This window comes from Streptomyces sp. NPDC000941 (assembly GCF_053599555.1).
On record NZ_JBSFMM010000034.1, the window covers coordinates 1 to 57,671 of the forward strand.

The 57,671-nt window shown below is 70.2% G+C and carries 41 protein-coding genes and 6 pseudogenes (1 of these 47 running past the window's edge); 18 read left to right on the forward strand and 29 right to left on the reverse strand.

What is annotated here, in order from left to right; all coding sequences use genetic code 11:
- The first annotated feature begins 229 nt into the window (after positions 1 to 229).
- The 3 genes from ACWDSL_RS13695 (at position 230) to ACWDSL_RS13705 (ending at position 3,234) form a co-directional block, all read left to right on the forward strand.
- On the forward strand, positions 230 to 1,303 hold the full coding sequence (locus tag ACWDSL_RS13695; protein WP_450484919.1) for a hypothetical protein: 1,074 nt from the start codon (positions 230 to 232) through the stop codon (positions 1,301 to 1,303).
- Between the two features lie 560 nt (positions 1,304 to 1,863).
- Positions 1,864 to 2,391 carry a DinB family protein gene (locus ACWDSL_RS13700; protein ID WP_450484921.1) on the forward strand — a complete coding sequence of 176 codons (528 nt, stop codon included), beginning with the start codon at positions 1,864 to 1,866 and terminating at the stop codon, positions 2,389 to 2,391.
- Between the two features lie 468 nt (positions 2,392 to 2,859).
- Positions 2,860 to 3,234, forward strand: a complete 375-nt coding sequence (locus ACWDSL_RS13705) for a hypothetical protein (protein ID WP_450484923.1) — start codon at positions 2,860 to 2,862, stop codon at positions 3,232 to 3,234.
- A 1,053-nt stretch (positions 3,235 to 4,287) separates the two neighbouring features.
- On the opposite strand, the gene ACWDSL_RS13710 is transcribed toward ACWDSL_RS13705, so the two are convergent.
- The 4 genes from ACWDSL_RS13710 to ACWDSL_RS13725 all read right to left on the reverse strand — a co-directional run bounded on the left by ACWDSL_RS13710 (position 4,288) and on the right by ACWDSL_RS13725 (position 11,360).
- Positions 4,288 to 5,661 carry a hypothetical protein gene (locus ACWDSL_RS13710; protein ID WP_450484925.1) on the reverse strand — a complete coding sequence of 458 codons (1,374 nt, stop codon included), beginning with the start codon at positions 5,659 to 5,661 and terminating at the stop codon, positions 4,288 to 4,290.
- Positions 5,658 to 8,666 (reverse strand): helicase HerA domain-containing protein, encoded by a 3,009-nt coding sequence (locus tag ACWDSL_RS13715; protein ID WP_450484927.1) that lies wholly within the window; start codon positions 8,664 to 8,666, stop codon positions 5,658 to 5,660. The genes ACWDSL_RS13710 and ACWDSL_RS13715 overlap by 4 nt, the downstream gene beginning before the upstream one ends.
- Complete coding sequence (locus ACWDSL_RS13720) at positions 8,663 to 10,528, reverse strand: hypothetical protein (protein WP_450484929.1); 1,866 nt, start codon at positions 10,526 to 10,528, stop codon at positions 8,663 to 8,665. The genes ACWDSL_RS13715 and ACWDSL_RS13720 overlap by 4 nt, the downstream gene beginning before the upstream one ends.
- Before the next feature lie 214 nt (positions 10,529 to 10,742).
- Positions 10,743 to 11,360, reverse strand: a complete 618-nt coding sequence (locus ACWDSL_RS13725; RefSeq protein WP_450484931.1) for a helix-turn-helix domain-containing protein — start codon at positions 11,358 to 11,360, stop codon at positions 10,743 to 10,745.
- 602 nt (positions 11,361 to 11,962) lie between these two features.
- Between ACWDSL_RS13725 and ACWDSL_RS13730 the strand changes: the two genes are divergently transcribed.
- Positions 11,963 to 12,490, forward strand: a complete 528-nt coding sequence (locus ACWDSL_RS13730) for an NUDIX hydrolase family protein (RefSeq protein ID WP_450484933.1) — start codon at positions 11,963 to 11,965, stop codon at positions 12,488 to 12,490.
- A 459-nt stretch (positions 12,491 to 12,949) separates the two neighbouring features.
- Here the strand turns inward: ACWDSL_RS13730 and ACWDSL_RS13735 are convergent, their stop codons facing one another.
- A complete protein-coding gene (locus ACWDSL_RS13735) occupies positions 12,950 to 14,047 on the reverse strand; it encodes a Gfo/Idh/MocA family protein (RefSeq protein WP_450484934.1) in 1,098 nt (365 codons plus the stop codon).
- Entirely contained in the window at positions 14,044 to 14,790 is a 747-nt protein-coding gene (locus tag ACWDSL_RS13740) for a sugar phosphate isomerase/epimerase family protein (protein ID WP_450484935.1), read from the reverse strand. Before ACWDSL_RS13740 ends, ACWDSL_RS13735 begins: the two co-directional genes overlap by 4 nt.
- Before the next feature lie 269 nt (positions 14,791 to 15,059).
- Between ACWDSL_RS13740 and ACWDSL_RS13745 the strand changes: the two are divergent.
- From ACWDSL_RS13745 to ACWDSL_RS13755, 3 genes and pseudogenes are all read left to right on the forward strand, one after another.
- A pseudogene (locus ACWDSL_RS13745) lies at positions 15,060 to 15,245 on the forward strand (hydroxyacid dehydrogenase); the annotation flags it as partial.
- 15 nt (positions 15,246 to 15,260) lie between these two features.
- Positions 15,261 to 15,915, forward strand: a pseudogene (locus ACWDSL_RS13750) (DUF2264 domain-containing protein); the annotation flags it as partial.
- Positions 15,916 to 16,471: 556 nt separating this feature from the next.
- Positions 16,472 to 17,257, forward strand: coding sequence for a phosphotransferase (locus ACWDSL_RS13755; RefSeq protein ID WP_450484937.1), 786 nt, complete (start codon positions 16,472 to 16,474; stop codon positions 17,255 to 17,257).
- Between the two features lie 170 nt (positions 17,258 to 17,427).
- On the opposite strand, the gene ACWDSL_RS13760 is transcribed toward ACWDSL_RS13755, so the two are convergent.
- The 16 genes from ACWDSL_RS13760 to ACWDSL_RS13835 form a co-directional block, all read right to left on the reverse strand.
- On the reverse strand, positions 17,428 to 18,327 hold the full coding sequence (locus tag ACWDSL_RS13760; RefSeq protein ID WP_450484939.1) for a dihydrodipicolinate synthase family protein: 900 nt from the start codon (positions 18,325 to 18,327) through the stop codon (positions 17,428 to 17,430).
- Positions 18,328 to 18,395: 68 nt separating this feature from the next.
- Entirely contained in the window at positions 18,396 to 19,733 is a 1,338-nt protein-coding gene (locus ACWDSL_RS13765; protein ID WP_450484940.1) for an aminotransferase class I/II-fold pyridoxal phosphate-dependent enzyme, read from the reverse strand.
- Between the two features lie 62 nt (positions 19,734 to 19,795).
- Positions 19,796 to 20,458 carry a flavin reductase family protein gene (locus tag ACWDSL_RS13770; RefSeq protein WP_450484942.1) on the reverse strand — a complete coding sequence of 221 codons (663 nt, stop codon included), beginning with the start codon at positions 20,456 to 20,458 and terminating at the stop codon, positions 19,796 to 19,798.
- 492 nt (positions 20,459 to 20,950) lie between these two features.
- On the reverse strand, positions 20,951 to 21,646 hold the full coding sequence (locus ACWDSL_RS13775) for a B3/B4 domain-containing protein (RefSeq protein ID WP_450484944.1): 696 nt from the start codon (positions 21,644 to 21,646) through the stop codon (positions 20,951 to 20,953).
- A gap of 69 nt (positions 21,647 to 21,715) precedes the next feature.
- Positions 21,716 to 21,937 carry a helix-turn-helix domain-containing protein gene (locus ACWDSL_RS13780; RefSeq protein ID WP_450484946.1) on the reverse strand — a complete coding sequence of 74 codons (222 nt, stop codon included), beginning with the start codon at positions 21,935 to 21,937 and terminating at the stop codon, positions 21,716 to 21,718.
- Entirely contained in the window at positions 21,937 to 22,428 is a 492-nt protein-coding gene (locus ACWDSL_RS13785; RefSeq protein WP_450484948.1) for a DUF2975 domain-containing protein, read from the reverse strand. Before ACWDSL_RS13785 ends, ACWDSL_RS13780 begins: the two co-directional genes overlap by 1 nt.
- Before the next feature lie 350 nt (positions 22,429 to 22,778).
- Positions 22,779 to 25,193 (reverse strand): Orn/Lys/Arg family decarboxylase, encoded by a 2,415-nt coding sequence (locus ACWDSL_RS13790; RefSeq protein WP_450484950.1) that lies wholly within the window; start codon positions 25,191 to 25,193, stop codon positions 22,779 to 22,781.
- Between the two features lie 240 nt (positions 25,194 to 25,433).
- Positions 25,434 to 26,405: a sugar-binding transcriptional regulator gene (locus ACWDSL_RS13795; protein WP_450484952.1), complete on the reverse strand. Its 972-nt coding sequence runs from the start codon at positions 26,403 to 26,405 to the stop codon at positions 25,434 to 25,436.
- Between the two features lie 123 nt (positions 26,406 to 26,528).
- Positions 26,529 to 27,521, reverse strand: a complete 993-nt coding sequence (locus ACWDSL_RS13800) for a substrate-binding domain-containing protein (RefSeq protein WP_450484954.1) — start codon at positions 27,519 to 27,521, stop codon at positions 26,529 to 26,531.
- Between the two features lie 84 nt (positions 27,522 to 27,605).
- Positions 27,606 to 28,766, reverse strand: coding sequence for an ABC transporter permease (locus ACWDSL_RS13805; protein ID WP_450484956.1), 1,161 nt, complete (start codon positions 28,764 to 28,766; stop codon positions 27,606 to 27,608).
- On the reverse strand, positions 28,759 to 30,315 hold the full coding sequence (locus ACWDSL_RS13810; protein ID WP_450484958.1) for a sugar ABC transporter ATP-binding protein: 1,557 nt from the start codon (positions 30,313 to 30,315) through the stop codon (positions 28,759 to 28,761). The genes ACWDSL_RS13805 and ACWDSL_RS13810 overlap by 8 nt, the downstream gene beginning before the upstream one ends.
- Complete coding sequence (locus tag ACWDSL_RS13815) at positions 30,312 to 30,986, reverse strand: DUF2291 family protein (RefSeq protein WP_450484960.1); 675 nt, start codon at positions 30,984 to 30,986, stop codon at positions 30,312 to 30,314. The genes ACWDSL_RS13810 and ACWDSL_RS13815 overlap by 4 nt, the downstream gene beginning before the upstream one ends.
- Positions 30,983 to 32,452 carry an FGGY family carbohydrate kinase gene (locus tag ACWDSL_RS13820; protein ID WP_450484961.1) on the reverse strand — a complete coding sequence of 490 codons (1,470 nt, stop codon included), beginning with the start codon at positions 32,450 to 32,452 and terminating at the stop codon, positions 30,983 to 30,985. Before ACWDSL_RS13820 ends, ACWDSL_RS13815 begins: the two co-directional genes overlap by 4 nt.
- Complete coding sequence (locus ACWDSL_RS13825) at positions 32,452 to 33,411, reverse strand: transketolase family protein (protein WP_450484963.1); 960 nt, start codon at positions 33,409 to 33,411, stop codon at positions 32,452 to 32,454. The genes ACWDSL_RS13820 and ACWDSL_RS13825 overlap by 1 nt, the downstream gene beginning before the upstream one ends.
- The gene (locus tag ACWDSL_RS13830; protein WP_450484965.1) at positions 33,408 to 34,316 is read right to left on the reverse strand and encodes a transketolase; all 909 of its coding nucleotides are present in this window, start codon (positions 34,314 to 34,316) and stop codon (positions 33,408 to 33,410) included. The genes ACWDSL_RS13825 and ACWDSL_RS13830 overlap by 4 nt, the downstream gene beginning before the upstream one ends.
- A complete protein-coding gene (locus ACWDSL_RS13835) occupies positions 34,313 to 35,350 on the reverse strand; it encodes a sugar phosphate isomerase/epimerase family protein (RefSeq protein ID WP_450484967.1) in 1,038 nt (345 codons plus the stop codon). Before ACWDSL_RS13835 ends, ACWDSL_RS13830 begins: the two co-directional genes overlap by 4 nt.
- An 835-nt stretch (positions 35,351 to 36,185) precedes the next feature.
- On the opposite strand from ACWDSL_RS13835, the gene ACWDSL_RS13840 reads away from it, so the two are divergent.
- Entirely contained in the window at positions 36,186 to 37,667 is a 1,482-nt protein-coding gene (locus tag ACWDSL_RS13840) for a nucleoside hydrolase-like domain-containing protein (RefSeq protein WP_450484969.1), read from the forward strand.
- On the opposite strand, the pseudogene ACWDSL_RS13845 reads toward ACWDSL_RS13840, so the two are convergent.
- The 4 genes and pseudogenes from ACWDSL_RS13845 to ACWDSL_RS13860 form a co-directional block, all read right to left on the reverse strand.
- Positions 37,664 to 37,840 (reverse strand): annotated as a pseudogene (locus tag ACWDSL_RS13845) (integrase core domain-containing protein); the annotation flags it as partial. The gene ACWDSL_RS13840 and the pseudogene ACWDSL_RS13845 sit on opposite strands and share 4 nt — an antisense overlap.
- Positions 37,841 to 38,019: 179 nt before the next feature.
- Positions 38,020 to 40,419 (reverse strand): hypothetical protein, encoded by a 2,400-nt coding sequence (locus ACWDSL_RS13850; protein ID WP_450484971.1) that lies wholly within the window; start codon positions 40,417 to 40,419, stop codon positions 38,020 to 38,022.
- Between the two features lie 109 nt (positions 40,420 to 40,528).
- Positions 40,529 to 41,947, reverse strand: a complete 1,419-nt coding sequence (locus ACWDSL_RS13855; RefSeq protein WP_450484973.1) for an SWIM zinc finger family protein — start codon at positions 41,945 to 41,947, stop codon at positions 40,529 to 40,531.
- Between the two features lie 167 nt (positions 41,948 to 42,114).
- Positions 42,115 to 42,741: pseudogene (locus ACWDSL_RS13860) on the reverse strand (site-specific integrase); the annotation flags it as partial.
- On the opposite strand from ACWDSL_RS13860, the gene ACWDSL_RS13865 reads away from it, so the two are divergent.
- Together ACWDSL_RS13865 and ACWDSL_RS13870 are read left to right on the forward strand one after the other, a co-directional pair.
- Positions 42,728 to 43,948: a metallophosphoesterase gene (locus tag ACWDSL_RS13865; RefSeq protein ID WP_450484975.1), complete on the forward strand. Its 1,221-nt coding sequence runs from the start codon at positions 42,728 to 42,730 to the stop codon at positions 43,946 to 43,948. The pseudogene ACWDSL_RS13860 and the gene ACWDSL_RS13865 sit on opposite strands and share 14 nt — an antisense overlap.
- A gap of 62 nt (positions 43,949 to 44,010) precedes the next feature.
- Positions 44,011 to 44,137, forward strand: a pseudogene (locus ACWDSL_RS13870) (aminoglycoside phosphotransferase family protein); the annotation flags it as partial.
- Positions 44,138 to 44,316: 179 nt separating this feature from the next.
- Here ACWDSL_RS13870 and ACWDSL_RS13875 read toward each other — a convergent pair.
- Complete coding sequence (locus tag ACWDSL_RS13875) at positions 44,317 to 45,660, reverse strand: endonuclease domain-containing protein (protein WP_450484977.1); 1,344 nt, start codon at positions 45,658 to 45,660, stop codon at positions 44,317 to 44,319.
- Positions 45,661 to 45,804: 144 nt separating this feature from the next.
- Between ACWDSL_RS13875 and ACWDSL_RS13880 the strand changes: the two are divergent.
- Positions 45,805 to 45,933 (forward strand): annotated as a pseudogene (locus ACWDSL_RS13880) (transposase); the annotation flags it as partial.
- Between the two features lie 54 nt (positions 45,934 to 45,987).
- Here the strand turns inward: ACWDSL_RS13880 and ACWDSL_RS13885 are convergent.
- Positions 45,988 to 46,734 carry a class I SAM-dependent methyltransferase gene (locus ACWDSL_RS13885; RefSeq protein ID WP_450484979.1) on the reverse strand — a complete coding sequence of 249 codons (747 nt, stop codon included), beginning with the start codon at positions 46,732 to 46,734 and terminating at the stop codon, positions 45,988 to 45,990.
- A 141-nt stretch (positions 46,735 to 46,875) separates the two neighbouring features.
- Positions 46,876 to 47,736 carry a transposase gene (locus ACWDSL_RS13890; protein ID WP_450484981.1) on the reverse strand — a complete coding sequence of 287 codons (861 nt, stop codon included), beginning with the start codon at positions 47,734 to 47,736 and terminating at the stop codon, positions 46,876 to 46,878.
- Positions 47,737 to 47,930: 194 nt separating this feature from the next.
- Here ACWDSL_RS13890 and ACWDSL_RS13895 point away from each other — a divergent pair, with 194 nt between their 5' ends.
- From ACWDSL_RS13895 to ACWDSL_RS13925, 7 genes are all read left to right on the forward strand, one after another.
- Positions 47,931 to 48,293: a MarR family winged helix-turn-helix transcriptional regulator gene (locus ACWDSL_RS13895; protein ID WP_093872151.1), complete on the forward strand. Its 363-nt coding sequence runs from the start codon at positions 47,931 to 47,933 to the stop codon at positions 48,291 to 48,293.
- Positions 48,290 to 49,723 (forward strand): MFS transporter, encoded by a 1,434-nt coding sequence (locus ACWDSL_RS13900; protein WP_450484983.1) that lies wholly within the window; start codon positions 48,290 to 48,292, stop codon positions 49,721 to 49,723. The genes ACWDSL_RS13895 and ACWDSL_RS13900 overlap by 4 nt, the downstream gene beginning before the upstream one ends.
- Positions 49,724 to 49,756: 33 nt before the next feature.
- On the forward strand, positions 49,757 to 50,050 hold the full coding sequence (locus ACWDSL_RS13905) for a DUF1330 domain-containing protein (protein ID WP_450484985.1): 294 nt from the start codon (positions 49,757 to 49,759) through the stop codon (positions 50,048 to 50,050).
- A 515-nt stretch (positions 50,051 to 50,565) separates the two neighbouring features.
- Positions 50,566 to 52,122: a TIGR02677 family protein gene (locus tag ACWDSL_RS13910; protein ID WP_450484987.1), complete on the forward strand. Its 1,557-nt coding sequence runs from the start codon at positions 50,566 to 50,568 to the stop codon at positions 52,120 to 52,122.
- A complete protein-coding gene (locus ACWDSL_RS13915) occupies positions 52,119 to 53,336 on the forward strand; it encodes a TIGR02678 family protein (protein ID WP_450484988.1) in 1,218 nt (405 codons plus the stop codon). The genes ACWDSL_RS13910 and ACWDSL_RS13915 overlap by 4 nt, the downstream gene beginning before the upstream one ends.
- Complete coding sequence (locus tag ACWDSL_RS13920; protein WP_450484990.1) at positions 53,329 to 57,510, forward strand: TIGR02680 family protein; 4,182 nt, start codon at positions 53,329 to 53,331, stop codon at positions 57,508 to 57,510. Before ACWDSL_RS13915 ends, ACWDSL_RS13920 begins: the two co-directional genes overlap by 8 nt.
- An 86-nt stretch (positions 57,511 to 57,596) precedes the next feature.
- On the forward strand, positions 57,597 to 57,671 hold the start of the coding sequence (locus tag ACWDSL_RS13925) for a TIGR02679 family protein (protein ID WP_450484992.1). 1,155 nt of this gene lie beyond the right edge of the window; the window shows 75 of its 1,230 coding nt (coding positions 1–75); it begins with the start codon at positions 57,597 to 57,599; its stop codon lies off the right edge, out of view.

A 57,671-nucleotide genomic window follows, 5' to 3' on the forward strand; every position in this document is an offset into this window, starting at 1 on the left:
TGCCGGAGGTGGGCACCGGCCGGGTGGCGCAGACAGGACATCGAAGGGGCTTCTGACCAAGCTCCTATCAGGTCATGTTCCGCCCGGCCGGAGCCATGAGGACAGGTCCCGGCGACCGGACAGAACAGTCAGAGGACAACCCAGCAGGGCGTCAGCCAGTGGCTGAGCCACGATCACCGGAACCTGAGTATCAGCATCGATGTCAGTGGCTGGTGGCAGGATCATCGGCATGGTCTTTGTACGTACGACTGCGCCGCGGCCTGTAGATGTGACCGCGGTCTTTCCTGAGCTGGCTTCTTTGGCGCGTCCTGCGATTCGGCTGCATCCCCGCCCGGGGTCGCCTTCGGTCAGGGAGAGTTCGGTCGGGGGGCCGTTGCTGTGGCCGGCCGAGGAGCCGTGGCCGCGCTGCGAAAGCTCGCACCTGCACTGTGACAGTGGGTTCCGCCAGTCGCCGGCCATAGTGCGGCTTGAGAGACGCATGCGGGCCCGGTGGCACCCTGATTCCGGTGATTTCGAGCTGACGCCCGAGGAGGAGGCGCTCAAGGAACGGAGCGCCGCGAGGCTCGCGGAGCGACTCGACGCCAGCCCTCCGTGGCCTGCGGACTGCCCGGTCCCCATGCTGCCCGTGGCTCAGCTGTATCTGCGCGACATACCCCTGTTGCGGCCGCCCGGCCAGGCCGATCTGCTCCAGATTCTCTGGTGCCCCTACGACCACGAACCGGATTACAAGCCGTCGACCGCGCTGTTCTGGCGGTCCGCCGCCGCGGTCGTCGACATCCTCGCCACACCGCCGGAACCGTACGAGGCGAACTATCCGGGCTATGTGCCGGAGCCGTGCGTGCTGGCACCAGAAGCGATCACCGAGTACCCCGACAGCCTCGATCTGAGCCCGGAGATGCGGCTGATGGTGGAGGACCGGAGCAGATGGCAGTCAGCCGGCGTCGGCGTGGACAGCGCCTACGGGGACTATCCGCGGGACTTCTATGACTGCGAGCTGGCTGACGCTCCCGGCTGGAAGGTCGGCGGCTGGCCCCCGTGGGGCCGCACCGACCCGTATCGCCGATACTGCACTGTCTGCGATGTACAGATGGTCCCGCTGCTGACCATCGCTTCCTTCGAATGGGACGGTGGTGAGGGACGCAGCTGGGCGCCGTGCGAAGACCAGGCAGCCGCCTACGCCGCCCATTATGCTGGCCAAGCCCCCTCGCAGCCGACTGCGGTCGAAGTGGGCAGCACCGACAACATGCAGCTCTACGTCTGCCCGACCTCCCCCGAGCATCCGCACACCGACCTGATCCAATGAGCCTGTGGGGCTCGGAACGTCGTCGCTGCAGGTGATGTCAGGTATTCGGCCTCGGCTGAGAGCGTGTCCGCGTGACCGTCTCACCGGTGTACAAGGTCGCGCACAAGCTGCTGTCCATCGCTCCATCGCTCGGGTACTTCTGCGCAGCGAAGCGACGAAGGTCGCGGAGTTGCTGGTGTTGCGGCACGACAACGCGGTGTTGCGGCGTCAGATCAACGGCCGAGTCCGGTATGAGCCCGTTGACCGGTTCTGGCTGGCTGCGCTATCCGGTCTGATACCCCGCTGCCGGTGGCGTGGGCTCTTCACGGTCACACCCGGCACCCTGCCGGCGTGGCATCGCAGGTTCATCGCGGCGAAATGGGACTACAGCGCGCGACGCGCCCCGACCGGGCGACCACCGACCAGGGCGACGCTCAGGAAGCTCATCCTGCGACTGGCCCGGGAAAACACGAGGACCTCTAAGCTTGTTGTTTATCGTGCGGACGCGCCCCAAACCGCCCTAATCTCGACGGCTGTGTCTTTACTGGTGTTCCTGTGAGTTGGTCGGTCAAGGTAGGCGCATGACATGGATAGCACCGCGGATTGAGCGCACTACGCGGATCGGTGACCTGGCCGTGGTACCTGAGCGTCAGATGCTGGAAGGGTGGCTGAATTGGCATCGCGAGACCTTGCTGGCCAAGTGCGCAGGGCTGGAGCCGGCCCAACTGGCGCGGACCACCGTGGAACCGTCGAACCTCACCTTGCTGGGCCTGGTCCGTCACATGGCGGAGGTAGAGCGGTCGTGGTTCCGGCGGCGCTTCGCGGGTGAAGGCATCGGGAATGTCTTCACTGACCCGGGAGACGACGATGAGGGCATCGAGGGAGTCCACGAGGTGTACGCGGAACGGGACTTCGAGAGGTTTCGGGCCGAGGTCGCCGCGTGCCAGGCAGCGGCAGCTGGCCATGACCTCGACGAGACGTTCACGTCCGCGCGCGGCGCTACCCTCAGCCTGCGCTGGCTCTACATGCAGATGATCCAGGAGTACGCCCGCCACACCGGACACGCCGACTTCCTACGAGAGCGCACGGATGGGAAAACAGGCGACTGAGCTGGCATTTCTAGCCGGTACGTCATGGCTTGGTGCCCGCCTTGTGGTGTGTGGGACGGCTATGGGCTTGACCAGTGGCGAGGATCCGTCCCAGCGGCAGCGGTGACCTCGCGGGTGACGACCCGGCTGGTCGGTGGCTGCCAGTGGGAGGCGTCCCCGTTCGCGTGCCGGGCCCGCTCAACGCGGCGGGACTCCCGCCACATCACGAGGGTCGAAGTCGGTCACCTCGAGGCCGAGGATGTTGTCGGCTTGGCGCACGGTGGCCTCCGTTCCAGGGCAGGGGCGTCTCGAACTTCTTCGAGCGAGTCGAATGCCCAGAGTGCGCGGCGCCACCGACACCACGGGCCTGTGGCCGCACCAGCACGTTCAAGGTTTGTGTCACGTCTTCACAAGCCCGGTAAGGCACGTTCGTTCCACCACCAAGGAGAGCGGCAATCGGCCCGCATCACCTTTTGAGGGAGGAGCCACATGCACAAGAAGATCGCAGCGATGGCCGTGGCGGGCGGTGCAGCCCTGGCACTCACGGCCCCCCTGGCCACCACCGCCCAGGCGGCCCCGGCCAGCAGCATCACCCGCACAAGCGCCTGCGCCAAGTTCACCGGCGACTACACCTACTGGAGCGACGGCACCGGGTGGTACGGCTACAGCCTGACCGGCCGCATCACGCGAACCTGCTCGGGCAGCGGGTGGCACATTCTCCAGGTAACCGGCGACACCAAGGGCGGCGGCACCACCAGTCCGTACCAGCTTGCCTACCTGAGCCGCGGCGAGTCGGCGGCACTTGAGGGGTTCGGCGAGGACAGCGGCGTCAAGAACATCCGCATCGCACTCTCCGACGACTGACCACGCCTCTACGCGGCTGACCGAGCCTGCCGCCAGCCGCCCGAAAGAACCCAAACGGCTGCGTCCCCACCTGGCGTGGTGGGGACGCGGAGCCAGGTGGCCAGCCGCCCACCCACATCAGTCCTCCGGTCGCCTTCAGGATCTGCTGATGGGCGCGGCGGGCCCGGCGGGCCGCGCAGCAGGTCGTCACGGAGTGGGCCGAGCAGCACGGGCTGAAGAAGAGCGAGGCCGGCAGCTGTCCGGCGTGGCTCGGGCGCCGCCTGAGCCAGCGGTGCGCGCCGGATGCGTGCTCCCCATACGGCAGCAGCCCTGGCTTCGGATGACTGGACCACCTGACCCCGTGGACCAGGGCCGGGAAGCCCGTGGTGATCACGTCTGCGCCATACAGTGTCTCCGCGGAGGACGAGGCCCGGCTGGCCTGGTGGGTGTCGTTTCCGCAGTGGGTGTTGCGGTGTCCGGCTGCTGCGGGTGGGCCTGTTCGACGGACCTCGGTTCCGGCCGGGTCGACCGGCTGGGTGCCCTCCGGCATGTGCTCTGGGTTCGGGGAGTGCAGTGCCGTCGGGGAGTCCTCGATCACCGGGTCCGACGGGGCCGGGCAGTTCGGTCGGTCAGGCGGGTCCGCGGACACCACCGAACCAGGCGGTTCGGCGCCACCCGTGGGTTCCTGCCCCAGCGCCGACGGCTCGTCCGGGGGCTGTTCCGCCCTCGTCTCCTGCATGCCGACATCGCCGTCAGTCACCTCCTCGGCGGCAGGCGTGGGCGGCTCGTCCGTTGCGCGCTCGGGCTCCGGGACGTCCCCGTCCCCTGCCTCGTCCGCCCCTTCCTGGCCGACGACCTGCACACCAGTGTCCTCATGAGCCGCTTCCGGCACGTCCCCGTCCCCGGACACCACCGCGTCGACCGGAGGCGGCGGGGGGCAGGAGAGGCGGCGCGTCGGATATGCCACCGAGTTCACTCATCAACGCGTCTCCCTCTCCCGGGTGCACGCGTGCGCCACCCACACCGCGGTCGTCCCGAACCGCACGCCCCCACCGTTCGTGTTCGGCCCTTCCCCTACCTCGGCCCGATGTCCTTCCCGAGGCCCAGGCCCCGACGCTGTTCCAGGCTCCTCTGCAGGGCCTGAGTGACCGCAGGTGTCGCCTCGGACACACTGCGCGCGTGGTTCACGGCCGCCCGGTCCACGTCGCGGACACTCGAAAATCCTTGTGCGGCGATCTCCACCACACGCGCTGCTTCGGCGTCTCGCGCGCTCGGTCCCTGGCGTTCGCCGCGCTCCTGGCCCTGCCCCTCTCGGCCTTCGGCCGCCTGGTCCTGCCCCGCCCTGCCTTGAGCCGACCGCGACGCCTCGTACGCCTCTTGGGCCGCGACGGCTCTGGCCATGTTGGCCCCGCGCATGCGCTCGACATCGGCGTTGAGTTCGAGCCCTTCGATCTTCAGCTCCTTCATGTAGGTATCAGGCCCGTCCTCGTCGCCCCCGTTTCTGTCGTCCCCGGGTGGCGCACCGGGGTCGGGAGGAGCGTCGGTCGTGTACGTGTCGGCCGGCTGGGGACGGAAAAACTGGCGCCATGGGTGCTCGCCAGGTGTGCCTCCGTCGTCGGGGTCGGGGTCATCGGCACCAGCCGCAGACCCCGGGGCGCCGGGATCGTCCGGAGGCACCCCGGCGCCCCCGCTGTCCGTTTCCGTTTCCGCGTCCGCCGACTGGCGTCCAAGGTTGAGCCACGGATTGGTGGGCGGCCCCTCGAGCGTCCCCGTCTGCTCGCGCTCCCCCGCGTACTCCGCCGGAGGATCACCGTCCTCCCACTCTCCATCCGCCGGCGCGCCGTTGGGAGGCGGTACGGCGTCCGAGCGCATCTCGGGCATCCGGTCGCCGTCCGCTCCGGCGCGGAAGGCATCAGCGCTGGCATCGAAGGATGCACCGGCGGCGGCCTCGTCCACGGCGTCCGCAGCTTGCTCGACGAGGTCCACGGTGGCGTCGGCCCCTGTCTCGACCGCCTTCGCCGTGCTCTCGGCCAAGCCGCCCATCGCATCGCCCAGCTCGTCGTGGGGGTTCGACTCGCTGCCGCTGTTCCCCGCCACCCCGGCCTCGGGGGCGGCCTGAGGGCCGGTCTCGGCCCGCCCCGGGCGGTCCGGGTCCGGTGTCCGTGCGTCCGCCTCCTGCCGGCCGGGCTGCTCCCCGGTCACCTCCCCGGCCGGCTCCGGAGTATCCGGCACCAACGGCGGATCCTCTGCCGCAGGCCGCTCCGTCTGCACCTCGTCCGTGCCGACGTCGCCGTCCGCCAGCTCCTCGGCGGCAGGCCTGGGCTGCTCATCCGTTGCGTGCTCGGGCTCCGGGACGTCGCCGCCCCGGGACGCCTTCGCGTCGACCGGAGGCGGTGGTGGTGGAGGGGGAGCGTCTGCCCCGCCGGGCGTAGCACCGAGTTCGCTCATGAACGGGCCTGCCTCCCCAGGGCGCACACCTGCGCCACCCGTGCCGCCGTCTCCTCCACCACCGCGCGCAGCCGCGGCCCCTCCGCGCAGGCCAGGGCGAACGCCCGTCTGACGTGCTCCTCCGTCGTGCCGCCCGTCACCGCTACCACCGCGTCGCGCAGACCGCTGCGGTCCACGTCGCCAACCCGGGCATGGACCTTCTCCGGCCCGTACCCCGGCAGGGCGCGGACCTGGAGACGGTGCTCAGTCCCGGAGGTACCGGTGAGGACCAGGCCGCGGGACGCCCATTCGGCCGTGTGGTCCGGGTAGCTGTGCGGCCCGTCCGGATCAGCCTTCCGAGCCCGCTGAATGGCTTCCAGGACGTCCCGGAAGCGGTAGTTGGCGTACGTGTAGCGGCGCGGGTCCCTGATCGGGGCCGGGGTGCCGAGCAGTGCCGCGGACAGCACGGCGTACAGGCGCTCCGCGAAGTCCCCCGGGTCGACCTCGTCGCGCATCAGGGACTCGCGCGCGGAGACGGCTCGTTCCACCGCGTACACGAGGGTACATTCCAGATGCCGTTCGGGGAGCGCCTTCAGCGAGGCCCGGACCGCGGCGGCAGGGCCGGGGGCTGCCTTGCCCATGGCCTGGGCCGAGGCGGCCACGTCCGTCCAGATCAGGTGCAGCGGCGCCATGGAACGGTGGTGGGAGTCGTTCATCGTGCGCAGCGTGCATGGTTCGCGACGGCAGGAGGCTCCGCAGAGTGGACTGCGGCTGCCCAGCAGCGGTGGCTCCGCCGAGGCCTCCTTCGCGCTCTCGTCGTGCTCCCCGTACGGGATCACCGTCAGGACGGGCCGGTCCATGCCGTCGGCGGCGACAGCCGCGCGTCCGGGTGGCAGGGCGACGACGTTCTCGCTCTGCTCCTGTTGAAGGTTCATCGTGGCGCCGACCGCCCGGCGGTCGTCCTCCGCCGGGAGCCGATGCATGATCTTGAGCGCGCTGTTCTTGATCACGTCAGGCAGGATCTTGCTGGGGATCTGCTCGACGATGACGACGCCCTCGCCGTACGCCCGGATCTCGGCGAGGAGCGAGGCGAAGAGCTCGACGGCTGCGGCTGCGGGGCCGTCCTCGACGTTCTTCAGGAGCCGGTGCGCCTCCTCCACCACGAGGACGTGGCGCAGCGGCGCTCCTCCGGCACCGTGGTGGACCCTCAGGTGTTCGACCACGCGGATGAGTACGGCGCCGATGAGGAAGGCCTTGTCCTGGTCGTTCGTGATCGTTTCCAGTTCCAGGACCACGTTCCCGGCGAGCAGCCCAGCGATGTCCAGGGGGTGGCCGCCCTCGAAGAACCGGCCCGGCGCGCCCTCCCGCAGCGAGCCCATGCGGACGTCGACGAAGCCCCGTACGTCCGCGGTGACTTCCTTGCCGTACCCGATCATCTCCACGACCTGCCGGGCGGTCGCCTGGAGCTCGCCCAGGGTCGGGTAGACGGCCGTGCGGGGCTCGTCCGGCTCGCTCAGCACGAACTTCGGCTTGTGGGCCGGGCGTGGCTCACCGGTGACGAGGTCCCATCCTGCGGCCGTGTAGCACTGGGACAGTGCCCGCGACAGCACTTGCGGGAAGGGCTCGTGCCCCTCGAACGCCGCGAGGAAGAGAGCCCGTACGAGGTCCACGTGGCTCTGCAACGGGAAGCCCGGCTCGGGCTCCAGTGGGTTGAGGGAGGCGGGGGCCACGTCCACGTTACCCGGCCGGATCACGGTCACCCGCCGCGTGCGCCCAGGTCCTCGGCCCGCAGCAAGGCGTCCGGCGATGCGCGCGTACTCGGCCTTCGCCGGCTCGACGGCCAGCCAGGGGATCGGCCGTTCGTGCGTGGACAGGGCGGTGAGCAGGGTCCGCACGGTCTGGGACTTGCCGGATCCGGTCGCTCCGCAGACGAAGGCGTGCCGGTTGAGGGTGGAGCGCGGGACGTGGAACTGGTCGGCGGGCGAGAGGGCCTCGTCGAGGATGTCGCCGATGAGGAAGCCGTCCGAGGCTTGCCCTGTGCCGTCCGAGGTGACGTCGAAACCGTTCGGCGCCACCGTACGGATCCCGGGCAGTTCCCTCTTGGGCGGCCGGGCCAGTGCCGCGACGAGTTCCGCGGGGGCGACGAAGGGGACGCTGCCCGGTGGTCCGGATCCGGAGGCCGGCTGCGGCGTGACTGCGGTCAGCGCCTCGGTGAGCGGCACCGGGTGCCGCGCCGGTACCAGGACGTACGGCAGGTCGTCGAGGTCGCCCGCGCCGCACAGCAGGGCCGCCGAGGCGAGCGCCGACTCGGGCCTCTCGGCACCGACCAGTACGCGTACATTCCATACCCCGGTGGCGAGCGCCCGGGTCAGCTCGCGGTAGCGGGCCTCGGCCCGGTCCGCCGCCACCCGGTCGGCGGCGGAGTTCTCGCGCTGGCGCAGCCGCGGCAACTGCACGGCGAGTGCCGCGCGCTCCTGTTCCAGTCGCTCGTACGGGACGGGCTCGGCCAGGACGAGCCAGGCGAAGGCGCCCGGAAGGTGGGCCACGGCATCGTCGAACGAGCCGCGGCGTTCGGTGGGTAGGGCGCGCTCGTCGTCGCCCAGGCGCAGGGCGTCGTGGGATCCGGGGCACGGCAGCCAGTACGGGATCTGTTCCAGCAGTGCGGCGGCCTCGCCCGGCGGGACGTCCCGGGCCGTGGACCCGGGCGGGTAGCGCAAGGGGCGTCGCGCTCCGTCCTCGGCGGGTTCTTCGTCGGCGGGCGGGAAGTGGGGCGATCCGCCCACCAGGAAGTGCAGCGGCCGGTGCCGGCCCGGGCGGATCCATGCTGCCGCAAGCCCTGTCGGGTGCCCTGACCCGTGGTGGGAGAGCACGGCGTGGGCCGCCGTCACCGCGGCGGTGAGCTGGGCAGCCGTACGGTCCTCCGTACGGGGGTCCGCCGGCCGCCGGGGCACGGTGAGCAGGCGGTGGAAACGGTACGCGTCGAGTGCGGAGGGCCGGCCCGGGCCGGCCCCGGCGCCTGCGCTCATGTCAGGCTCGCGCGGGGCCGGGCGGACAGCCGGGGCAGGAAGTTGATTCCGGGGTTGCAGTCCCCGAACACGATGCGCCGACCGCCCGGACCGGCTTCGACGAGGACCAATCCGGTCACCGGAAGGGCCTGGAGCTGGGTGGGCTCGACCGCGAACTCATAGACGCGGCTGAGATTCTCGCCGTTCGTCGTCGAATGGGCGGTGGACGTGTTCGTGGACTCCTGCCAGCTGCGGGAGAGGGAGGTCGAGAGGGAGCGTGAACTCCCCCAGGTGATGCCGGACATGCCGCCGCCCCGGTTGAAGCCGTCCGTGTCCGACACGCCTCGCTGGAAGCTGTAGCTGCTGCCGCGCCCCTCGGTGAAGGTCTCCCCGATCTGCCGGGTCAGCTGGTTCACGAGGAATGTGTGTTCCTGCCCGATGAACTGCGCGGCTGCCTTGGCCTCCTCGCTGTTGCCCATGCGCATGAACACCGTTGCGCTGTCGGATCCACCGGCCACCTGGACGGTGCCTTCCCGCAGGTGTTCGAGCAGGAACACGAGCCTGATCCCGGCCGTCCTCGCCTCCCGGGCCATCGATTCCAGGGCGTCGCGGCCGAGATGGTCGGCTCCGGCGACGACGAGCGTCCCCGATCCGTGCGGCACGGCACGCATGCGCAACATGTGGAGCAGCCGGAAGAACACGAAGCGGTCCGTGAGGTCCTTGCGGCGGCGCACCGAGTCCTCGGTCGTGACGATCGTCAGCCCCGCAGCCTGCCACCAGTCCGCTGCCCGGCCGCCGGGAACTGCGGCCTCTTCCTCCCTCGGCGTGAGCAGTTCCGTCTGCGCCCGTACGTAGCGGAGCTCGTTTTGAACGCGCTCGCTCTGGCCCAGGAGGTCGATGGCCCGGGTGATCGACTCGACCTCGGCGGGACTGAGCGCGCCCGGTGCGCCCGCTGCGCCCGGGTCGGCGTCGTAGACGCGGAGCAGGACGCGAAGGCCGGCGGCGAGGCGGGTGAAGGTCACCGGTCCTTCGAGCAGTTCCGCGACGGTCTGGACCACGTCCACGTCGATGGTGTGGAGGTCCACGTCGGCGCCAGGCGGGCGCGTGCTGCCCAACGCTTCCGCCATTGTCTCGGCCAGTTCCTCGGGAGTGAACTCCGCGCGAAGATCGACGTTGAGCAGGGCGCCGGGCATGGGCACGTGCGCGACTGCGATGTCGCGGCATGCGGCGAGCCCGGCCAGCTCGAGCGCGACGGCCTGCTGGGTGAGGTCGAGGACGACGAGCGGCTGACCCCCGCCGAGGAGCGAACCGCCGACCGTGGTGAGCAGGCTCGCCCAGCCGTTGCCCGTGCCGCCGAAGACGTCGATCCGGCTGGGCCTGGATGCCAGGGAGAGCGGGAACCAGGTGTCCAGCGTCTCGTTGTGCCGCAGGTGTTCCGCGCGGTGGGCGTCGATTCGGCTCTGCCAGGCACGCCAGCGCTGCTCGTAGTCACGCCGGGCGTGGGCGCGAGCGGCCTCCAGGCGGCTTCGGGCGGCCCTCAGCCTGGCGCTCGGGGAGTTGGCGATCAGTACGACGACGAGGACGGCGACGACGACCGCGGCGGCGGCCGCTCCTCCAGCGATGAAGGCGACGACACCTACCAACAGCAGGAGGCAGCCGGAGCCGTTGTTCTTCGTCCCGGTCATGACCCGCTCCTCCATGGCGCGGACCTCGGCGCCGGAGGGCTCTGTGTACGCGGGCGGGTTGTGGGCATCCCGGTGTGCGGGGGGCGCGGGCGGCTGGACGAACTCCCAGCCCCAACGCTCGTCCCCGGTGAAGACGCGCAGTGCGAGTTCCGCACCGGCATCGGTCTCGTTCTGGGTCTCGCGGTCGGCAGCACCCATCATGTCCCCCCGTACGCCGACGCGGCGCCGCTGCCATGTGCGATGAGCGCGGCGGCCTCGACAACTGTCTGGATCCCCGTGATCACGTCGCTGCGATCGGACAGGGCGATCAGGGGCTTCGTAGGATGCTGGGCCCCGTGTTCCCCTGCCGTTTCCTCCGTTTCCTCGCATCGTGGCACGCGCCGTCGGCTGCGAGTTGGTGATGCGTGCGGTGTTACTTGTCGCTCCGCGCGGCCCGTTGCGTATCCGGCAGAGTGTGCAGTGCGGCCTGCCGGAGCTCTCTGGGCGTCACGCCGTACGCGGCGCGGAACGCCCGGCTGAAGTCCGCCGGGCGCAGGAACCCCCACCGGGCGGCGATGGCGCTGATCGACCGCCGCCGCTGCCGGGGGTCGGTGAGGTCGGCGTGGCAGTGTTCCAGGCGGCGTCGGCGTATCCAGGCGCTGACGGTTTCCGGTTCGCTTTGGAACAGCAGGTGGAGAGTGCGTACGGAGACGTGGTGGTGGGCAGCGATGGCGGCGGGGCCTAACTCGGGGTCGCCCAGGTGGTGGTCGATGAAGGCGTTGATCCGGGCCAGCAGCACCGCATTGCGTGTCTCGGCGGGCAGGGTGTCCTGGACTCCGAGCCGGGCCGCCGGCAAGGTGGCGGCCAGGTCCACCCCGATGGTGCCAAGCCGGGCCAGCTCCGCCGGGCCGCAGGTGCGGGCGGCCTGCGGCAGCTGTTCCAGGTACAGGCCGAGCAGGGCCGCCGCCCCGGCCCGGGGCGACAGCGGCTCGGCCAGCAGCCGGTCGGCCCGGCCGCCGGCCAGCGGCGGGACGGGGCGCGGCAGCCGCATCAGCGTCAGGCGGGTCTTGCGACCGTGGTCGAGGAACTCGCAGGCCAGCGGATGCGAGGTGGAGAACAGGGCCGACCGTCTGGCTGAGAGCGAGGATCTCGGCGTTGTTCGCGGCGGCCGACCGGCCCAGCAGGAGGAGTCAGGCCAGTAGTCGGCAGAAGGTCAGGTAGAGCAGTCGCAGACCCACGGCAAGGGATCATGCCCATACGTGGGCGATCACAAAGCCCCAGGTCAACCACCGTACGGCGCTCAACGGGCACCAGCACTCACCAACTGCTGCGAGCCCGGACCCTCGACGGCCTCATCAGCGAGTACCGATACGCCGCATGACCTCCAGCGACGACTTTTCGAGCGGCACAAGCTGCACCACGAGCTCCCCGAATGAACACGCAGTCGAACGTGTCGTCGGCGGCGGCGGACGCGAAGGCCTCAACCACATCCTGATCACGAACGAGCCCCACACCCACCACGTCCTTGCAGCCGCACCAACGAGAACACCTATGCGGCGTGACGGCACCCACAGCCCGTACGGATCGCAGGTGCCTGGAGCGGCGCACGCGAACAACGGATCGCGCTGAAAGTACGATCGTGCAATGGCTGACATGACTGAAACCACACCCGGTTGGCTGAGTCCCGACAATCTCGAACAGGCGCGCGCGCAGATGCCGATCCTGTATGTCGAGGCCGTGCCCGTGCGAGTCGACGACAGCGGCGAAGTCACCAGCATCGGACTGCTGCTCCGCATCGGACCGGACGGCGCGGTCAGCCGCGCCCTCGTCTCGGGCCGCGTGCTGCACCACGAACGGGTCCGGGACGCCCTCCTGCGCCACCTGGAGAAGGACCTCGGACCGGTGGCACTGCCCCGGGTCCCGGCCTCGCTGCAGCCCTTCACGGTCGCCGAGTACTTCCCGACGCAAGGGATCACACCGTTCCACGATCCCCGCCAGCACGCGGTGGCCCTTGCCTACATCGTCCCGGTGACCGGTGACTGCCGCCCCCGCCAGGACGCCCTGGACCTGGTCTGGTTCAGCCCGCAAGAGGCCGCCTCGCCACTGGTGCAGAACGAGATGCCGGGCGGCCAGGGAGTCCTGCTCAAGCAGGCACTCGCCCACGTGGGCTGCCTGTCCTGACGGGGACACCTGCCGCGATGTCTGTTCTATTTGATCTTCACCCGCCTGCTCGGCTCGGTCGTGCTCATTTGCCGTTCCCCCACCTCCAAGGACATCGAGCTGCTGGTGCTGCGGCACGAGGTCGCGGTGTTACGCCGCACGAACCCGAAGCCGCGCTTTACCTGGGCCGACCGTGCCTACTTGATGTCGCGGTCTCAGATGAGGAAGCGCAGCGAGTCCATGCGTATGCCGAGGTCGGTGGCGAGGTTGCGGGCTGGTTGGGTGGTTCAGGCCGCGGTCGGGTGTGCGGTGACGCCGGTGTCGTGCGGGCGCCTGGTGTGGTGCTCGAGGAAGACCATGAGAGCTTTGGCCGCCGGCCGACGCCGGGACATGGCCATCCCAGCCGCCGCGCACGGAGGCAGCATCGTCTCCCCCGCCGGTCCTCAAGCCGAGGCTCCCCGAGGACCGGCGGGGGACTCATCACAGGGTGGTCACGTACGGGTCCCAGTCGTCCGGCAAGGGCGCGGGGACCTCGCTGGTGCTCTCGACGTGCATGAACGCCCCCTCCGTGATGGACTCGTTCATGCACGTCATCACGTCGAGCACGTGGAGGGCGAGCACCCCCGTCGCGCGGTGAGGTCTGCCTTCACGGATCGCGCGTGCCATCTCCAGTACGCCGGTGCCGCGTTCGGACCGCGCCGTGGTCGTGGCGAGCGTTTCCCAGCTCTGGCTTCGACGGCGGCGGATCTTGATCTCACCGTCGAACCGGTTGGGGTCCGGCAGCGCGAGCGTAGCGTCGGTTCCGGTGATCTCCACGACCCCGGAGCGCGAGAGCGGCGAGTCGAAACTGAAGATGCTCTGCGCTGACTGGCCCGACTCGAACCGGGCGATCGCACTGATGTGCGTCATCACCTCCACATCGAACTCAGTGCCTGCCAGCGGGCCGGAACCGACGCTTCGCCTGTTCCACGCCTTGGAGCCGAGCGCGGCCACCTCGGCGACCGGTCCGAATGTCTGGATCAGCGCGGTGAGGTAGTAGGGACCCATGTCGAACAGCGGACCGGCGCCCTTCTGGTACAGGAAGGCCGGGTTGGGGTGCCAGGACTCCGGGCCGGGGCCCTGCAGCTGAGTCAGCGCGGTCAGCGGCCGGCCTATGTCCCCCTTCTCGATGATGCGCCGTGCCGTCTGCAGGCCCGGGCCGAGGACCGTGTCGGGCGCGCAGCCCACCCGCAGACCGGCCCGCTGTGCGGTGGCGAGCAGCTTCCGGCCGTCTTCCCGGCTGAGCGACAGCGGCTTCTCGCTCCACACATGCTTGCCCGCCGCGAGCACGGTCAGTGCCACCTCGACGTGCGCCGCGGGGATCGTCAGATTGACCACGATCTCCACGTCCGGATGGTTCAGCACCGCCTCGGGCCCGCCGTGTCTTTCGATGCCGAACGTGTCGGCCTTGTCCTTCGCCGCGTCCGGACTGAGATCTCCGATGGCGTGCACGATCAGGTCGGGAAAGCCCCGCATGCTCTTGAGGTAGGCGTCGGAGATGACTCCCGCGCCGATCACACCGATGCCCACCGGGCTCATACGAGGGGCTCCAGCCCGCGAAGGTAGGCGAAGCTCTTCTCGACCGGAGCGAGGACATCGCCGTCGTAGTCATCCAGCTCGACTACGCGCAGAGCGGTCGGCGCCGCGGCCAGGATGTCGTCGACCGGGATGACGCCGTCGCCGACCGCGACCTGAGCCTTGTTGTTCAACGTGGCGTCCCCGTCCTTGACGTGCAGCGCCTTGACCCGGTCGCCGAGCCGGGCGAGCAGGGCCGGCACGTCCGCGCCCCCGACGGCGGCCCAGTACGTGTCGACCTCGAGGATCACCCCGTCCGCCAGGTTGTCCGCCAGTGCCTCGAGCGCGTGCACACCGCCCACCTTCGCCTCGAGCTCGAAGTGATGATTGTGGTAGCCGACCGTGAGCCCGTGATCGGCGGCTTCGGCGGCAGCACGGTTCAGCTCGTGCGCGGTGGTCCTGATGTCGTCGGCCGACTGCCACTGCTCAGGACTGGTCATCGGGACGATGACGGTGGTCACGCCAAGGCGCTGAGCCGTGGCGAAGCCGCTGGCGCGGTCCTCCCGGAGCAACGCGATGTGCGCGGTGGGCGCCGCGAGCCCGTACGTGGGCAGTGCCTCGCCCAGGCGGTCCGCCAGCTCGGCCGTATTGAACAACTCGACCTTGCTGTAGCCGATCTCCGCGATGCGGGCCAGCGTTCCTTCGAAGTCCTCGGCGAGCTTCGAGCGAACCGTGTAGAGCTGGAGGGAAAGGTTGTCCTTCGGCATGTCTTCTCCTCGTCTACGAGTTGACGCCTCATCGCGCCCAGCACCGACACGGCTTGTCAATGGGTGAGTTCCGGTCCGTTGCGGGCCCCGGTCGCGTCACTGGTTCTGTCTCGCCCGAGGTGATACCGGCTTCGCCGAATGCGTCCACGGCCGCCCAGTAGTCCACGCCGGCGTCGGGCGTCGCACAGGTGCTTCGATCAGTCACGCGGGGGTCTGGTGGATTCCCGGACGACCAACTGCGTTGCCAGCTCCACGTGATGGGATTCGATCGCCTCCCCGCGGAGCATCCGTTGTGGGAATGCCCGAACGCACTGATCACCCCCCACCTCGCCGGCTCCCAGGGCAATGAGTGGGAGCGCCTCGCCGACACGGCCGTCGGCGAGGTGGCCCGGTGGGCCGCCGGCGACGGCTTCGCCCATCCCGTTCGATGCGAGAGGCTGGCGTTCCTCACATGACCTGTCCCGTTCCAACTGTCCAACGAAGACCGGGAGTTGAACCCCTACACCGGCTACACCCGCGCGCACTGGGAGGCCACCGCCGACGGGCTGCTCGCCGCCGCGTGGCGCTGGGCGCCCCCCGGCGGCGCCCTGCTCGACCTGCCGGGCCAGCCCTCCAAGTCCGGCGTCCGCTCGGACGGCCTGGAGGGCTACGCCCGTACGTTCCTTGCGGCCGGCTTCCGGGTCGCCGGCGCCGACGGCAAGGACCCGCACGGCTGGCTGGAGCGGTACGCAGCCGGCCTGGCGGCGGGCACCCGCACACCCGGCCGGGACGACACCGAGTCATGGCCTCTCATCCTCGACCACCATGTGCAAGGCCAGCCGATGGTCGAGTCGGCGTCGGTGGCGCTCGGCCTGTCCCCTGACCCGGCCGTGGCTGTGGGACCGGCTCGACGGTGACGTACAGGACCGGGCCGAGCGGTGGCTGCGCGGCGCACTCGCACACACCCCCGCGCCGAACAACTGGTACCTCTTCCCGTTCACCGTGGCATCTTTCCTGGAGTCGGCGGGCCGCGGTGATGCGGCGACGGCCCGGGCCAGGGAGCGAGCGCTCGACCTGATGGAGACCTGGTATCGGGGCGATGGCTGGTACTCGGACGGAGCGCGGGTCACACTCACCGGCTGGGCCACGGAGGCACTCCGCTCCGAGCTGGCCGGGCTGCACGGCTGGGGTGAGGCGGAGCAATGGCGCGCGCCCGAGGGCACGGCCTACGAGCCATGGGTGCGGATGCCCCGGCTGTCGGCGGGGGTCCAGGGGACGGCGGTGTTCGTCGCGCCGGCCTCCTTGGGGGCCGACGCCGACGCGCCCACGCTCACGGCCGCGGTAACCGAAGTGACCTGGGTGAACGGGGAGCTGCGCGTGTGCTGGGCGGACGGCCCGCAGACCGTCGTGGCCTTCGAGCCACTTCGCCTCACGATGGACACCATCCTCGTTCAGGGCAATTGAATGTCGGTGACCCACTACGCGGTTACCGGGCTCTACGGCCGCGTCGAACCCGTCGACACCTTCACGCTCCGGCCGACCCGCGGCGACGGTGAGCAGCCGCCGATAAGGGCAATGCCCGTTGGGCGTGCCCTCTGGCCTGCTGAGAGCGCGTCGGGTGGCGTAACGCGCATTGGGCGCGGTGGGTTCGCGGCCGGGAAAAGGAAATGTGCGGCCGGTCAGGATGCGGTAGAACCAGCGTATGGAAGAACAGCGTCTGCCCGGCGGCAGGACTGTGGGCGCGGTGCGGATCGGGGATGCGGTCCACCGGCCCCTGCAGCCGTGGACGCCTGGCGTGCACGCGGTGCTGCGCCACCTGGAAGCCGTGGGGTTCGACGGTGCGCCCCGAGTGTTGGGGGTGGACGACCAGCAACGCGAGGTCGTGACCCATCTTGTGGGCGAGACGGCCGGTGAGGACCTGCCCTGGCCTGCGTGGGTGTACTCGGACACCGCGTTGGAAGGCGTCGGCCGGTGGGCCCGGCGGTTGCATGACGCGACGGCGGAGTTCGTCCCACCGGAGGGCGTGCGATGGCTCGCCGGACAGACCTGGCGGCCTGGTTTGATCATTGGTCACCATGACGCGGCCCCGTGGAATGCGGTGTGGCGCGACGGCGGTTTGGCCGGGTTCTTCGACTGGGACACCGCCGGGCCTTCGTCGCGCGAGTTCGACCTGGCCTTCATGGCCTTGACCTGGGTTCCGTTGCACGCCCGCCGGTTTGCCGAGAAGACCGGATTCATGGCGTTCGAGGACCGATCCCGACGCCTGCACCTGCTGCTTGATGCCTATGGGTACGACGGCGACCGGGCGGCGTTCGGGGCCGTTGTCGCCCAGCGGGCCCGCGTCAATGCCCAAGTCATTGAGCGTATGGCCGCCGACGGCGACCCGGTCTACACCGCCCTGCTACCGGTCGCCGCTGATCTTCGCCACGCAGCCGTCGAAGTCGAAGACCTACCCGCAGGCTTCTGGCGCAGGCCGGCCGACGACTAGCGGGACTCCGTCAGGCAGCCTGGACACGCCACCGCCGCCTTGAACGCTGCCGCCTCGACCTGGCCAACCCCGCCTGAACACCCGCCCCATCCAGGCCATCACCGGCCGCTGGGGCTTCGGCGTATCAGTCCGTGTGGTGCGGCTGTGCGGGACGGCAGAGGCGGTGGTGGTCATGCGGAAGCCCCGAGGTTGAGGCCGTCCAGCACGCTGACGAGCCGCTCGCGGGCGTCGGGGGCGAGGCCGTGCAGCGGCAACGGGAGATTCGTCTCGGAGGCAAGGCCCAGGTGGGCGGCGGCACCGGACATCACGCGCAGACTGCCGTACCGGCGGGACAGCTCCCACAGCGGTTCCAGCCGCTCGGACAGGGCCGCGGCTTGCACCGCGTCTCCGCCTTGGGCGGCACGGGTGAGGACGAGCGCGGTACGGGGGAACAGCCCGCCGACGACCGAGTACCACGCCCCGCACCCGGCGGTCAGCCCGGTGGCCGCCGTCCAGTCCCCGCTCACCCCGATGGTGACGGTGTCCGGGATCAGCGCCCGCAGCGCCTGAACACGCTCCCTCGCGGCAGCCGCATCGTCAGGTACGGGCGGGATCTTGATGGCGGCGACCTGCGGCAACCCGGCGATATGAGCGTGGAGTTCATCGGTGAAGTGGACGTGGGTGGTGCCCGGGTTGTCGTACACGCACAGCGGAACGGACAGCGCCCGGGTGACGTCCTCGTACAGTCCGAAGACCTCGTCCTCGGTGAGCGGCTGATACGTCATCGGGGCCAGCAGCACCGCCGACGCGCCCGCCTTCTGGGCATCCTCGGCCAGCGCGAGGACCTGCGAGGTCCGCAGCGCGCCGATACCGACGATGACGGGGGTCTCTTCGGCGGCCTCGACGGCGATCCGCGCCGCCCGGGCGCGCTGCTCGCGGGAGAGGTAGGCGTAGCTTCCGGTGGAGCCGAGCGCACCGATCGAGTCCACCCCCGCGGAAGCGAGGCGCGCGACAAGCCGCGCGTACGCCTGCTCGTCGATGCCCGATTCGCTCATGGGGGTCAGGGGGAAAGCGCTGAGGCCGGTGAACATGACAGGAGGTTCCTTTCGCGGAGTGACATGGCCCGGTTGTTCGGCCGGGAGGCGGGCGGCGGTTGTGGTCAGGCGGCATCCGGGTGGTCGAGGACGGCGGCGAGGTCGGCGGCGAACTCGCGGGCCCGTTGTTCGGTCAGCGTGGCGGTGGTGACCCGGATGGCCTGGCGGTCGGCCTGTCCGGTGGCGAAGAGGTCGCCGGGCCTGACCAGCCAGCCGCGCCGGGCCAAGGCGTCGACGACCGGCCGGGCCTGGGTGTCCAGGTCGATCCACACGTTGAGCCCGTCGGGCCGGTAGGCGGCCGGTGTGCTGATACCGCGGGCGTTGAGCTCCTTCATCAGCCGTGCGCTGCGCTCGGCGTAGGCGGTGCGCGCCCGTTCGTGCTGCGCCCGCGCCTTCGGGTCGAGGAGGAGTTCGCGGGCGGTGTGCTGCAGCAGGTGGCTCACCCACATCGTCCCCGCGCTCAGCCGCGTCTCCAGGCGCCGGGCGGTCTCCTCGTCGGCGGCCACGAGGGCCAGGCGCAGGTCCGGGCCGAGGAACTTCGACACCGAGCGGACCAGGGCCCAGGCGGCCGACCGCGGCGGGGTGATGCGGTGGTACGGCACGGTGGAGACGGCCGAGAAGTGGTCGTCCTCGACGATCAGGACCTGCGGGTGCTCGGCCAGGATCGCGCGCAGCTCCGCGGCCCGCCCGGCGGTCAGGCTCGCACCGGTCGGATTGTGGGCGCGCGGTGTGCACACCACCGCCCGCGCGCCATTCTCCAGAGCGGCGCGCAGGGCCTCCGGGCGCATCCCGGCGTGATCGACCGCGACAGGGGCGGTGCGATAGCCGTTCAACCGCAGTGTGCCGATGGTCCCCAGGAAACACGGATCCTCGACCGCCACCGCATCCCCACGCGTCAGGTACGCGTTCAGCAGCCGCTCCGTCGCGTCCGCCGCACCGCCTGCCACCAGAACCCTGAACGGCTGGCCCGCGATGTCCTCGGCGTATCCGTCGGCCGCCCACTCGGCCAGTCCGGGATGGACCGCCGGCGCGCCGTACAGCGGCTGCCGGTACTCACCGCGCCGGGCCGCCGCGAGCATATCGGGCAGCAACTCGGGGTCGGGGTTGCCGCTGGCCAGGTCGATCAACCTGCCGCCGAACCCCGCTCCCTCGCGGGCCAGTTGGGGCATTCCGGCCACCATGGTTCCGCCACGGCCCTGCGTCGCGGCCACACCGGCAGCCACCAGCTGCCGGTACGCCGCCGCCACCGTGTTCCGGTTCACCCCCAGCTCGGCCGCCAGTGTCCGCACCGACGGGAGCAGATCCCGCGGCGCCAGCTCGCCCGACGCGATCAGATCTCGCACACTGCCCACGATCTCCGTCGCCGTCGTCCCGCCGATCGGCACGATCACCACCTCCGCCACCCAGCCCGTTATTTGTCCTATGCCAAACATAGTTTTGGCATAGGACAAACCGCAAGTCGACCTTACGCCTTCAGGTACACCTCCGTGACCTCGGCCTGCACCGTGTGCGCCGCGCTGCCGGCCGTTTCCGACCGGAAGCCGTAGCCAACCTCGGAAGCCAGGCCGTGATAGTGGCGGAAGTTGTAGATGAGCGGGCTCCATACCGCCGGATCCACGTGGTGCGTGCCGGGCACGACGATGCGCTCGTCGGCGTGGACGCGCAGCACCTCGCACTCGACGCTGAAGAACCGGCCCTCGCCGCCCGGTGTCAGCGCGACGGCACGCCCCTCCAGTTGGAGCGCACACTCGGCGACACGCGGAGGCCGCACGACCTCGGAGCGAGCCGGCGTGAGTCCGGCGGCGGAAAACTTGTCCGGCTCGTACCGGTACACCGCCCGCTTGCTCTCCGGCACCGGATCGGCGCCGGTCAGCGGCGCGAGGCGCTCCACGTGTTCCCACAGCTCCGGCGAGGCGACGCTGATCACCAGCTCCGGTCGTACGGCAAGGTTGCGCGCGGTCCGGCTCTCGCTGCCCAGGCCCAGGACGATGTTCTGCCCCAGCGCCCACACCGACGAGATCGGAGCGAGGTTGAAAGTGCCCTCCTCGTTCTCCGTGGTGAGCAGGACCACGGGCGTGCCGAAATAGAGGATGCTCGGCCGGATCACACGGTGTGTTTCAGTCGTCATGCCATGCACGCTAAGCGCGTAACGCTTCGACGGGCGCCGAAGCGACCGAGGGCGACATTGGCCCTGTGACCAGCCCCGACTCGTACACCGAGGAACCGGACCTCGCTTCCCTGGCCGCCCTCCTGGCCGACCGGACCCGCGCCGCCTTCTGCATCGCGCTCCTCGACGGCCGTTCCTGGACGGCGACGGAACCGGCCGGCCTTGCCGACGTCGCGCCCTCCACGGTGACAAGCCACCTCAATCGGCTGGTGGCCGGCGGACTGCTGGCCGAGGAGCGCAAGGGTCGGCACCGCCATGTACGTCTTGCCGATCCCGACATCGCCGAGATGATCGAAGCTCTCGCGGCTCGAGCCCCGCGACGCACCGTACCCATCCACTCGACTGACGGACGGTGGCCGCGACGCCTTGCGCACTCACCTACGCCTCCCGGACACGGCGCTGACCGGCGACTGACCACCGGCGGCGGGAGCACAGCGGGCCGGGATCGAGGTCTCAGGCGGTTGCCTGGGACTGTTGTGGGCTGAGGTGGTGTACGGCGGTCTGTTGGGCGTGCGGGGAAGGGAGGCCCTGTAGTTCGTCGGCCGCGATTTTGAGGAGGTCGCCGTCCTGGTCGACGTGGAGGGTTTCGAGGACGAAGGCGACGTGGGCGGAGTCCTCGGTGACGCGGGTGCGGTGGGCGTCGCGGTGATTCCAGTGGCGGGTCAGGACCCCGGTGGCGTCGGCGTAGATGATCTCGCCCGGTTTGGGTTTCTCGACGGTGTCGGGTTCGCCGAGCGGGGTGAAGGACTCGGTGCCGTCGGCGTGCCGGATGTCGACGTCGCCGCTGACGTGGTCGAGGTCGAAGGCGCCGGCGGGCAGGCCGTGGCGGACGGAGACGGCGTTGCAGGAGTCGACGGCCGGGTTGATGCGCGGCAGGCTGCCCTTCTTGGCGAGCCGGCGGCCGAGCGCGTCGACGCTGGGGCGGATGTTCGGGGACAGCGGATCGGGCCGTACGCCAAGGCGCTGCAGGACGGACGGCGGGGCGTCGGTGATCCACTCACCCACCGCCGGCAGGGAGGACGCACCGGCCGGAACCGCACACGCGGTCAGCGCAAGGATGACGACCACAGCGTGCCGCACGCCGCGCGGATCGCGAGAATCGGGCACCTCGGCCAGACGCTCCAGCAGGCCCGGGATCTCCTCGGGCACGGTCCCCGGATGCTCGCGGAGTTGGTCACAAGCAAGCGGGATCGGCGATGAGCGTCGGGCTGGCACGGTTCATTCGCCCGCACTGTCCTCGGGCTCCCAGCGCAGCAGGTCGCCCGGCTGGCAGTCGAGCACCTCACAGAGCGCGGCGAGCGTCGTGAAGCGCACCGCCTTGGCGCGGCCGTTCTTGAGTACTGCCAGGTTGGCAGGCGTGATCCCGACACGGTCCGCGAGGTCACCCACGGACATCTTCCGCCTGGCCAGCATCACGTCGATGTCGACGGTGATCGGCATCAGATCACCTCGTCCAACTCGGCCTGCATCTGCGCCGCTTCGACGTCGCGTGTGACGGCCTGGGCGAGCAGCATCCGCAGCACGAGCACGATGAGCGCGACCCCCAGGATGGCCACGCCAACCCCGCCCATGATGACGGTGACGCCAGGGTCGTCCCGCTGACCCGGCGCATTGATGGCCGTGACCGCGAACCACACGAGGGCAGCCGCCACGATCGCGCCGATCACGCCGTCCACGTAGCGGAAGGCGGCGTGGGAGAATACAGTTCCGCGCCGCACCATCGTCACCAGTCGCCATACGCAGACCAGGGCGACCTGGACCGACACCATGCCCAGGATCGTGATCACGCGCAGCGGGGTCAGCGGGAGCGACCCGTCCTCCGGGTCGCTCCCGCTGACCAACGCCCACACCATCCCTGCCTGCACGAACACGGTGCCGACGAGCACCACCACAAGCACAGCGCGCAGCGCACCTACGGCCAGCTTTCCCATGACTCACCCTTCCATCGAATTGCGATGGGAATCTATCGAATATCGATAGCTAAAGCAAGAGCTGGAGCGGAGGGTGGGGCAGCGGTTTCACACCGGGGCGGGAGGCCACTGCCCCCTGCCGTGGCATGGCGTGCACACGAAGGTTCTTGATCTTGTCGAAATCGGCCTCGCTTGGCGACAAATCCGACGCCATCCGACTACGCCGAAGCCTTGCCGGCGGGTGCACATTCGCCGGCGTCACACGAAACCGAACAGGGATCTCCCGAACTGCTGGACCGGCACCTGCACCACCTGCCACCAACCTCTGCCCAGCAGAACCACACCAAGGTCAAGACAGACCTAACGGAGTCCTACTGGCCGACACGCCCAGGCGAGTGCACCGGGCGCTGCTCCGCGCCCTGGAACAGGCACTCGATCAGGTAGTCGCCCGTGTCCTCGTCGATGGTCACGCCGTGGGTCTCGCTGCGGAAGCCGGGGAAGCGGCGGTCGAAGGACTCCAGGGCCGTGAGATATCGCAGCAGCGGGCCGTCGGGTGCGCCGATGGACTCGCCCGGCATCAGGACCGGGATGCCGGGAGGGGTGACCGTCACCATGGCGGCGGCCACCCGGCCCGCCGCCTCCGAGATCCGGACCCGCTCGGTGCCACCCCGCACCAGCCGCTGGTAACAGTGCTGAGGTGGCGCCACGGGCTGCGGGAGCTGCTGGAACGCCATGTCCAGAAGCTCCACCAGGCGCACCGAGCGCAGTTGCTCGTGCATCTCCTGGCACAGCTCGCACAGGGTCAGGCCCGCGTACCGGCGGGGGTGCGCGGCGACGGCCTCCGGCAGGACGCGCTCCAGTGGGGCGTCGGCGTCATAGAGGGCCTTGAAATCCGTCAGGGCGTCCAGCAGGGTGCCCCACTTGCCCTTGGTGATGCCCATGGAGAACAGGATCAGCGTGGTGTAACTGTCGGTCTTCTCCACAACGATCTTCCGGGTGGCCAGATAGGCGGTGAGCACCCGGGCCGGGATGCCCTCCTCGGCCATCTCGCCGGTGGCGCTGATCCCCGGACAGGTCAGCGTGACCTTGACGGGGTCCAGCATGCAGTGGCCCTCGGTCAGCCCGGGGAAGCCGTGCCAGTCGGCACCGGGTTCCAGCAGCCAGCAGGACTGGTCGGTGCGCAGCAACTCCGGCGGGGCTTCCTCGAACGGCAGCCGTTCGCCGGTCGCCGGGTCGGTGACCGTGTCCGGCTGCCACACCCCGAAGAACCACGGCGGCCGGTCCCCGGCGCTCTCGATCCGCCGTCGCAAGCGCACCATCTCCTGACGGAAGCGGATCGCCTCAGTCACCGCCTCGTCGATCAGCCACTCGCCCTGCGGGCCGTCCATCATCGCCGTCGCCACGTCGAGCGAGGCGATCATCGGGTAGAGGGGCGAGGTGGTGCCGTGCATCATCAGCGCCTCGTTGAACCGGTCATGCTCCACCGGTGCCCGCGGTGCGGGCCGCACGTGCACCATCGCGCTCTGCGACAGCGCCGCCAGCAGCTTGTGTGTGGACTGGGTGGCGAACACGGTCGGGCGGTCCGGGCCGGGGAAGGCCTCCTCGTCCACCGACATGCCGTAACGGCCGGCATAGAGCGGGTGGAAACGGGCGTACGCGAACCACGCCTCGTCGAAGTGCAACCGGGGCGTGCTGGCGGCGAACGCGCGAGCGGTGGGTACGGCGTTGTAACTGAGGCCGTCGTAGGTGGAGTTGGTGAACACCGCGTACTGCGGGTCCGGGGCCACCGCGCCCTCGGTGAACGGGTGCGCGGCGACCCGGGCCGCTACCGCGTCCGCGGCGATCTCCGCCGGGGGCAGCGGTCCCGCCAGGCCGTAGCCGTTGCGGGTGGGGACCAGGTAGACCGGCCGGGCGCCCGAGACGACCAGGCCGTGCAGCACGGACTTGTGGCAGTTGCGGTCCACCAGCGCGATCTCGTCGCGGGTGACGCTGAAATGGCCGACCAGGCGGTTGCACGTGGAGTCGCCGTGCAGCACGAAGTAGGTGAGGTCGGAGCCGAACACACGGGCCGCGTTGCGCTCCGCCTCGCCGATCGGGCCGGTGTGCTCGAACAGCGAGCCCAGTTCCCCGACCGAGATCGACAGGTCGCTGCGCAGCAGCCGCTCCCCGAAGTAGTCGTGGAAGGCGCGTCCCGCCGGCGACTTGAGGAAGGCGACACCGCCGGAGTGGGCCGGGGTGTGCCAGGAGTACTCGTGGGCGTCGTCGAAGCGGCGCAGTGCCCGGAAGAACGGCGGCAGCACGGATTCCCGGTAGGCGCGGGCGGCGGTGGTGATGCGGCCCGCGATGAAGCCCGGGGTGTCCTCCAGCGGCCAGACGTAGCCCACCAGCGACTCGGACACCCACAGAGGCAGGTCCCGTACGCCCTCGTCGGCCATCACCAGGAAGACCGGCAGGTCCCGGAAACGGCGGCCGATCCGGCGCAGCACGGCGCCGCCGCCCGGGGTCCCGTCGAGGGTGCTGCCCGGCCGGGCGAGTGTGCCTCCGGGCGCGGCGAGCGCGGCGCCGGGCCCGTCACCGGCGGCCCTGGGAAGGTCCCAGGCCACCAGCGCCGCAGCCAGACCAGCCTCGGTGCGCAGTACCGCGTCCGCGTCCTCCGCCGTGACCGCCCACCGGACTTCGAAGCCGCCCGCCTCGATCGCGTCCCGGATCTTCCGTAACTGCTGGGGCCCGGCACCCTCGCCCCGAGGGTGCTCCGGTACCGCGACCAGGATCCTGCTGTCGGCCATGTGCTCCCCCGCCCTCCACGGCGGCGCCTCCGGCCGCCCCCGGCCAGTGTCCTGGCGGCGCACCGGGCAGAGTGGCGACCGGGACGGCAAACCACCGCCAAGGCGGAAACCGCTGCTCCGACGTTGACTTTCGCAACAGGGGCCCCAAAGTGTTGCAGAAGTCGATCCTGGTTTGACCCGACCGCCGCCCGCTACCCGCCCCTACCGCAGAATCGTGAGGCGGGGAAAGAGGTTGGGTGGTCAGTCGTTCAGCAAGTCTCGGGCTACCTCGACGTCAGTGATCAAGATATTGATCCATCCACCCCGTGCCGCGCCGCGGATAGCGGCGACCTTGTCCATGCCGCCTGCCACTCCGATGCGGCGTTCCACCGCATGCAACCGTTCAGGCTCGATGCCGATGAGACGGTCGTTGAAGGGCGCGTCCACGGGATTGCCGTCGGCATCGAAGTACCGGGCGCAGACGTCGCCCACCGCGCCGAGCTTCTCGAGCTGCTGCTGGTCTTGGGCGGTAATGGCATTGCCCGAGCGGCGCAGCAGCGGTGAGGGGGCGAGGCTGCCGATGCCCAGGAGAGCCAGTGTGAGGCGGGACCACGCCTGCATGACCTCGGCCATCGCCGGCTCCCGTGACAGCAGGTCCCGCAACTCACTGCTGCCTACCAGGGCGGCGGACGGAGCGAACACCGGCCGAGCGCCGGTGAGTTCCGCCAGACGACTGGTCAGGCGGGTGGCATGCAGCTGTACTTCAGGGCTGCCGGAACCGCCGACGATCTGGATGACCTCGTGTGCCACGGACGACGTCTTGGCGCGCATGACCTTGACCGACTCCAACAGGGTCGCGCTCCAGGAGGAGACGCCGATGACGTCCCCTCCCTTGAGCGTCGCATCGAGGTAGGTGGCGGTTGCCGCAGCGAGCGCGGGAATGACATCGATCCCCGCGCCTTCCACTTCGACCACCACGGCGTCTCGCAGGCCGAACCGCTCCACGAGCGCGTCTTCGAGTTCGGCATGCACGCCCTCTGGGGGAACCACCACGGTGCGTACGACACCGCGGTCGACAGCTTCCTTCAACAGGCGGGAGACGCGCGGTTGGGACATGTTGAGATGCGCCGCGATCTCCGGCTGGCGTACTCCGCGCTCGTGATACATGCGGGCTACTTTCACCAGCATCCGCATGTGGTCGGAGCTGGGAGTGGACGACGCTGCCGCCACCATGCCTCCATCCTCGTTCGTCCTGGCGGCCAGGCTGATTGCCGGGCTGCGTGTCTACGCCGCGCAACACCCTATCGCCGAGGGTTTGTGCGTGCTGCTGACAAGTGGCACGCACAGTCCCGTGCTTCAGCGCTTGGCGAAGACGCCGTACTCGTCGGCGTTCTTCTTGGTGATCAGCTCGCAGTCGATGGCCTGCTTCTCGGGCTGTCCGGTCTTACCCGTCTTGACGAACTTGTCCGCCTGCTCTACGGCACGCTCGGCACCCAGGGCGGCGGGCTGGAGCGCGGTCGCTCGCATGGTGCCGGCCTTGATCTGGGTGATGGCGTCCGGGCTGCCGTCGAAGCCGACCACGGTGACACCGGTTCGCTTGGCGGACTTCAGTGCGGCCACCGCGCCCAGGGCCATGGTGTCGTTTCCGGCGATGATGCCACGGATCTTCGGGTGCCGCTGCAGGATGGTCTCCATCTTGGTGAAGGCTTCCTGCTGGTCCCAGTTGGCCGTCTGCTTGGCCACCTGCTTCAGGTCCGGGTACTGCGAGATGACGTCGGCGAAGCCCTTGGAACGCACGTCGGCGTTGGTGTCGGATTCCTTGCCGGTGAGCTCCACGTACTGGCCCTTGCCGTCCATCGCTGTGACGAACTCCTGCGCGGCGATCTGCGCTCCCTGGGCATTGTTCGACACGATCTGGGCCTTCGCGATGCCGGTCTGGTTGATCTCCCGGTCGATCAGGAAGACGGGGATGCCGGCCTTGGTGGCCTTGCGGACGGGGCCGATCGACGCGTCGGCGCCGGCGTTGTCCAGGATGATCGCCGCGGCCTTGCGGGAGATGGCGGCGTCTATCAGTTCGCTCTGCTTGTTGGGGTCGTCGTCGTGCGAGGCGACCGAGGTCTTGTAGCCGAGGCTCTCGGCCTTCTTCTTGGCGGCGTCCCCTTCCGCCTTGAAGAACGGGTTGTCCGGGGAGGGCGTGATGATGGCGACCAGGTTGCTCTTTGAACCGCTCTTGCTGGACTTCGAGCCGTCCGTCGAGTCGTCGGAGCTCCCGCACGCGGTCAGGAGGAGCAGTCCTGCTGTGATGGCTGCGGTGGTGGTGACGAGTTGGTGGCGGGTGCGGTGGAACATTCTGGTCTCCTCACAACGGCGTGCGGATATGCGAACGGACAACGGGTCAGGGATGGGCTGAAGAGGTGCGGCGCGCCGACTGGGTCAGTGGGCCGTCGTCTTGCTGGAGCCGGCTGGATGCTCGGCGTCGGGCTCTGACGGTTCGGCGTCAGGTTTGACGGCGACCGCGGACGCGTCCGCGCGGCGGCGCTGGAAGCGCTGTTGGCTCTGGTCGAGGATGACCGCGACGATGATGACGGCCCCCTTGATGAGCATCTGCCAGAACGTGGAGATGCCGAGGATGACGAGGCCGTCGGCGAGGAAGCCGATGACGAACGCCCCGACGAGGGTGCCGCGTACGGTGCCTCGGCCGCCGGACAGCGCGGCCCCGCCGATGACGACCGCGGCGATGGCGTTGAGTTCGAAGGTCTCGCCTGCCTGCGGTGCGGCGGAGGTGAGTTCGGAGGCGATGATGAGGCCGGACACCGCGGCGCAGGCGCCGGAGATCACATAGACGATGAGTTTGACGCGCTTGACGGGAACACCGCTGAGCTCGGTGGCGCGCTCGTTGCCGCCGGTGGCGTAGAGCCAGCGGCCGAAGGGGGTCGAGCGCAGCAGTACGGCGACGACCGCTGCCAGCACAATCATGATCCAGATTGCGACGGGGAGTCCCAGCGGGCGGCCCTGGCCCAGCCAGTCGAATCCGGTGTTGTGGGTGCTGGGGTTGCCTGCAAGATCCGGGTAGGTGGCACCGTCAGAGATCAGCAGGGCGGTGGCCCGGGCCACGTAGAGCATGCCGAGGGTGGCGATGAAGGGCGCCACGTTCAGACGGGTGATCAGGATGCCGTTGACGGTGCCGACCAGCGCGCCGACCGCAACGCACAGAACGATGACGGCCCAGACCTGTGGGTAGGCCACAACGTCAAGCAGGCTCAGGTGCAGCCCTTGGAGGAGTTCTCCGGCGATCACCCCGGACAGGCCGACGGTTGATCCGACGGACAGGTCGATGCCGCCCTTGAGGATGACCAGCAGCATGCCGAGCGCGAGGATCGCGTTGATGGCGACGTGCTTGGTCATCGTGATGACGTTGTCGACGGTGAGGAAGGAGTCGGACAACAGGCTGAAGATGACGATCAGGACCCCGAGGGCGATGAAAGCGCGGAGTTCGAAGATCGAGTCGACGGTCTTGAGGCGCCGGGCCCGCGCCGCAGCTGCACGGCGCTGTTGGAGCACCACTTCGTGGTCCTTGGTCAGGGTGTCACTCATCATGTGCCTTCTCGGTGGTGTCGGCGCCGTCGGCCAGGCTCATCAGGCGGTCCCGGGTGATCTCACCGGATTTGAGGTCGGCGACCAGCCGTCCACGGACCAGGACCAGGAGGCGATCGGGTATGTGCAGTGCCTCTTCGGCCTCGGATGTGGTGAAGAGCACGGCGAGGCCGCGCTCGGCCTGCTGGGCCATCAGCTTGAACACATCGGCTTTTGCGCCGACGTCCACGCCCCGGGACGGCTCGTCGAGGAGCAGGACTCGGGGGCCGGTCATCAGTGCCTTTCCGATGACGACCTTCTGCTGGTTGCCGCCGCTGAGGGACCCGATGGGCGCGCGGGGACCGGCGGTCTTGACCGTAACGTCAGCGATCATCGAGGTGACGGCATTGTCCTCGGCACGGCGATTGAGCAGCAGCTTGCGGACGAATCGGGTGACCGAGGCCAGTGACAGGTTCTGGCCGACGGACATGGTCTGGACGAGGCCGTCGCGCTGGCGGTCCTCGGGGACGAGGGCCAATCCGGCGCGGATGCGCTCGCGGACGCTCGCAGGGAGAGGGGCGCCGTGCAGGCGGACCTCCCCGGAGGCGGCGGGGAGCCGCCCGGCCAGGCATTCCAGGAGTTCGGTACGGCCGCTGCCCATGAGGCCGTAGATGCCTACGGTCTCACCGGCGTGAACGGTGAAGGTCAGGGTGTTCACTGCCAGCCGTCCGGGGACGGCGGGGTCGGCGACGGAGAGTTCGGTGAGCTGCAGGGCGGCGGGCCCCAGGGCGGGATTGCGTTCGGGGAAGAGGTCGTCCTGGTTGCGGCCGACCATCTTGCGCACGATCCACCCCAGGTCGACATCGTCGGCCCGTGCGGTGGCCACCATCGTGCCGTCGCGCAGGACAGCGACGTCATCAGCGATGGAGAGAGCTTCCTCCAGGTGGTGCGAGATGTACACGATCGCTACGCCCTCGGCCTTGAGCTCGCGGATCACGTGGAAGAGGATCTCCACCTCCGGAGCGCTGAGCGCGGAGGTTGGCTCATCCATGATCAGGACGCGCGCGTTCTGGAGCAGAGCGCGGGCGATTTCCACCAGCTGCTGTTGCCCCAGCCGCAGTTCGCCTACCAAAGTCTCCGGGCTCAGTTGCTTGTCGAGCCTGCCCAGCACCCCCTGTGCCCGTTCGCGCTGGGCGCTTCGGTGGATCAGGGTGCCGCCGTGGCGGGTGTGTTCACGGCCGAGAAAGAGGTTGTCCTGGATGCTCAGGTTGGGGCACAGGCTGAGCTCTTGATGAATGATGGAGATGCCCTGGTCGGAAGCCTCGCGGGTACTTGCGAACTCCACTGCTGTGCCATCGAGTTCGATGTGTCCGGTACTGGGCGACTCGACGGCGCTGAGGATCTTCATCAGGGTCGACTTGCCGGCGCCGTTCTCGCCGAACAGCACGGTGGTGCGGCCCGCCGCGATGTCCAGGGAGACGCCTTTGAGTGCCTGGGTGCCGCCGTACACCTTGGTGATCTCTGCAGCGCGCAGGACGGGTGGGGCCGGTGCCCGGGTCTCGGCGGTCATGATGCCGCCTCGATGGAGACGGGGGTGATGGTCAGCACGTCGGCGGTCAGCGGCGTCACGGCTCCGATAACTGTGATCTTCTTGCCGCGAACCGCCGCTGCGTCGAAGGACTTCAGAACCTTCGCTTTCATCCGGGTATTCAGCGCGGTTGCAGCATCGGCGTACTCGACCTGGTTGGTGAACTGGCCGAAGCTCACCAGGCCGGACGCATCTCGCAGCGAGGTGCCGTTGATGGCCGGGCCGATCTGCACGGACAGGCGCGCCTTGTCCAGGCCGGGCACCGTCACCTGCAGCAGACCGCTCTTCGCGGCACCCGCGGTTCCGGTGAGCGTCACGGCGTAGGTGTAGGGGCCAGTGCCCGCGCGGTGCCCGTACTGTTTGCCGGCTGCTTCCGGGTCTTTGTCGATGGCCCGGTGGAGCTTGACGACGTCGACGGCGTTCTTCTTGATCGCCGGCACGATCTTCGGCTCGAACGTTGTGGCCGCGTAGTTCGCGGGGTCGAATTTTGGTTTGCTGCCGGCCCTGGGCTCGCTGTCGGAGCGGTAGGTCGTCGTGGCTGCGATGGCAATGAACAGGAGCAAGAGTGCGATGAGGGAACCGCGGCCCAAGGTGAGCAGGCCAGGGCGAACCACCGTGCTCCTTTCCGCCTGCGTCAGGTCTGTCGTCGTCATGGTGTCCTTCGCTTTCCACGTGTCCCGAGGTGGCGAGCGGCTGTGAGGCGCTGATGCCAGTGCCCCACCGCACTGCGGCGCTCTGCGTCGTTCCAGGTAGGCATGAATGTCTGCAGGCCGCCGTCAGCGCGCTCTTCCAGGTACGCGGCCGTCCACAGGCCGAGCCCGAGTCCTGCCAGGTGCGCGGCGCCGACGGCGGACAGTTCGTGATATCGGGTGCGCGCCACGGTGACACCATTGACGTCGGCCTGAAGTTGCATCAGTGCGTCGCTTCGGCTCAGACCGCCGTCGGCGACGACCTGCCGCAGACCGGGCAGGGCTGCCAGGGCGTCGCCGACCTGGAAGGCGACCGATTCCAAGCAGGCGCGGGCGAGTTGGGCTGGCCCGGTTCCCAGGCTGAATCCGGCCAGGAGGGGGACGGCTTGGGCGTCCCACCAGGGTGCCCCGATGCCACCGAAGGCCGGCACCAGTGTCACGTCGCCTGCGTCGGTGTCGGCCGCGAGCCGGATGAGTTGTTCTGCCTCAGTACCGAGCAGATCCGCCAGCCAGGTCAAGGTGCGCCCGGTGGAGCGGATGTTGGCCTCATGCGCATAGCAGGGCCGACCGGTGGACCAGGCGATGGTGCTGCACACGCCGTCGGCTTGTTCGGGCGAGTCGGCGATCGTCATGACGGAGGAGCCGGTGCCGTAGGTGGCTTTCACCGTGCCCGGCCGCCAGCCGGCGTGGGCGAACAGGGCGGCGTGCGAGTCACCCATGACGGCCAGCACCGGGGTGCCGTCGGTCAGTGGAGCGAGCCCTCGCAGCGCCCCGAAAGGGCCGGTGGAGGGGACGATCCGGCTCAACGCGGCCCGGGGGATGTTGAACCAGCCGAGCAGGTCGTCGTCCCAGTCGCCGGTGGCGAGACTGAGCAGCTGGGTCCGTGAGGCGTTGCCGATCTCCGTGACCGGCTCTCCGGTGAGCGCGTGCAGCAGATAGGCGTCCACAGTGCCCAGGCGGAGCGTACCGGCCGCGCTGCGTGCACGGGCGGGGTCATGGCTGTCGAGCAGGGCCGCCATCTTCAGAGCGGAGAACATCGGATCGAGCGGGAGACCCGTCCGGCGACGGATCTCCTCGCTGACGCCCGCGGCGGTGAGGCGGGCCGCACGTTCCCCTCCCCGCTGGTCCTGCCAACTGACCAGCGGGGCGACTGGCTTGGCGGTCGCGGAGTCCCACAGGACGACCGACTCACGCTGGGTGCTCAGGGCGATCCCAGCCACGCTGCGCGGGTCGACGTCCCGCATGCAGTCGGCAACGGCGGTGCGCACACTGTCCAGGAGCGCTGTCGCGTCCTGTTCCACCAGACCGGGACCTGGGTGGGACTGCGGCAGGGCCGCTTGGCCGCGGGAGACGATATCGCCCGCGGCGTCCAGGAGCACGGCCTTGGTGGAGCTGGTGCCTTGGTCAATGGCGAGAACGTGCGGCTTCATCACGCCCGTCCCAGAACCTCACGGGCGGTGCCGGCGATACCGTCGGCGGTCAGACCGAAGTGGTCGAGCAAGAACGCCGCGCTGCCGGTCGGGGCGAAGGCGGGCACGCCCAGCATGCGTACCGCGACCGGGTGGCTTTCTGCCACGACCTTGGCCACGGCCGCCCCCAGGCCGCCGGAGAGCAGCCCCTCTTCCGCGGTGACGATGGCCCCGGTCTCACGCGCGGCAGCCACCACAGCGTCCACGTCGAGCGGCTCCACGAAGGTCATGTTGAGGACGCGAGCGGAGATGCCGTCCTTGCCGAGAAGGTCTGCTGCCTCCAGGGCGCGCGAGACCATCGTGCCCACCGCGATCAGGGTGATATCCGTGCCCTGGGTGAGGCGCACGGCTCGGCCGGCTTCGAAAGGCGCGTCGTCGGGGGTTATTGCCGGCACCTTGAACCGGGGGACGCGGATGTAGGTCGGCCGGCCCGATGCGGCCGCCCAGCGCACAGCGCCGCGGGTCTGCGCCGGGTCCGCGGGCACGATGATCTCCAGGCCCGGGATGGCGCGCATCCAGGAAAGGTCCTCGATGGAATGGTGTGTGGGGCCCAGCTCGCCGTAGGCCATACCGGGGCTCTGGCCGCACAGGACCACGTGCCGGTGGGTGTAGGCGATATCGGCCTTGATCTGCTCCAGGGCGCGGCCGGTGAGGAAGGGCGCGGCAGCGGACGCGAACGGGATGAACCCGGCGTTGGCGAGCCCGGCTGAGACGCCTACCAGGTCTTGTTCGGCGATGCCCACGTTGACCAGGCGGGTGGGGAACTCCTCGCGAAACTTGACGAGGTTGCTGGAGCCCACCGAGTCGTTGCACACGGCCACGATCCGCTCGTCGGTGCGCGCCAGCGCGGCGAGCTCGTCGGCGAAGTCGACCCTGCAGTCGAACGTGGGGGCGGGGGCAGGGGCGGCCACGGTGCTCATCGGTTCAGCTCCTCGAGCGCGAGACGTACCTGGTCGTCGGTGGGCACCTTGTGATGCCATTCGACGCGGTCTTCCATGAACGACACACCCTTGCCCTTGGTGGTGTTGGCGATCACGGCGACGGGGCGCCCTGTGGTGGAGGGCGCGTACGCCTCCTTGATCGCCTGGTGGTCGTGGCCGTCGATGACGCGGACTTCCCACCCGAAGCTCGCCCACTTCGCGTCCAGCGGCTCGAGGGACTTGGTGTCCTCGGTGCGGGCGCCTTGCTGCAGCCGGTTTCGGTCCACCACGGCGGTCAGGTTGGCCAGTCCGTAGTGGGCGGCGGTCATCGCGGCTTCCCAGTTGCTGCCTTCCTGGAGTTCGCCGTCACCGAGCACCACGATCGTCCGCCAGGTCTCACCGCGCATCGTCGCGCCGAGCGCGCAGCCGGTGGCGACGGGGAAGCCGTGGCCGAGCGGGCCGGTGTTGGTCTCCACGCCGGGAACCTTCAGTCGGGCGGGGTGGCCGTTGAGCGGCGACAGCGGGCCCATGAACTCGTTCAGCCGGGTTCGGGGGAAGAATCCGCAGGAGGCCAGCGTGGAGTACAGAGCTGCGGCGCAGTGCCCCTTGCTGAGAACGAATCGGTCGCGTCGAGGGTTGCCTGGTTCGGTGGGGTGCATATGCAGCGTGCCCCACATGGCGGTCACCAGCAGATCGGTGACGGAGAGGTCACCGCCCACATGTCCCATCCCGGCGGCCTGGATGGTGGTGAGGATGTCGCGCCGTACGGATGTCGAGATCTCGGCGAGTTCGGCCGCCGCCTCGGCAGGTGCCGCGGTGCGCAGTCGTGCGCTGCGCTGGTGGTAGGCGCGGGCAGCGCTCTCGTCGGCCTGCAGTGGCGCCGCGCTGTCCAGGGTCGCGGTCACGCGGACTCACTCTCTGCGAGAGCGCGAAAGAGCGCCCGCTTCGCCAGGCGCTGCGCCTTGAGGGCGTCCTGCGCCGCTTGCGCTGCGGCAAGTTCCTCTCGATCGAGGTAGGCCAGGGCCTGATGGAAGGCGCGCATGGTGCGGATGCCGGTGCGGGCGGCCTCGACCGGGTCCTCACGGAAGGGAAACTGGTCGAGCTGCCAGACCCCCTGCCAGCCGGCGTCGTGCAGGGCGAAGAAGAACTCGAAGGTCTCCAGCAGGTGGACGGAGCCGACGACCATGTCGTCGTCCCAGCCGCGAAAGTTGTCGTTGACGTCGATCGCGAACAGCTTGTCGCGGGCGATCGCCAGCCGGGCGGCTTCGGCCGGTGTTTCACCGCCGTACAGGGAGTGTCCGAAGTCCAGCAGGACTCCTACGTTGTCCACCCCCATGTCCTGGATCGCGAGCAGGGTGCGGGCGACGGAGGAGAAGACCATCCGGTTCCGCGGCTCGCGCGGCTTGTACTCGATCGCGAACTTCAGGTCGGGGTGGCCCTGCGCGAGCTCACGGAGCGCGTCGACCGACTTCGACCAAAGGTCGCTGTAGTCGGCCTGGAAGGGGTAGTCGTAGCCGTCCTGTCCGGGCCAGATCTTGATGTAGTCCACGCCCAGTTCACGGCCGACCTCGGCCGAGGCGGCGACCAGATCGATGGCCTGGCGGCGAACGGCGGGATCGGGGTTGGTGAAGCCGCCCTTGGCGAACTTGCCGGTATAGAACTCCGGCGTCACGGCGATGGCCCTGAGGTTCTGCTCGGCCAGGGCCGCTCGTACCTCGGTGGTGCTGATGTCGCCCGGCGGGAAGGGCCAGTTCAGGTCGAGAACAGACAGGTCACCGACCGCGCCGGCCAGCTTGATCGCGTCCAGGATGGTGCGCGGTTCGCCGTACCCGTCCGTGGCATATCGGTCGACGTAGGTCGCGAAGTGCCAGACGCCGGCGCCATAGACCGGCTCGTCCCGGACCGACTCCTGAATTTCTATGCGTTGTTGAGTCGACATGCGGGACAAGTTACGAACGCGAGTCCAGCGCGTCAACCCCTCTACCGCAAGGAGGACCACAGAGTTTCCGCCGGCCCTCCCTGCCACCCGCAGGCCTCTTGAGCGACTTGCGTCCGACCCGTTGACAGGGTCGCGCGCCCCTCCCAGAATTCTGGCCTGTCAACTCAAGCATGAATAGACATGCGTAACGCGTCGTCCGACAACCACTCACGCCCGACCGAGTCGGAGGAGGCAACAGGGCGCAATCCAACGGAATGCCCCAGCGAGCGGCCCACCCCGGCCAACGCCGCGAACTGCGGTGCGCCATGGGCCGTGCGCGCCCGGAGCACGCACATCAAGTAAGAGCAGACAGCGCCAGGCCAAGGCGGCACCACGCGGTAAGCGTCGTGTCTGCGACAGCCACGCCACCGGCCAGGCGCCGCTGGATGCGTCCCCGCAATCAGCTCGAATCCAGGAAGACACGGGCGCTGCGGCGAGTTGGCTGCCACACACATCTCAACACCGCCAAACTCACCCTTGCCGCCCACAGACAGCCACCGAGTCGATCACCGGCCTCAAAAAACGCGAACGACGACGCCTCAACAACAGCGTCCGTTACGCCTCGCCAGGGGCGACCCCCTCTGCGCCACCGCCCCAGGCAACGCGGCGCCGGCGACCCGCCATCGGCACCTCACCCAGCAGACACGCCGGCAGGCGCCGCACGACATCCGCCGAGAGGTCCTGCACCTCCCGCCGGAATCCACCGGACCCGCGTCGCCCGCACCTCCAACAAGGGAGACACATGTACGCACATGCCTCAAGCCCTCGCCGACGTCGGAGGCTTGCCATCGCGACCTTGGTCGCCCTCACCGCGGCCGTCCTGCCGGCCGCAGCGCAGGCAGCACCCAACGTCTCCACCAGCACGCTCTCCACGACAACGGGATCGGGCCATCAGCAAAAGCCTCGCGTCATCCTGACGACAGATGGCGAGGTCGACGACATGGACTCGTTCATCCGCTACCTCTACTACGCCAACGAATTCGACACCGCCGGCATCGTCCTGACCAGCTCCCGCTTCCACTGGGCAGGCGACGGCGACACGGTGAAGCCGTACCGCTGGACCGGAACGAAGTGGGTCAACGACTACCTCGACCGCTACGCCAAGATCTACCCCAACCTCCGCAAGCACGCGGCCGGCTACCCCTCCCCCGACCACCTGCGTTCGCTGTACAAGATCGGCAACATCGCGAACGTCAGCGATACGGCCGACCCCACCGCAGGATCCGATCTGATCAAGAAGGCCATCCTCGACAACAAGCCTGGGCCGCTGTACGTGCAGGCCTGGGGCGGGCTCAATACCGTCGCCCGAGCGCTCAAGTCGATCGAGGCAGAGTACTCGGGCACCAAGAAGTGGGACGCCATCCAGCGCAAGGTCAACAGCAAGCTGGTGCTCTACAACATCCTCGAGCAAGACGCCACGCTGAAGGACTACATCAAGCCCAGCTGGCCGGGTGTGAAGGTCATCGACAACCAGTCCCAGTTCTGGAGCTTCGCCTACGCCTGGAAGCCGACCGTCCCACAGCCCTTCCAGTACGCCCTTCGCTCCTCCTATATGGAGGACAACTTCCTCAACGGCCACGGCCCGCTGCTGAAGCAGTACCGCACCTACCGAGACGGCAACCCGACTCCCGGGGACGATGAGAACCTGCGCTGGCGGCCGGAGGCCAGCGAGGAGAACCAAAACGCCGGCTACGACGTCCACGACTTCATCTCCGAAGGGGACTCCCCCGCGTTCCTTCACCTGCTGGACTTCAACGGGCTGCGGTCGTCGGAAGACCCGACGTTCGGCGGCTGGGGCGGTCGCTTCACACCGAACGCCTCAGGCTGGGGGGACACCTCTGACGCCAACCCCTACACGGGAAACCAGACGGACCGCAGCTACCCCCAGACCCGCTGGGTCGAGGACATCCAGAACGACTTCGCGGCTCGGGCCGACTGGGGTCGCGCCTCCTCCTATGCCGATGCGAATCACGCCCCCAAGGCTTCGGTGAAGCAGGACACGAACCTCAAGGCCAAGCCGGGGTCCAAGGTCGCCCTGCGGGGCATCGCCAGTGACCCCGACGGGGACCGTGTGTCGTACAAGTGGTGGCAGTACACCGACGCGGACACCTATCCCGGCGAGGTGTCCCTGAACCACACCGACCGGCCCAACGTGGCCTTCACCGTGCCCGCGGATGCGACGCCGGGGTCCACCATCCATCTCGTCCTCGAGGTGAAGGACGACGGCAGTCCTGCTCTCAAGCACTACCAACGCGTCGTCGTAACCGTTACCGGCTAGATGTATTGACCCGGAGCGTTGTTTACGCGGCTGATGGGTGGCCGGCCGCCGAGTGCGGTGTGGCATCGGCGGTGGTTGTAGGTGCGGAGGAAGTCTGTCAGGGCGGCGGTGCGCTCGTCGTTGCTGGTGTAGGGCCGTAAGTAGGCCCACTCGTCGAGCAGGGTGTGGGGTAGGGCCGGCCGAGCGGCGAGGTCCCTGCTGGGCAGGGCCTTTTCCGCTCGGCCTCCCTCCGAACCGGACGGGCCCGATTTCCGAGCATCCGGCTCTTGGCCGCAGACCCGCTGGGCCGACAGCGACGGGGGTGTTCCTCCATCACTGAAGGCCGGGGCGCCACAGCGCCCCCGGCCCGTCTTCACCCGGCCAGGACGCCGTGCAGTTGGCGTGCCTCCTTCACCAGGCGGGACTTCGGCGGCCGGGACGCCACCTCCGCCAGGCCGGGGATCACCCCGCACGCCCCGGTTCGGGCGGCGAGGTCAGTTGCCAGCGCCAGCAGGTCGCTCAGGCCATGGATGCTCGCCCCGGACGGCAGCAGCTGCGACAGGAACCCCGACAGCACTGGCCACACCGTCCTTGCCCCTACCGCCGCCGAGGCGTCGCTCAGCCCGGAGGCGAGGCGGGAGCCCACCGGCGCCGTCATTTCCCCGAGGGCCGTGGCCAGGAGCGCCGGGTCCAACTCCCCGCGGGCGACCATGATGGCCAGCGCGTCCACGGCGGCCGCACGGTGCTCGCGACGGTCATCGTTCAGCCCTGCGGCCAGTGCGCGGTGCGTCGCCTCGCCCTTGAGGCCGGGCAGCGCCGCAAGCCGCTCCAGGTGCCGGCAGTCCATACGCGCGCCGTTGCGGCGCGCGTTGTACCAGGCCCAGTCGGCCTGGACGTCCGGGTCGCACGGGAGGTCCTCCGGGCGGCAGGGGAACACCGAGCGGGCATAAACGGGGCTGAGCCCCTCGGTGGGTTCGGGCCCGGCCAGCAGGATGGCGAACGGTTCGGGGTAGGCGGCCGGGTCCGCGTCTCGTCCGCTCGTTCGGAGTCGGTCTGCGAGGCGGCGCCCTGCGGGCGAAGTAAGCGCCTCAGCGGCCGCGCGCACGTCCGGATCGTCCTCTGGCACGGCCCGTAGCAGCGCCTGCGCCAGGTCCACCGGCCCGGGCTCAACCTCCAGTCGTTCGTACTCGGCGATCCGTGCGACGAGTACGGCCGCCTCCAGTGTGCCGTCGTCGTGTGTGGCGGTGGCCAGTGGGAACGGCGTCGTGACACCCCTTTGGAGCCGATCGACCAGTTCCCGGCCCCGGATCTCGACCATGGTCTCGTACATCGACCCGCTACTCGGACACCGCACCCCGCACACGGCCGCCGCCACCCCGAGGAGGTTCCACGGTTCGTGTCCGGCCTGAGAGAACCAATCGAGGTGATCGGCGATCCCCGCCCGCAGCGCGGCAGCGAACCCGTCACCGTCCTGGTGGGCGTGGCGGATCAGGCGGTCCAGCAGGGCGTCCTCGAACGGGCCGTCGTCTTGGTGGCGGCGCCACCAGACGTTGAGGGCCGCGGCGACGTCCTCCGGGGTGTCGTCCTCTGGGCCGTCCAGCCGCGCTGCCTTGGGCGGCGGGGGCGGGGGCATGTCGGGTTCGCGCTCCGGACTGGAGGCCGGCGCGGGCGCCTGGGCACTCTGCGGAGAATGACGGGTGATCAGCCGCTCGACCTGCTCCCTCAGCGCCGCGTCCGGCAGCACGTCCCTGGCCTCCGCCAGTACCGCGACCGCGGCGCCCGCGGTCGCGGGCTCCTGTCGGACAACCCGGTCCAGCCAGGCCAGTTGGGCCCGAACCAGTTTCTTCTCCGGGCGGAGCAGCGCATCACGCGACACGTCGATGACCCGGGCAGGCGTCAGCACCTCGCGCAGTACCTGCTGTGCGTGGGCGGCGACGGTGGACGGGCCGTCCAGCAGCAGGCGGACGTAGTCGTCCTCGTACTTCGCGCACTCCTGTGCCGAGGGTGCGAGCTTCTCCAGCGTCCACAGCCGGAACCGGACGTCCGCGGCCGCTCCGGTACCGCGGACCAGTGAAGCGAGCACCGTGTCATGGAGGCGGCCGGCGTCGAGGGTGCCATCGGTGGTCAGCGCCGCGAGCGCGGCAGGCCAGGATTGCTGCGGGTCGTCGCGGGAGTACGGGATCCGATTCGCGAAGCGCGACACCCCGTCGATTTCGAACAGGCGGTGGAGGAGAGGCTGCAGGAACGGGTTGTCCGCGAGTACGACGGCGAGCGGGCGCTCGTCGCCGGCGGTCTCCCAGACCCAGTTGAGGACGAACGCGTCGGTGGTCGGGACGGGGCAGCCGGACCGCCGGATCAGCTCGACGACCAGATCGTAGTAGGGCAGTCCGCCGTCGAAGCGGCTGTCGGCGATACGGCGGACGAGTTCGGCTTGGAAATCGGTGTCGCGGGTGTCGGGCCCGTCAGCGAACATACAGGCGACCAGAGCCTCGTCGGGCCGCCAGCCCGGTATCCGGGTGACCCGGGTCTTGCCCTTGAGCAGCCACTCGGCGACGGCCGGGGCGCTGGCGAGGCACCCCGCGCCGGCGAGCTGGACCGCGATGCGACGCGGGTCGTCGTAGGTCTCCCAGGTGACCCTGCTGAGCGACGCGCGGGCGGCCTTCAGCTCGGGAACGGCGGCGCGGCGCTCGTCCACGGTCATGGCAGCCAGGGCAGCGGGGACAGCGTGGTAGTCGCCGTTGTCGATGAGCTTGAACAGCGGGCGGTCGGACATGTGGGGCGGCACTCCTTTGTGCGGCGGTGCGGTCGGTGCGCGGCGCGGATCGAGGCGATGCGGTGCGGTGCGGTGCGCTCAGGGCGCGCCGCGCGGGTGTGTCCGGTGGTCAGCGGCCCCGGGCGGCTCCGGTGTTGCCAGGGGTGGTTGCCCCGGTCCCGGAGATGCGCACGGCGAGGGCGTGGCTGCAGGGCCCGCGGCGGCCTTGGTGTTCGGCCCACCACTGGCACGTACACGCTGACACCCCACGGGTGGTTCCCGCCTCACTCCGGACCCGGTGCGTGCGCCCGTCGGCCGTCGTGACCTCCGCCAGACCAGAGCCCAGGCTGCGCACGCCACCCGCGGCGACGATCGCGCGTGCGACCCGCAGCCGCGGGTTGTGATCCTCGGCCCGGCCCGGGACGAACGGCAGTTCGCGGTGGAAGTACGCGGCCGCGGCGGGGTCGTAGCCCACACGGCCGTCCACCCCGAGCCGGGTGAGTGCGGCACGGGTGCGTTCGACCGTCAGCCCCGCTTCGGCGGCCAGCTCGGCGGTGTCGATGCGGGAGTCCCAGGCGAGCAGGACGGACAGCAGCTCGGCATCGGCCTCGACGTCCGCCCCGGCGAGATCGTCCAACACCGCTCCCTCCCCGGAGAATCCCCGGCCCGTCTCGGGCGACAGGGTGAGCGTCAGTCGGAGGCCTGCCGGGAGGGATATCTCCCACGCCGCGGCCTGCATGGCGCTGCGGGTGGTGACCGGCGGCCCGTACAGGCGCAGGCCGCGCGCGTGGCGCAGCACGCGGCGCAGGGCGGTGAGGCGCTGCGGCCCGGGCAGGCACACGGCCCCCGGCACCGGCCGGGACGTGGTGCGCGCTCGCCCGTTGTTGGCGACGACCCACTCGGCGCCGCGCGAGGCGTTGCCGGAACCGGCCCGAGGGAGGGTGCGCAGGAAGCGGAGCGCCTCGGCGGCGGGCAGCTCGGCGCGGAGGTCGAACTGGGAGGTGATGACCGGTGTCTCGGCGAAGCCGCGTATCCAGCGGTCGGGCAGCGGAACCTTCTTCTCAACAATCCGGTCATCGCCCGTCCGGACCGCGAGTTCGTCGGGCCCGACGGTGAGGCCGAGCGGCTCACGGCCAGTCAGCCGCCCGAGGGCGTCCCGCAGCGGGAGGTTGACGTCGACGTTCGTGGTGCCGCGGCCCACCTCGCCGCCGTCCAGCCCGGCCGGGGGCACGTCCAGCCGGGCGTGCACGCCGCAGCAGCCGGAAAACGACTCGAACCGCAGCCAGCCGCCCCCGGCCGTCACCACGGGGTCGAGGCTCGCGGCCCCGCGCAGCCGGGGATCGTAGTACCGGGCAGCCGCCACATCGGCGACGGCGAGCAGCGCCGCCGCAGACGCCTCGGGTTCGGTGAGGACCCCGTCGAAGAAGTGCGGGTTCGCGGCAACCCCGGCCGGGGTACGTCCCCCGCTTGTCTGCAAGGCAAGGGCATGCACGGCGGCATCGAAGGCCGACGGGGCACGGTAGATGTACGTCGTAGTGACGGCAGGCATGTGACGGAACATTAAACCCGGGGTCTGACACTCCCATCGCTCACGGCACCCGCCTCATACTCGGACCGCCATCCGCCCCATCGGCGGCCTCCTCGCTCATCAGTCCCCGTGGCCGGCAAGTAGCCGCGCACCCTGGGCACGAACCCCGCCACCCGAACGCTCCCGCCCACCCTGCCCGGCCCCGGGCGGCGGTGGGTGACGAACACCGGCCCGCGCGTGCGGCCCTTGAGCAGCCGGGGCAGCAGCCGGGCAGTGCCGGCGTCCCAGCACACGGGCTCCAGCACGAAGTCCTCGCGCGCCTGGCCCCGGCGCCGGGCCTTGATCCGCGCGCCCTTCGCCTTGACCAGGCAACGGCGCCCGGCGAAGTCCAGGTCCTCGATGTTGACGCCCAGGATCTCCTCCGCCCGCCCGGCTGTCTCATACAGCATCCGCCACAGCGTCTTCTCCCGCAGGTGCACCTCGCGCCGCGCGACCAGCCGGTCGATCGCCATCTTCGAACGGGCCGGAGTCTCGGAGTCCGGCACCGCCGGCCGCTTCGCCCAGGCCGGCACCATCGGCCCCTCGTAACCGCGTTCACGGCACCAGCCGAGCCAGGACAGCACCCCCGCCCGGCGGGAGTTCCACGTGTTCACCGCCGCACTGCCCCACAGCAGTTCCAGGGCCTCGCCGATCTCGTCGTCCGTCGCCGACGCCGGCGCCACGTCCTTGAACGCCGGTCCGGCCGGCCCAAGGCGACCCGATACAGTGCGCGAGACGGCAGCCCGGTCAGGGAGGGGAAGCGTGACCGACACCAGCAACACCCGGCCCGCCGAAAGTGAAGCGCAAGCGCCGCGGCACAGCCGACTGCGCCGCCTGATGCGCTACATCCCCCTGATCGCCCCCGTCCTGCTCTGGGCCGTGCCCTGCTGGGTGCTCCTGCACAGCGGCCAGCACTGGCCGCTCCCCGTCACGCTGGCCGGCACCGCCCTGTTCACCCTCGGCCTCATCGGTATGCCGCTCGCGATGGTGCGCGGCCACGGCCGCCGCCAGCAGGACCGGGCGGCGATCACCGGCGACACCCTGCTGGGCACCAGCTGGATTCTGTTCACCTGGTCCGTTCTGCTCGGCGTCCTCTTGCGGCTCGCCCTGACCGTGGTCGGCGTCGGCGAGAGCCAGGACCGGGCCCGAATCGTCACCTGGGCCGTCCTCGGCATAACCGCCGTACTGCTCGGCTGGGGGTACGCCGAGGCCCGCCGCGTGCCACGCGTGCGCCGACTCGACGTCCAACTCCCGCGACTGGGAGCCGGGTTGGACGGCATCCGCGTCGTCCTCATCACCGACACCCACTACGGCCCGCTCGATCGCACCCGCTGGTCGGCGCGGGTATGCGAGACGGTGAACACTCTGGAAGCCGACCTGGTCTGCCACACCGGCGACATCGCGGACGGCACGGCCGAACGCCGCCGCGCCCAGGCCGCCCCACTCGGTACCGTGCGGGCCACCCGGGCCCGTGTATACGTCACCGGCAACCACGAGTACTACAGCGAGGCCCAGGGCTGGGTCGACCTGATGGACGAGCTGGGCTGGGAGCCGCTGCGCAACCGCCATCTGCTGCTCGAACGCGGAGGCGACACCCTCGTGGTCGCCGGCGTGGATGACGTCACCGCCGAGTCCTCCGGCCTGGCAGGCCACCGCGCCCACCTCGCCGGAGCCTTGAACGGCGCCGACCCCGACCTACCCGTCCTGCTCCTGGCGCACCAGCCCAAGTTCATCGACCGGGCAGCAGCCGCCGGCATCGACCTCCAACTCTCCGGCCACACCCACGGCGGCCAGATCTGGCCCTTCCACCACCTCGTCCGCATCGACCAGCCCGCCCTCGCCGGCCTCAGCCACCACGGCCCCCGCACCCTCCTCTACACCAGCCGCGGCACCGGCTTCTGGGGCCCACCGTTCCGCGTCTTCGCCCCCAGCGAGATCACCCTGCTCGTGCTCCGCTCCCCGCACCTGCCCACCTCGACATAGCACTCGACGGGCCGACACATCCACTTGGAACAGTCCACGAGCCGAGGGATGCGGCGTCGACAATCGACCTCGACATGATCCGCGCGTGGTGGTCGTTGCGAAGCCTGCTGGCGATTCGCTGGCTGGTCGAGCACGGCTTCGACCCGTACCCGCCGGGCCGTGGTCGACGTGTTGAGATCCCGGCTGTGAGCCTGCGCAGGCCCGACTGCTACGAGTGCGTTCTGACGCATCGAACAGGCCGGCTCCTTGGGGCGCATCGCCTGCCCTTACTCACTCTGCTCCGCATTTCGCTGAGGTGTGCGGGGTGACCGTGTCGGAAGCTGGCAGCTGCGAGGTGACGTTGGGGTGTCAGGTCCCCCGGTGCCCGCTCAGAACAGTGCCAGGCCCTCGCCGCTGGTATCCGCGATGACCGGCCGGAACTGAGCGGGGAGGCCGTCCAAGCGGTCAGGGCCGGCCGCGGCGGCCACAGCAGGTGCCGTCTCGGCCAACCAGACACCAAACCGCTCGGCGGCTTCGCGGTAGGGGACTTGCGCCAGGACACGGTGCTCGCCGGAGGGGCAGAAATCGACTGCGACAGTGAGCAGGCAGGAACGGGGCGCGTTCTGACTGCCCGTCCAGGACACGCGCAGGACACCGCAGGGCTTGCGCCCGCCGTGGGCGCGGTGGGTCGGGCGCAGCGATCGGCAGGCTATGTGGGCGGTCCATGCGGCGAGGTGCGGCAGGGGCAGGGTGGTGCGCGCGCGGCAGCCGGGGCAGCGGTGCCAGTGGCGAAGCCAGTCGTCGGCGTCGGTGTGGAAGAGGCGTGTGTAGCGGTTCGCCACGCGGATGTCGTTGCTGTACAGGTGGTCGGGGCGTTCCTGTGTGTTGCAGGACTGGCAGACAGGGGCGCGCGCGTAGCCGTGTTCGTGGCAGTGGTCGAGGACTGCGGCGGGCGCGGTGCGGCAGACGGCGCACGCCCACCCGGCCACCCTGCGGGAGGTACCGGGCTTCCTGCTGAGCACCGAGTACAGCTGGCCTTCCAGCTCTCCGTTGTACGGGCGCGGTGAGGCGGTGGGGCCCTCGGGGCTCACCGTATGCCGACCTTCGGCGTCTCGGGCCTCCCGGGGGCGGAAGGGCGGCTCAGTGGCGGATGCGCTTGCCCGGCGGGTCCGCGCGGCGTGCACCCACTGCGTTTCGCTGTGCTCGGCCGCGTCGAGCAGCCTGACCACAGCGCGCGGCAGCCACCACGTCCGCTGCGTCCCGTCGCGGGTCTGCTCCACGAGTATCTGTCGCCAGTCGATCCCCGCCAGATGGTACGGCCGGCCGACTTCACGTCGTGCTGCCCGCTCGGGGCCGCCCAGCTCCTGCAGTCCCCTCGTGATGCGCCGGCGCCAACGCAGCGGCGTTTCCTCGTCGGACTCCTGCCTCGGCGCCCCACGAAACGGACCGATGCGGACCAAGTCCTGCCGATCCATCCCCACCGCGTTCAGTTCCGCGGCCGCCCGGCGCACCTCAACCTCCGGAACACTCCACTGACCGACGCTCGCCCTCACCGTCGCCATCACATGCCCGCCGAGCAGGACGTACCCCACCCGGGCATGGGCAGGAGAGCAGGTCAATGCCCCAAAAGCCGTCGGCACGGCACTGTCGGCCGTCAAATCGACCCACAGAGCGTCCGCGGCACCCAGGGTGATCAGGCCGTCCGTGCAACCGGGCATGACACGCTCTGACATACCGACAGGCTAACGGCTCGCAACGCGGCAACGGGTGCCCAGTCAGCCAGGCCGCCACCGCGCTCGGCCATCGGCTGAATCGACTTGGGCCGTCCGTCCAGCATCAGACCCCGCAGACAACACGCGCCCCACCGCCGCTGATGGATCATCAACGGGATCCTGTACCGGCAGCGCACGGGTGTGCCCTGGCGGGATCTGCCTGCGCGTTTCGGTCCGTGGAAGACCGTGTATGAGCGGCACCAGCGCTGGTCGGCGGATGGCACGTGGGACAGGACCTTCTAGGGCCAACCGGGGAGGGGATACCTTCACGTCTCGGTGCGGCGGTGCTTACGGTTTGTGGGTTACCCAGATCATTTCTGCCGGCCAGCGGTATGCCCAGTCAGGCGGGTCGGTTTGGTTGTAGCCGTTGGCTGTTCCGGGTTCGGGCCGCGGCTCGATGAGGTCGTCGATCACGAGACCTGCACCGCGCAGGACCTTGATCCAGTCGCCGTAGGTGAGCTGATAGCTGACCGCGCCCTCGCCCTGGTCTTCGGCGATGGTGTCCAGCCCGAAGTAGTCCTGCTGCAGCGTCGTGGTCACGCGGCTGGCGGCTTCGTCGTAGCAGGCTTCGAACCATGGGCTGGCGACGTTGAACACCAGGCGCCCACCGCGGCGCAGGATGCGTGCGGCCTGCGGGACGGCCAGGTACGGGGGCGCCCAGCTAAGCCCGCCGTAGTCACAGAACACCAGGTCGAAGCTGTCGGCGGCGAACGGGAGGTGTTCGGCGGCGCCTTGCACCAGCGGGTAGCGGGCCGCTCCCATCGCGCGAGCTGCCGCGGCGAGCTGGGCTTCGGACAGGTCGAGCCCGACCACGGTGGCGCCCTCAGCGGCGAGCGCCCTGGACCACTGGCCGGCGCCGCAGCCGAGTTCGAGGACGCGCTTGCCGGTGACGTCGCCCAGGGCGTGCAGGTGCGCGTCGGGGATGGCGTACGTACCCCACAGCCGGGGCGTTGCGCCGATCTGCGGGTCGTGCTCGTGCTGGTAGGCGCTGCTGATCTGGTTCCAGAACCGCCGGTTGGCAGAAATGCTGTCCACGCGCCGACTCAAGCACTGCCTGCCGGGGGCGGTCAACACGATTGTGCTGCGACCGGGAAGGCTCACTGGTTCACGGGTGTCCTGTCTTGCTGCCGATGCGATCGGGTGGGATCGGGTGGGATCGATCGACCCGATCCAGCCTCAGGAGACGTGGTGACACCACGGGTTCAAGTCCGCAGGATCGCCGACTACGAGGGGCAGAAGCTGCAGCAGATCGTCCGGCAGGGCAGCACGAACAGCGTGCGCTACCGGCGGGCGATGATCCTGCCGGCCTCTGCGGGCGGCAACACCGTCCCGGTCATCGCCCGTCTTCGCGAAGCCGCGGTAGCGGCACCGGCGTCCGCGGTGGCCGTCCACGAACTCCTCGATGCTGCCCTCGGCCCCCGAGCGCAGCCCGTAGAGCCGGCGCCAGTCCGGATCCTGCTGGTCGGCGCGGTTCTTGACCTGGAGTTCGTGCAGGCGGCGGGTCGGGAAGTACAGGCTGCAAAACGCCCCCGGCGTGCACTTGGCCTGTTCGGGGCAGCGGCCGCACTGGCGGGCGTCGAACCGGACTGTCACCCAGGTCGGCTCCTGCACCGGAAGGTCCTTCCAGTTGCTGCTGACCTGCCCGTTGGGGCAGGTGACCTCGCGCCGGTCGAAGTCGATGATGAAGTTCTCCCGGCCGAAGCCGTCGCCGGCCCGGTGCTGCGGGGTGGTGCTGGGCGGAAGCGGCCCGATGAGGGTGACGCGGTGCAGTCGGGCGGCGTCGTCCATGCCGGCGACGGAGGTGCAGCCGCCGTCGACCAGATGCTTGCCGGGCAGCGGCCGCAGCCGCCGGAGGCGGGCATGGATGCCGGGCAGGGCCTGGCTGTCCGCGCCGGAGACGGCGGTGGCCACGTCGGTGATGACGTTGACGCGCTTGGCGTCGCAGGTCTCGGTCACGTGCACGAGGTAGCCGGTCCAGCGGGTGTCGCCGCGCCGCGTCCAGCGGGCCTCGGTCTCATGCGGCGACTCGATCCGCACCCGCGACGGCGGCCGGCCATCGCGGGTACGGATCGAGGCCGCCCGCGCCAGTCGGCCATTTCCATAAACTATGAATATAAAAATGCTATGCTTCGAGCATGAGTCGTCAAGACACCGCTCCTGGCGCGTCCGCCGCCATCGGGGCAGCCCTCTACGGCCTGGCCACCAGGGCCGCGAGACGCCTGCCCCGGGACATGAGCCTGACGTCCGCCGCCACCCTGGCCACCCTGGACCGGACCGGCCCGCGGCGCATCACCGATCTGGCCGCGGTCGAGGGCGTCACCCAGCCCGCGATGACCGCCCTGGTCCGGGTGATGGAGGAGTCCGGCCTGATCGAGCGGCGGGGCGACGCGTCAGACAAGCGGGTCACGCTGGTGTGCCTGACCGAGGCCGGCGCCTCCTATGTCCGGACGCGGCGCCAGGCGGGCGTCCACGCGTTCGAGCGGTTGATCGGCGAGCTCACCGGCGACGAGGTCGAGGCGCTGGTGGCGGCCCTTCCGGCGCTGAAGCATCTGGCAGAGCTCGAAAGCCAGGACCGCGAAGGGCCGAAGCAGTGACCGGGCAGCCGGTCGGCGGGGTCGCGGTGAAGGCGTTCCCGGTGGCGCGTTCCGAGGCGCGGCTGCTGGTCCCCGCCCTGATGTTCATCGCTCTGGTCGTGGCGGCGGTCGCCAGCCTCGGGACGCCGCTCATCACCAGTGTGGCGACCTCGTTCCACGTCTCGCTCGGCAGCGCGCAGTGGACGCTGACCGTCGCGCTGCTCAGCGGCGCCGTCGCCACGCCGGTCCTGGGCCGGCTCGGAGCCGGCCCGCACCGGCGGGCCACGATCCTCGCCACGCTGGCGGTCGTCGTCGCCGGCAGCGCGCTCACCGTGCTGCCGCTGCCGTTCGCGTGGCTGCTGGCCGGCAGGGCGGCCCAGGGCGTCGGGCTCGGGCTGACGGCGCTGATGATGGGCGTGGCCCGGGACCACCTCCCCGAGGAGCGCAGCGCGGCCGTGATCGCCCTGATCTCGGTGGTCTCGATCATCGGGGCCGGCGTCGGCTACCCGCTGGCCGCGCTGCTCGCCGAGCTCGGCGGGGTACGGGCCGCCTACGGCCTCGGCCTGGTCGTCACCGCCGCCGCCCTCCTGGCCGCGTGGCGCTCCATGCCCGAAGCCCCCGAAGGCCGCTCCGCCCACGTGGGCGTGGCAGGCGCGGTCGTCCTGGCCGCTGCGCTGCTCCTGGTGCTGTTCCTCGCCGGCGAACGGAATCTGTGGAGCCGGCACCTCGCCGTGGCGGCGGGCCTCGCCGTCGTCGCGGTGGTGCTGCTCTGCGTCTGGGCCGTCATCGAGCTGCGCAGCACGACGCCCCTGGTCGATGTGCGGGCGGTGCGGCACCCGGCGGTCGCCGGGGCGAACCTCGCCATGTTCGTCGGCGGGATCGGCATGTACCTCCTGCTCACGCTCATCACCCGGTACGCGCAGACGCCGCACGGCGCCGGCTACGGCTTCGGGCTGACGACCTTCGTCTCCGGGTTGGTCCTCATCCCGTTCTCGGTGCTGGGGTTCGTCGCCGGCAAGCTCACGCCGCGGGTCCGGACGCGGATCGCCGACCCCCTGCTCCTGGCCGGCAGCGCCGTCGTGGTCGGCGGCGGGTTCGCCCTGTTCGCGGCGGCCCGGTCGGAGCTGGCCGAACTGTTCGCGGCAATGGGCGTGCTCGGCTTCGGCGTCGGCGGCTTCTCGGCCGCGATGCCCGGCGTCATCCTGGCCGTCACCCCCAAGAGCGAGACGTCGAGCGCCATGAGCTTCAACTACGTCGTCCGCAGTGTCGGGTACTCCCTGGGCAGCGCCATCGGCGGCCTGATCCTCGCCGCGGGCACCGGCCCCGGCCACCTCTTCCCCGACGACAGCGCCTACACCACCGCGGCGCTGGTCGGCATCGGCGCCATGGCGATCACGACGCTGACAAGCCTCGCTCTCGCCCGCCGACGCTCGTCCGAGACCAACCCGTAAGTCAGATGCACTCATCCCAACACTGGAGGTTCCATGCCCAAGGGCTACTGGGTCAGCGCCTACCGCACCATTTCAGATCCTGAGAAGCTGGCTGCTTACAACAAGCTGGCCCGCCTGGCCGTCGAGGCCGGGGGCGGTCGGGTCCTCGTCCGTGGCGGTCGGGTCGTGGCGCATGACGCCGGAATCGCCGAGCGCACCGTCCTGATCGAGTTCGACAGCTTCGAGCAGGCCGTCGCGGCGCGCGAGAGTGCGGCCTACCAGGAGGCGCTGGTCGCCCTCTCCGACGGCGTCGAGCGCGACTTCCGCGTCGTCGAAGGCATCGACTGACCGAGGTCCAGTGCTCCGTGTTCTTGTCATCTTCCAGAGCCGTGGTGGCTGGTGCGCACACGGCGGGGCCGGGTGGTGTGCGGGCTCCGGCGATGAGCCGGGCCGCAGCGTGCCAGCACAGTCAGGCGCCGGCAGGTGCTCGATGGACTGCTCACCGAGTACCACGCCGCCCCGACCGCCTCACCATCGACAGAGAACGCCCAGCTCAGCAGCCTGAATGGCGCTCACGCCCCGGGAGTGCCCCATCTGCCGGCGGACGACAAGGGGCTGCTCGCGAGCGGCAAGTTGACATCTTGACCGAGCAACGCATGCGTCCAGTCCACGTCTGAAGCTTCATCCGGCCCAGCGTCACTGCACCTGCGCCGGAGCTATTCGCCAGCTTGCGCGACATGGCTGCGGTCCGGATCGCACGCGACGGCTCCGGCGCCGTCCGCACTGGGCGTCGCTCACTGCTCCCCGGAGACGTGACCGGAAACCGGTGCCGAAGCAGGCAATATCAAGGATGATACGAGGCGATGACGCGCACACCGTCCGACGCTCCCCATGGCACCTACGCCCCGTTCGCCCATCTCACTGCCCCGAACTCCATCCTCTACCGACGGGTCATGGGGACGTTCATAAGGGCCAAAGAACAGTTCGTGGTGCATCTGCGCCCCGAGGATGTCCATGCGACCTTGCCTCCCGAGCACCGGCCGGCGGAGCCGGACGCGATCGTGAAAGCGCTGGACAGCCTCGTCGAGTGGGGGAATCTGCGGGCCGACCCGGATACGGCCCGGGTCACCGCGGTCGAGGATTTCTACCGGAAGCGGTTCATCTACCAGCTCACCCAGGCGGGGGAGGCCGCGGAGGAGGCGCTGGCCGCGTACGATGCGGCGCTCGGCAGGCGCGGCGCACTCCAGGCCGTGGCGCTGCACGACATCATCACGCAGTTGCGGACCCTCCTGGTCATCGCGGCGGAGGACGTTCCCGATCCCGCGAAGACGCACCTCGCGCTGGAGGCGCTGACCACCCGGTTCGCCGCCCTCGCGGACAATGCGCGGGCGTTCATGGGGTCGTTGCAGCGCACGATCGATCTGCACGATGTGGAGGTCGAGTCCTTCCTCGCCTACAAGGATCAGCTGATCCAGTATCTGGAGCGGTTCATCCAGGATCTGATCACTCTCGGCGGCCGGATCGCGATGCTCATCACCGAGCTGGAGGAGCAGGGCCGTGTCCGGCCGCTGTTGCGCCTGGCCGCCGCCCGTGAGGCCGCCGATGCCTCGCCCGACGAAGCCGAACAGGCACAGGAGCGGGCGTACGAGCGGTGGTCCGCCCGTTGGTCGGGGCTGGCCTCCTGGTTCGTGTCCGACGAGGGCCGCCAGGCGCAGGCCCGGCTGTTGCGCGGGCAGGCACTGGGGGCCATCCGGCAGCTCCTGGCCGTCGTGCGGGCGCTGAACGAGCGGCGTTCGGGACGTTCTGACCGGTCGGCGGACTTCCGTACGCTCGCACGCTGGTTCGCCGAGTCTCCCGACGACGACTCGCGCCACCGGCTGTGGCGTACCGCCTTCGGGCTGCACTCTTCCCGCCACCTCACCATCGATGCGGATACGCTCGTGGAACGCGTGCGGCGGCCGGTGTCCCCGGCCACCGCGTGGGCCGAGGCCGAGCCGCTCAGGATCAGCCCGCAGCTGCGCCGCACGGGCAGCTACGAGCGGCGCGGGAAGCCCCGCAAAGTGGAGGACCGCACCGAGGCCAGACGGCGGCTGGCGGAGATCGCCGTCAAGCAGGCGGAGGAGATCGCGGCCGCCCGCGCCCGGCTGGCGACGGGTGGCGAGCGCAGGCTGTCCCGAATCGGGGAACTGGATCCGCTCGCGTTCGGGCTGTTCCTCCAGTTGCTCGGGGATGCTTTGGCCACCTGGCGGCCGGACACCAGGGCCACCTTCGCGACCAGTAACGACGGCTCGATGGAGATCAGGATGACGGCCCTGCGGGACGGTACGGTGGCCGAGATCCACACTCCTGGAGGGGTGTTCAGAGGACCCGACCACCTGATCGAGATCGTCGACCTGACCGGAGACGGAGATGCGCCGTGACGGTCGTGCCGAGGGCCGAGGTGCTGGACGGACGGCACGCGGACGAGCTGCGGCGTGCCGGGCGCGCCCTGCTGAAGGAGCCCCTGCTGCTGGCCCGCGGACCGCACGCGGACGAGTTCCGCCTGGTTCGCAGCCACGCGGAGGAGCTGCGTGAGTGGTTCGGCCGCAACACCGGGTGGTCGCTGCAGGTCGACGCGGAGTCCGCACGACTGCGCAAGACGCCCGGCGTTCTGACCGACCCCACACACCCCGCGCGGGAAGTGTCCCGTTCAAGGGCTCCCTTCACCCGCCGCCGATATGTGCTGCTCTGCTTGGCCCTGGCCGTGCTGGAGCGCGGTGAGGCCCAGATCGCGCTGGGCCGCCTCGCCGAACAGGTGGTGCTGGAGGCGGCGGATCCACAGCTTGTGGCCACCGGTATGACCTTCGCCCTGGAGCGGCGGGACGAACGCCTCGACCTCGCGGCGGTGGTCCGGCTGCTGCTGCGGCTGGGAGTGCTGCGCAAGGTGGCGGGCGACGAGGACGCGTACGTGAGCGGCGCGGGCGATGTGCTGTACGACGTGGAGCGCCGTGTCCTGGCCGGGCTGCTCGCCGCCCGCCACGGCCCGTCCGTGGTCCGGGCCGAGGGTTTCGAGTCCCGGATCGCCGCGCTCACCGCCGAGACCGCCCTGGACAGCGACGAGCTCCGGTTCCGTGCGATCCGTTGGAAGCTGACCCGGCGCCTGCTCGATGACCCGGTGCTGTACTACGACGAGCTGTCCGATGAGGAGCTCGCCTATCTGACCCGGCAGCGGAGCTTCATCACCGCGCGCATCAACGAGTTGACCGGGCTGGTGGCGGAAGTACGCGCCGAGGGCATCGCCATGGTCGACCCCTACGACGACCTCACCGACGTGCGGATGCCGGAGCAGGGTACTCACGGTCACGTCAGCTTGCTGCTCGCCGAACACCTCGCCGCCGCGGGCGGGCCGGTCAGCAGGGCGGAGCTGGAAGCCCATGTGCGCGGGCTCGCTGCCGAGCACGCCGGGTTCTGGTCGAAGTCGGCCAGGGAGCCGGGGGCCGAGGAGGAACTGGTCGAGCAGGCACTGCGGAAACTGACGGCGCTGCGTCTGGTGTCTCCGACAGCGGACGGTGTCGTCCCGCTTCCGGCGCTGGCCAGGTACGCGGTTGGCGAGACCGTCATCCGTACGACCGGAAAAGCGAGCGCAGATGAGTGACGGCAGGCTGAAAGGCGACACCACGTTGACCGCCCTCCCCTCCCCCGTGCCCGGGCGTTGGCGCCCTCTGCGCATCGGACTCGTCGACCTCTTCTACTACGACGTGGAGGAATTCTGGTTCCGTGACGGCAGGCTCCTGCTGCGTGGCAACAACGGCACCGGAAAATCCAAGGTGCTCGCCCTCACGCTGCCGTTCCTGCTGGACGGCGACCTGTCGGCGCGCCGGGTCGAGCCCGACGGTGATCCGAACAAGCGGATGGAGTGGAACCTTCTGCTGGGTGGTGAACACCCCCACTCCGAACGGCTCGGGTACACGTGGATCGAGTTCGGCCGCATGGACCCCACCACCGGCCAGGCCTGCTTCCGTACCCTGGTCTGCGGGCTCAAGGCCGTCTCGGGGCGTGGCATCGCCCGCCACTGGTACGCGGTGACCGACCAGCGCATCGGCGCCGAACTGAGCCTCCTCGACGCCACCGGCACCGCGCTGTCCCGGGACCGGCTGGCCGATGCGGTCGCCGGGCGTGGCATGGTGTACGACCAGGCGAACACCTACCGCAGGGCCGTTGACGAGGCTCTCTTCGGCCTCGGGGAGCAGCGGTACGCGGCCCTCGTGGACCTCCTGATCCAGTTGCGTCAGCCCCAGCTGTCCAAGCGCCCGAACGAGGCGGCGTTGTCCAAGGCCCTTACCGAGGCGTTGCCGCCGATGGACCAGGCGGTGATCGCGGACGTCGCCGAGGCGTTCCGTTCCCTGGACGAGGAGAAGGAGGAACTGCGCGCGGCGGCGGAAGCCGAACGGGCCGCCTCCGGCTTCCTCGATCATTACCGGCGGTATGCGCGGATCGCCTCCCGCCGCCGGGCGCGCCTGCCGCGAAGTGAGCATGCCCGGTACGAACAGCTGCAGCGTGACCTGGCGCAGGCGCAGTCCGAGCGGCAGCGGGCCGAGGCGAGCCGGGACGAGGCGGGGGCGCGGATCGCGGTGCTGGAGGAGACCGCTGCCCGGCTGAAGGCACAGGACACCGCGCTGCGCGAGGGGCCCGAGATGCGCAGTGCTCAGGCCTTGGACCGGTCGGCCGCCGAGGCCGCACGCGCGACGGCGGAGCTGCGCCGTACCGAGTCGGACCGGGACGAGGCGGATCGGCTGTATGGCCGGGCGCGGGCAAGGCTCGGTGCAGCGGGCAACCGGCTGGGCGCGGCCGAGCAGCGGGTGGCCGAGACCCTGCGCGGAGAGCGCCAGGCGGCGAAGGCCGCACGGCTGATGGGCGAGCTGCCCATCGGCAGCGCGCCGGAGGCGGATGTGCGACATGTGGCCGAGGAGTCCTTGGCGCGGGGGCAGCGGGCCGTGGCGCATCTGGAGGGCCTGGCCGCTCAGGCCGAGCAAGCCGCCGCCGAGCGGCAGGCAGCCTCCCGGCGTCTTGACGAGGCCGAGTCGGAGGTCACCCACACACGCCATCAGCTCGACGACGTGCGGGACGCCGCCTCGCAAGCGGGACGAGCTCTGGTGGAGCGGGTCAGAGCATACTTCGAAGGGTGCGCCGAACTCCGGCCCGCCGATCCGATCGGGCTGCTGGACGAACTCCAGGACTGGGTGACCGGGCTTGCCGGCCCCTATCCGGCCCGGGACCGGGCTGCCGCCGCGCACCGCGAGCACGGTGCCCGACTGGCCGACCGGGCAGCCACGCTGGCGGGGGCCCAGGCAGCTGTGGCGACACGGCTGCATGCCACCCGGCGGGAACTCGCCGACCTCGAGGCGGGCGGCCAGCGGGGGCCGGAACCTCCGTACACCCGCTCCCCGGGCGTTCGTGAGGGGTCGCCCGGCGCGCCGCTGTGGCGACTGGTCGACTTCCGCGACCACCTCGGCGCCGGCGAGCGCGCCGGGTTGGAAGCCGCGCTGGAGGCATCCGGGTTGCTGGACGCCTGGGTGTTCCCTGACGGCACGGCCCTCGACCGGCGCGGCCACGATGTGCTGCTCGCGCCGGCCGACGGGCCGGGCGGCGGCGCGGAAGGGCGCACCCTCATCGATGTGCTGCGTCCGGCCGTGGACCACGGCAATCCGCGAGCCGTGGTGAGCGAGGAGGCGGTCACACGGCTGCTGGCGTCCGTCGGCCTCGGCCGGGAGGATCAAGGAGCCGGCTCCTGGGCGTCCCCGGACGGCTCGTTCCGTACGGGAGCGCTGACCGGCAGCTGGGCCAAACCGTCCGCCGAGTACGTGGGCGAGGGCGCCCGTGAACAGGCGCGCAGGTCCCGGATCGCCCTCCTGCGCACCGACATCACCGGGCTGGAAGCGGAGTCGGAACAGCTACGGACGGAGCAAACGGCGGTCGCGAGCAGCCGGCGAACCCTGGATGCCGAGATGGCAGCCGTCCCTGATGACGCGCCGCTCCGCGACGCACACGCGGCCGCCACGGCCGCCGCCGCCACCGCACGCCGCGCCCGCACCCGGCGCGACGAGCGCCTGTCCGAACTGGCAGCCGCGGACCGACAGGCCGCCGAGGCCACCGCGGTGTTCACCGACACGGCGGCCGACCTGTCACTCCCCGCCGATACCGCAGGGCTGGCCGCCGTACGCCAGGCCCACGCCGACTACGCCGTGGTGCTGGCCTCCCTGTGGCCCGCTCTGCGGGAACGCGCCGATGCGGGCCGGGCCGTCGCCGAGGAACGAGCCGAGGCCGAGCAAGCCACCACCCGCGCCCGGACCTTGGCACAGCGTGTCGAGGACGCGACCCGCGCGGCGGCAGCCGCCGAGGAGCGCCACACCACCTTGCGCTCCACCGTCGGCGCCGCGGTGGCCGATCTCCAACGGCGCCTGGCCGAGACGGCGGAGGCCATGCGCGCCTGTGAGTCCGAGAAGCGGCAGACCCACAACGCACAGGCCGAAGCGGACAGAGCAGCTGCCCGCGCCGAAGGCCGTATCGACCAACTGGAGAGAGATCTGGGCGACGCGATCACGGCCAGAGCGGGCGCCATCGCCGCACTCCAGCGGTTCACCGCGACCGGGCTCCTCGCCGTGGCCCTGCCCGAGGCACCCGTTCCGGACACGGACGGCGGCCCGTGGGCACCGACCCCGGCCGTGGCCTTGGCCCGCACCATCGAGGCGGAGCTCTCCGGCACCGACGACTCGGAAGGTGCCTGGGAGCGGGTGCAGAAAAACCTCAGCGAGGAGTTCACCAAGCTCCAGAACGCACTGTCCAGGAACGGCCACACCGCCTCGGCCCGCATCGTCGAAGACGGCATGGTGGTGGACATCGTCTATCAGGGACGGGCGCGGGCGGTGCCCGAACTGGCCCAGGCACTGACCGCCGAGGTCGCCGAGCTGACGCGGATGCTGTCCGTACATGAGCGGGAGATCCTGGAGACCCATCTGCTGACCGAGGTCGCGGGCACCCTCCAGGAGCTGATCAGCGCTGCCGAGCGCCAGGTCCGGGCGATGAACACCGAGTTGGAGGAACGGCCGACCTCCACCGGTATGAAGCTGCGGCTGGTATGGCGGCCCTCGCGCAAGGCCCCGGCAGGTCTCCCCGGAGTCCGGGAGCGGTTGCGCCAGTCCGCCGACGCCTGGTCGCCGCGCGACCGGGAAGTGGTCGGGGCGTTCCTCCAGACCCAGATCGCCCGCCGGCGCACCGAGGACAACTCGGGGAGCTGGCTCGAGAACCTGACGGTGGCCCTCGACTACCGCTCCTGGCACGAGTTCGGCATCGAGCGCTACCAGCACGGCCGCTGGGTCCCGGCGACCGGCCCCGCGTCGGGTGGCGAACGGGTGCTCGCCGTGTCCGTGCCGCTGTTCGCGGCAGCCTCCTCGCACTACGCCACGGCAGCCAGCCCGCACGCGCCGCGTCTGGTCACGCTCGACGAGGCGTTCGCGGGGGTGGACGACGACTCCCGCGCCAAATGCCTCGGGCTGCTGCACGCCTTCGACCTCGATGTGGTGATGACCAGCGAACGAGAGTGGGCCTGCTACCCCCAGGTCCCCGGGATCGCCATCGCGCAGCTCTCGCGCATGGACGAGCTCGCCGCGGTCCTGGTCACCCGCTGGGAATGGGACGGCAGCGAGCGGACGCGGGGACGAGAGCCGGCGAGCCTCCCGCAGCCGGGCGCCGCTGTCCCGGAGGAAGATCCTTCCGCCGCCACCGCCGGCGGGCGGGGAGGCGGCCACGGCCAGGAGTCGCTGTGGACATGACCTCAGGTGCCCAGGCAGGGAAGGGACCGGCGGGCCACGCAGCCGTCCCCGTTCCAGTGCCGGTACCTCAGCGGCCCCGGGAACACATGCCCGCTGCCCTCGACGGTATCGACCGGGCCCGCCTCGGCCGGTTGCTCGGCCGGCCCGAGCTGAGCTGGCTG

Coding starts and splice junctions, on each gene's coding strand:
- ACWDSL_RS13695 (WP_450484919.1), top strand. CDS start 230: ATGGTCTTTGTACGTACGACTGCGCCGCGGCCTGTAGATGTGACCGCG.
- ACWDSL_RS13700 (WP_450484921.1), top strand. CDS start 1,864: ATGACATGGATAGCACCGCGGATTGAGCGCACTACGCGGATCGGTGAC.
- ACWDSL_RS13705 (WP_450484923.1), top strand. CDS start 2,860: ATGCACAAGAAGATCGCAGCGATGGCCGTGGCGGGCGGTGCAGCCCTG.
- ACWDSL_RS13710 (WP_450484925.1), bottom strand. CDS start 5,661: ATGAGCGAACTCGGTGCTACGCCCGGCGGGGCAGACGCTCCCCCTCCA.
- ACWDSL_RS13715 (WP_450484927.1), bottom strand. CDS start 8,666: ATGAGCGCAGGCGCCGGGGCCGGCCCGGGCCGGCCCTCCGCACTCGAC.
- ACWDSL_RS13720 (WP_450484929.1), bottom strand. CDS start 10,528: ATGGGTGCTGCCGACCGCGAGACCCAGAACGAGACCGATGCCGGTGCG.
- ACWDSL_RS13725 (WP_450484931.1), bottom strand. CDS start 11,360: ATGCGGCTGCCGCGCCCCGTCCCGCCGCTGGCCGGCGGCCGGGCCGAC.
- ACWDSL_RS13730 (WP_450484933.1), top strand. CDS start 11,963: ATGACTGAAACCACACCCGGTTGGCTGAGTCCCGACAATCTCGAACAG.
- ACWDSL_RS13735 (WP_450484934.1), bottom strand. CDS start 14,047: ATGAGCCCGGTGGGCATCGGTGTGATCGGCGCGGGAGTCATCTCCGAC.
- ACWDSL_RS13740 (WP_450484935.1), bottom strand. CDS start 14,790: ATGCCGAAGGACAACCTTTCCCTCCAGCTCTACACGGTTCGCTCGAAG.
- ACWDSL_RS13755 (WP_450484937.1), top strand. CDS start 16,472: ATGGAAGAACAGCGTCTGCCCGGCGGCAGGACTGTGGGCGCGGTGCGG.
- ACWDSL_RS13760 (WP_450484939.1), bottom strand. CDS start 18,327: ATGTTCACCGGCCTCAGCGCTTTCCCCCTGACCCCCATGAGCGAATCG.
- ACWDSL_RS13770 (WP_450484942.1), bottom strand. CDS start 20,458: ATGACGACTGAAACACACCGTGTGATCCGGCCGAGCATCCTCTATTTC.
- ACWDSL_RS13780 (WP_450484946.1), bottom strand. CDS start 21,937: ATGCCGATCACCGTCGACATCGACGTGATGCTGGCCAGGCGGAAGATG.
- ACWDSL_RS13785 (WP_450484948.1), bottom strand. CDS start 22,428: ATGGGAAAGCTGGCCGTAGGTGCGCTGCGCGCTGTGCTTGTGGTGGTG.
- ACWDSL_RS13790 (WP_450484950.1), bottom strand. CDS start 25,193: ATGGCCGACAGCAGGATCCTGGTCGCGGTACCGGAGCACCCTCGGGGC.
- ACWDSL_RS13795 (WP_450484952.1), bottom strand. CDS start 26,405: ATGGTGGCGGCAGCGTCGTCCACTCCCAGCTCCGACCACATGCGGATG.
- ACWDSL_RS13800 (WP_450484954.1), bottom strand. CDS start 27,521: ATGTTCCACCGCACCCGCCACCAACTCGTCACCACCACCGCAGCCATC.
- ACWDSL_RS13805 (WP_450484956.1), bottom strand. CDS start 28,766: ATGAGTGACACCCTGACCAAGGACCACGAAGTGGTGCTCCAACAGCGC.
- ACWDSL_RS13810 (WP_450484958.1), bottom strand. CDS start 30,315: ATGACCGCCGAGACCCGGGCACCGGCCCCACCCGTCCTGCGCGCTGCA.
- ACWDSL_RS13815 (WP_450484960.1), bottom strand. CDS start 30,986: ATGACGACGACAGACCTGACGCAGGCGGAAAGGAGCACGGTGGTTCGC.
- ACWDSL_RS13820 (WP_450484961.1), bottom strand. CDS start 32,452: ATGAAGCCGCACGTTCTCGCCATTGACCAAGGCACCAGCTCCACCAAG.
- ACWDSL_RS13825 (WP_450484963.1), bottom strand. CDS start 33,411: ATGAGCACCGTGGCCGCCCCTGCCCCCGCCCCCACGTTCGACTGCAGG.
- ACWDSL_RS13835 (WP_450484967.1), bottom strand. CDS start 35,350: ATGTCGACTCAACAACGCATAGAAATTCAGGAGTCGGTCCGGGACGAG.
- ACWDSL_RS13850 (WP_450484971.1), bottom strand. CDS start 40,419: ATGTCCGACCGCCCGCTGTTCAAGCTCATCGACAACGGCGACTACCAC.
- ACWDSL_RS13855 (WP_450484973.1), bottom strand. CDS start 41,947: ATGCCTGCCGTCACTACGACGTACATCTACCGTGCCCCGTCGGCCTTC.
- ACWDSL_RS13875 (WP_450484977.1), bottom strand. CDS start 45,660: ATGTCAGAGCGTGTCATGCCCGGTTGCACGGACGGCCTGATCACCCTG.
- ACWDSL_RS13895 (WP_093872151.1), top strand. CDS start 47,931: ATGAGCCTGACGTCCGCCGCCACCCTGGCCACCCTGGACCGGACCGGC.
- ACWDSL_RS13905 (WP_450484985.1), top strand. CDS start 49,757: ATGCCCAAGGGCTACTGGGTCAGCGCCTACCGCACCATTTCAGATCCT.
- ACWDSL_RS13910 (WP_450484987.1), top strand. CDS start 50,566: ATGACGCGCACACCGTCCGACGCTCCCCATGGCACCTACGCCCCGTTC.
- ACWDSL_RS13920 (WP_450484990.1), top strand. CDS start 53,329: ATGAGTGACGGCAGGCTGAAAGGCGACACCACGTTGACCGCCCTCCCC.